This is a genomic window from Streptomyces sp. NPDC051172, assembly GCF_040682555.1.
Classification (GTDB): domain Bacteria; phylum Actinomycetota; class Actinomycetes; order Streptomycetales; family Streptomycetaceae; genus Streptomyces.
Window position 1 is genome coordinate 1 of sequence record NZ_JBFBBE010000044.1, and the last position, 57671, is coordinate 57671.

Genomic DNA, 57671 nt, shown 5'->3' on the forward strand with positions numbered 1-57671 from the left:
GCGCGTGAGTGGCCGGCCGGTGCCGGGCGGCCGCGTCGTGCGGGTGTGTCCTCGTTCGGGATCAGCGGCACCAACGCCCACGTCATCCTCGAAGAAGCCCCTCTCGAAGAAGCCCCTCTCGAAGATGCCTCTGTCGAAGAGGCCTCTCCCGGTGATTCCCCCGAACTCGTCGCCCCGGACGACCGTCCTGTGCCGCTCGTGCTCTCCGCCCGCACGCCGCAAGCGCTGCGCGACCAGGCGAGCCGTCTCCTCCCCTTCCTCCGGGAGCCCGGCAACGCCGTGCGTGACCTGGGCTTCTCCCTGCTGACCACACGCCCCCTCTTCGATCGGCGTGCCGTCGTGTGCGGAACCGACCGGCAGACGATCCAGGACGCGCTCACCGCGCTGGCCGCAGGCTCACCCAGCCCGGACGTGGCCGAGGGCGAGGCGGCTGTCACCGGCTCGGTCGCCTTCGTCTTCCCGGGGCAGGGGTCGCAGTGGGCGGGGATGGCGGCCGAGTTGCTGGATTCGTCGCCGGTGTTCGCGGCGCGGATGGGTGAGTGTGAGGCGGCGTTGGCGCCGTTCGTGGAGTGGTCGTTGACGGAGGCGGTGCGGTCGGGTCGGGCTTGGGAGGGCGTGGACGCCGTTCAGCCTGCTCTGTTCGCGGTGATGGTGTCGTTGGCGCAGGTGTGGCGGTCGTTCGGGGTCGTTCCCGATGCGGTGGTGGGGCACAGTCAGGGGGAGATCGCGGCCGCGGTGGTGGCGGGTGCGCTGTCGTTGGAGGACGGGGCACGGGTCGTCGCGCTGCGCAGCCGGGCATTGGGTGCGCTGGCCGGACGCGGCGGCATGGTCTCCCTCGCCCTGCCGCCCGACCAGGTGCGCGAACTCGTCGCGGAACGCCCGGGACTCTCGCTCGCCGCTCTCAACGCCCCGACGGCCGCCGTCGTCTCCGGCGACCCGGCCACCCTCGACGCCCTGCTCGCCGACTGCGAGGCCAGGAACGTGCGCGCCCGGCGTATCGACGTCGACTACGCCTCCCACTCCGACCACGTCGAGGAGATCCGCGAGGAGCTGCTCGGCGCGCTGGCCGGTCTGCGGCCCGCCAGGAGCCGTATCCCCATGTACTCCACGGTCGCCGACGGCGGATGGCTCGACACGGAGGGCATGGACGCGGACTACTGGTACCGCAACCTGCGCGAGACCGTCGGTTTTGAACCCGCCGTACGTGCCCTGGCCGACTCGGAGTTCACCGCGTTCGTCGAGGTCAGCCCGCATCCGGTGCTCACCATGGGCGTCTCGGAGACCGTCCAGGACACCGGCGGCGTCGCACTCGGCACCCTGCGGCGCGGCGAGGGCGGCATGCAGCGCGTCGTGCGGTCGCTGGCGGAGGCCTTCGTCCACGGCGTCCCCGTCGACTGGCAGCCCCTGTTCGACGGCACCGGGGCCCGCACGGTCGAGGTCCCCACCTATCCCTTCCAGCGCAGCCGTTACTGGCTCAACCCGCCCACCGCCGCGGACCCCGGCCCCGCCGCCGATTCGGCCGACGCCGGGCTGTGGCAGGAGATCGAGGGCGCGGACCCCGGGACCGTCGCCCACTCCCTCGGCGTGGCCCCCGACGCCGCCGGTGAAGTCCTGCCCGCGCTGTCCGCCTGGCGGGAGCGGCGGCTGCGCGAGCGGCGTGCCGACGCACTGCGGCACCGCATCGGATGGCGGCCCCTCTCCCTCGCCGCATCGGCCACCCTCCCCGGGCGCTGGATCGTCGTACGTCCTCAGAACACCGGCGGCCAGGACGTGGTCGACGCACTGGCCGCCGCCGGCGCCGACCCGGCCGTCGTCACCGCGTCCGGCCCGGAAGACGACCGTGCCTTCCTCAGCGAGGCTCTGCGCGCCGCCGTGGCCGACGGCCCGGTCGCCGGAGTGCTGTCGCTGCTCGCCGACGAGGAGCGCCCGCACCCGGCCCACCCGGACGTGCCGGGCGGCCTGGCGCTCACCCTCGTCCTGGTCCAGGCGCTCGGCGACAGCGGCATCGCGGCGCCCCTGTGGTGCGCGACGCGCGGTCTGGTCGCCGTCGGCGGCGGCGAGCTGCCCGGCGCGTGGGCGCAGGCCGCCGTCGCCGGGCTCGGACGGACCGTAGCCCTGGAACGCCCGGACCAGTGGGGCGGACTCGTCGACCTGCCCGCCGAGGTGGACGAACGGTCCGCCGGCCGGCTCTGCGCGGTGCTGGCCCGGGTGAAGGACGAGGACCAGGTCGCAGTGCGGTCCTCCGGTGTGTTCGGGCGGCGGATCCTGCCCGTGACGGGGCGCCATGAGGTCACGCGGAGCCCGGCTCCGCACGGCACCGTGCTCGTCACCGGCGGAACCGGCGGCGTCGGCGCCCATGTGGCCCGCGACCTGGCCACACGCGGCGCCGACCACCTGCTGCTGGTCAGCAGGCGCGGCCCGGCCGCCCCCGGAGCCGACGCGCTGCACGCCGAACTCACCGAGCTGGGCGCCCGGGTGACGATCGCCGCCTGCGACGTGGCCGACGGCACGGCCCTGCGGGCGCTGCTCGGCAACATCCCCGCCGAGTCGCCCCTGACCACCGTGATCCACGCCGCCGGAGTCCTCGACGACGGCACTCTCGACACCCTCGACACCGCCCGGCTCGCCACGCTGATGCGGGTCAAGGTCACCGCCGCACGCGCCCTGCACGAGGCCACCGCCGCGCTGGAGCTCACCGACTTCGTGGTCTTCACCTCCTTGATGGGCGTCCTCGGCAGTGCGGGTCAGGGCAACTACGCCGCCGCCAACGCAGCACTCGACGCACTGGTCGCACAGCGCCGGGCGGTCGGCTTGCCCGGTACGGCCATCGCCTGGGGCGCCTGGGCCGGCGGCGGCCTGGTCGAGGCCGGGACGGCCGAGCGCCTGAAGTCCCTCGGCATCGCCGCGATGGACCCCGAGGACGCCGTCAGGGCCTACTCCGCCGCTCTGGCGAACGGCGACGACCTCGCCGTCGTTGCCGACGTGGACTGGGACCGCTTCCAGCAGGCCGTCGCGCTGCCCGGCACCGCGCTGCTGAGCGCACTGCACTCCGGCACCGCCGAGGCGGCCCCGGCTCCACAGGAGCGCCCGGTCCGCGGCGAACTCGCCGCCCTGCCCGCCGGCGAGCGCGCCCGGTACGTCACCGACCTCGTCCGCACCCACGCGGCGGCCGTCCTGCGCCACCGGGCCGGCTCCGACATCCCGGCATCCCGGGCCTTCGCCGAACTCGGCTTCGACTCGCTCACCGCCGTGGAACTGCGCAACCGGATCGGCGCCGCGACCGGGCTGCGCCTGCCGGCGACCGTACTGTTCGACCACCCCACGCCCCAGTCCCTGGTCGCCCACCTGCTCTCCGAACTCGCCCCCGGCGACGCAGGGCCGGACACCGGCGACCACACCACCGGGACCGGTACGGCGGACGTGTACGACGAACCGATCGCCGTCATCGGCATCGGCTGCCGGTTCCCCGGCGCCCACGGCCCCGAAGCCTTCTGGGAGTTGCTGCGCGAGGGGCGTGACGTCATCGCCGACTGGCCGGCCGACCGCGGCTGGGACACGGCACGGCTCTACCACCCCGACCCGGACCGGCCGGGCACCACCTACAGCCGCAGCGGCGGCTTCCTCACCGACGTCGGCGGCTTCGACGCGGAGTTCTTCGGCATCTCCCCGCGCGAGGCACTGGCCATGGACCCCCAGCAGCGGCTCCTGCTGGAGACCTGCTGGGAGACCGTCGAGCACGCGGGCATCGACCCGGCCTCCCTGCGCGGCCGGCCCGTCGGCGTGTACGTCGGCACCAATGGCCAGGACTACGCGCTGCGCCTGGACGGCGCCCCCGACGTGTCCGAGGGACACGCCCTGACCGGCAACACGGCCAGCGTGATGTCCGGCCGGGTGTCGTATGCGTTCGGCCTGGACGGGCCCGCCCTCACCGTCGACACCGCGTGCTCCTCCTCGCTGGTCACCCTGCACCTGGCCGCCCAGGCCCTGCGGCGCGGTGAGTGCGCCCAGGCCCTGGCCGGCGGGGTCACCGTCATGACCACACCCAAGCTGTTCGTCGAGTTCAGCCGGCAGCGCGGCCTGGCCCCGGACGGCCGTTGCAAGGCGTTCGGCGCGGACGCCGACGGCACCGGCTGGGCCGAGGGCGTCGGCATGCTCCTGCTGGAGCGGCTGTCCGACGCCGAACGCCACGGCCACCGCGTCCTCGCCGTACTGCGCGGCACCGCCGTCAACCAGGACGGCGCCAGCAACGGGCTGACCGCCCCGAACGGACCGGCGCAGCAGCGCGTGATCCGGTCCGCGCTCGCCGACGCCCGCCTCACGCCCGACGACATCGACGCGGTGGAGGCACACGGCACCGGCACCCGGCTCGGCGATCCCATCGAGGCCCAGGCTCTGCAGACGGTGTACGGCGAGAGCAGGGGCGCCGGCAGGCCGGTGTGGCTCGGCTCGGTCAAGTCCAACATCGGTCACACCCAGGCCGCCGCGGGTGTCGCCGGGGTCATCAAGATGGCCCTCGCCCTCCGCCACGGCGTCCTGCCCGCAACCCTGCACGCCGCGGAACCCAGCCCCCACGTCGACTGGGACACCGCGGGCCTGAGGCTGCTCACCGAGGCGACGCCCTGGCCGCAGACCGACCGGCCGCGACGCGCGGGCGTGTCCTCGTTCGGCATCAGCGGCACCAACGCCCACGTGATCGTCGAACAGGCGCCCACCGGCCCGGCCGACCGGCAGCCCCAGTCCGTACGACCTCAGTCCGTACAACTCCAGTCCATACGGCCCCAGTCCGTACGATCCCTGCCGCTGCTGCTGTCCGCACGCACCCCGGCCGCCCTCCGCGCCCAGGCGGCCCGGCTCGCCACCCACCTGGACGCGCACCCCGACGTCCCGTTGCCCGACGTGGCCCGCGCCCTGGCCGTCGGACGCTCGGCCCTCGACCACCGCGCCGCCCTCACCACCGACGACCGGACCGCGGCCCGTGCCGCCCTCGATGCCCTGGCCGCCGGCGCACCCGCCGCCGCACTGCTCACGGGCACCGTGGCAACCGGCCGCACCGCGTTCCTCTTCCCCGGCCAGGGCAGCCAGCGGCCCGCCGCCGGTGCCCGCCTCTACCGGGACGAGCCCGTGTTCGCCGAGGCCCTGGACGAGGTGCTCACCCAGTTCGCACCGCACCTCGACGTGTCCCTGCGCGACCTCCTCTTCGCCGCCCGGGGCAGCCGTGAGGCGTGCCTGCTGGACCGCACCCGCTACACCCAACCGGCCCTGTTCGCCCTGGAAGTCGCCCTGTTCCGGCTGCTCGGCCACTGGGGCGTCGTGCCGGATCTGCTGCTCGGGCACTCGGTCGGCGAACTGACCGCCGCGCACGTCGCCGGAGTACTCGACCTGCCCGACGCCTGCGCCCTGGTCGCCGCACGTGGCGCGCTGATGGAGCAACTCCCCGACGGGGGCGCGATGGTGGCCGTCGAGGCCGCCGAGGACGAGGTCGCGGCCCACCTGGATGGCGCGGTCGCCGTCGCCGCAGTGAACGGGCCGCGGTCCGTGGTGCTCAGCGGTGACGAGGACGCCGTCCTCGCCGTGGCCGACACCTTCCGCGCCCAAGGCCGCCGGACCCGTCGCCTGTCCGTCAGCCACGCCTTCCACTCACCCCGCATGGACGGCATGCTCGACGCCTTCCGCGAGGTCGCCGCCGGACTGTCGTACGGCGAACCCCGCATCCCCGTGGTCTCCACCCTGACCGGCAGGACGGCCACCGCGGAGGAACTCGCGTCCCCGGATTTCTGGGTGCGGCACGTGCGGAGCACCGTGCGCTTCCTCGACGGCGTCCGGGCGCTGGCGGACGCGGGCGCCACGACTTTCCTGGAGGCCGGGCCCGGCGGCGCTCTCTGCGCCCTGCTGACCGAGTCGCTTCCGGGCGGCGAGGCGATCCCGCTGCTGCCGAAGGACCGCCCCGAGGGACCCGCCGTCCTGGACGCCCTGGCCCGACTCCACGTCAGGGGCGTGGCCGTGGACTGGTCGCCCGGTGCCAAAGGCGCGACGTCCGCCCGGCACGTCGACCTCCCCACCTACCCCTTCCAGCACGAACGGTTCTGGCCGCAGCCCGCGCCGTCCGGCGGCACCGACCCCCTGTGGGACCTGATCGGCGGCGCCGACGCCCCGGCCGTCGCCGAGTCGTTGGGCCTCACGGAGCAAGCGCCCCTGAGCGACGTCCTGCCCGCGTTGACGGCCTGGCGCTCCCGGCACGAGGAGGAGGCCGAGGCCGCCCGCCACCACTACCGCGTCGACTGGCAGCCGCTGCCCACCCGTGCCGCGGCCCGCCTCGACGGCACCTGGCTGCTGCTCGCACCCGACGACGGCGACGACGGTCTCCTCGCCTCCTGCGGCCACGCGCTCCGCGAGAACGGCGCCCGGGTGACGGTCCTGCGTACCGCACCCGACATCACAGGGCCGGAACTCGCCGAGAATCTTTCGGACGGCCTCGCCGGTGTCGTGTCCCTCACCGGGCGACTCCCGCTGACGGTGCGTCTGCTCCAGGCTCTCGCGGACCACGGCAGCCGGGCCCGGCTGTGGTGCATCACAACCGGTGCGGTGGCGACCGGCCCGGCCGAGGCACCCGACCCCGAGCAGGCACAGCTGTGGGGCCTCGGTCGGGTCGCCGCGCTGGAACACCCTGACCGCTGGGGTGGTCTCGTCGACCTTCCCGAGCGTCCCGACGCCGCCGCACTCCGCACGCTGTGCGCCTGCCTGAGCGGCGAGGCCGGTCCCGAGGACCAGATCGCCGTACGGCAGACCGGTCCGCTCGGCCGCCGGATCGTCCCCTCGGCCCCGGTGGACGCGCCCGCCTGGGCGCCGCAGGGGACCGTGCTCGTCACCGGCGGCACCGGCGGGATAGGCGCTCAGGTGGCCCGCTGGCTGGCAGCCCGGGGTGCCCGGCATCTGGTGCTGACGGGACGGCGCGGCCTGCGGGCCCCGGGAGCGGCCGAACTCCGCGCGGAACTCCAGGCGTCGGGAACCCGGGTGACGATCGAGGCCTGCGACGTCGCCGACGGCTCCCGCCTCGGAACGCTCCTCGACCGCCTCCGTGCGGACGGCAGCACACCGCGCGCGGTGTTCCACGCCGCCGGAACCGTCACCGACACGCGCATCGAGCACTGCACCCCCGCACAGTTGCGCGCCGAACTCGCCGCCAAGGCCGACGGCGCCGACCACCTGCACGACCTGCTCGCCGACACACCGCTCGACGCGTTCGTGCTGTTCTCCTCCATCGCCGGTACCTGGGGCAGCGGCGGCCAGGCCGCGTACGCCGCCGCCAACGCGCACCTCGACGCGCTCGCCGCCCGCCGCACGGCCGCCGGCCTGCCCGCGACCTCCGTCGCCTGGGGGCCCTGGCAGGACACCGGAATGGCTGCGGGCGAGGCGGGCCGCAGCCTGAGCCGCCACGGCCTGACCGGACTGCCGCCCGCCGTCGCGCTCGGCGCCCTCGGCCGGATCCTCGGCGCCGGCGAGACCCACGCCGTGGTGGCCGACGTGGACTGGGCGCGGTTCGTCCCGGTGTTCACGTCCGCGCGGCCCAGCCCGCTGCTGGAACCGGTGACGGCCGAGCCGCAGGAAGCAAGTGGCCGACAGGAACACACGCAGTCCTGGCAGGAGCGACTGGCCGCCCTGCCGGGAGCGGAGGGCCGCAGGCTGCTCGTCGAACTCGTCAGCCAGGAGGCGGCACGGATCCTGGGCCACGCCTCGTCGGAACGCGTCGATCCCGAACGCCCGCTGCGCGAGATCGGGTTCGACTCCATCACGGCCGTCGAACTGCGCAACCGCCTCGTGCGGGCCACCGGCCTGAACCTGCCGGTCACCGCCCTCTTCGACCATCCCACCGGAACCGACCTTGCCCACCGCATCCACGCGGACCTCACCGGCACCGACGCCGAGGCCGACGCCCGACCTCCCGTGGACGTACGGGATGCGGACCTCGCGGAAGACCCCCTTGCCGTCGTCGCGATGGCCTGCCGCTTCCCGGGAGGCGTGCGCACCCCGGAGGACCTGTGGCGGCTCCTGGCCGACGAGGTGGACGCCATCGGCCCGCTCCCCGCCGACCGGGGCTGGGAGGCGGCCGCGGCCTTTCCCACCTCGGGAGGCGGCTTCCTCGACGAGGCGGGCGACTTCGACGCCGCCTTCTTCGGGATCTCCCCGCGTGAGGCTCTGGCGATGGACCCGCAGCAGCGGCTCCTCCTGGAGGTCTCCTGGGAGGTGCTGGAACGCGCCGGCATCGACCCCCTCTCCGTACGCGGCAGCCGGGGTGGCGTGTTCGTCGGTGTCGCCTCCCAGGGCTACGGCACCGGGCCCGGTGCCGCCGTCGACGAGGTGGCGGGCCATCTGCTCAGCGGCAACGTCACCAGCGTGGCGTCCGGCCGCATCGCCTACACCCTGGGCCTGGAGGGGCCGGCGGTCACGGTGGACACCGCGTGCTCCTCCTCGCTGGTGGCCCTGCACCTGGCCGGGCAGGCACTGCGCTCCGGCGACTGCTCGTTCGCGCTCGTCGGGGGCGTCGCCGTGATGGCCGCCCCGGACGTCTTCCTGGAGTTCGGCAAGCAGGGCGGTCTCTCGGCCGACGGCCGCTGCCGCTCGTTCGCGGACGGCGCCGACGGCACCGGCTGGGGCGAGGGAGCGGGCGTCATCCTGGTCGAGCGGCTCTCCGAAGCGCGTCGCCATGGCCACCCGGTCCTCGCCGTCGTACGCGGCACCGCCGTCAACCAGGACGGCGCCAGCAATGGGCTGACGGCCCCCAACGGGCTGGCCCAGCAGCGGGTCATCCGCGAGGCACTGACCAGCGCAGGACTGCACGCCGAGGACGTGGACGCGGTCGAAGCACACGGCACCGGCACCGCCCTCGGCGACCCCGTCGAGGCCCAGGCGCTGCTCGCGACGTACGGGCAGAGGCGTGAACGACCGCTGTGGCTCGGGTCGTTGAAGTCGAACATCGGACACACGCAGGCCGCCGCAGGTGTGGCCGGCGTGATGAAGACGGTCCTGGCCATGCGGCACGGCCTGCTGCCCCGGACCCTGCACGCCGACACGCCCACCCCGCAGGTGGAGTGGTCCAAGGGCTCCGTCCGGCTGCTGGACCGCGCCCGCCCCTGGCCGGACACCGGCCGCCCCCGACGCGCCGGCGTCTCCGCGTTCGGCATGAGCGGTACCAACGCGCACGTGGTCCTGGAGTCGGCGGCTGGTGTGCCCGCGGCGCCCGTGGCCTCCGCGGCGGACGACGAGTACGCGGTCGCCGACAGCAAGCCCGCGGCCTCGGGCGCGCCGGACGGTGCGCACGCGGTGGTGGAGGCGGCCCATCGCAGGTCTGTTGGTTCGGCGGTGGCGGCCGACGCCCACGCGGTCGCGGAGGCGGGCGACAGCACGCCCGCAGCCTCGCCCGAGGCGGACGCCGCGCATACCGAGCAGGGGCCCTCGACCCCGGCGGCCCAGCCGGCCGCGTCGGCCGACGGCCCCTCGACCCCGCTGCCCTGGCTGTTGTCCGCCCGTACCCCGGCCGCCCTGCGCGACCAGGCCCGGCGCCTGCACGACCACCTGACCGCGCACCAGGACCTCGCACCGGCCGATGTCGCGTACACCCTCGCGACCACCCGCTCCGCCCTGCCTCACCGTGCCGCGGTGATCGGCGCGGACCGCACCCGGCTCCTGGCCGCCCTCGACGGTCTGGCCGCCGGACCGGCCGCCGCCGTGCAGGGCCGGGCACGCGGTGCCGGCAGGATCGCGTTCGTCTTCCCCGGCCAGGGCTCTCAGTGGGCCGGGATGGCCGTCGAACTGCTCGACAATGCACCGGAGTTCGCCGCGCGGATCGCCGAGTGCGAGCAGGCCCTCGCCCCGCACGTCGACTGGTCTCTTAGGGAAGTCCTGGGCTCCGCGGGCGACCTGGAGCGGGTCGATGTCGTCCAGCCCGCCCTGTTCGCCGTCATGGTCGCGCTCGCCACGCAGTGGCAGGCGGCCGGGGTGCGGCCCGACGCCGTGGTGGGACACAGCCAGGGCGAGATCGCCGCCGCCTGCGTGGCAGGAGTCCTGACCCTCGAGGACGCGGCGATGGTTGTGGCACTGCGCAGCCGGGCACTGCGCCGGCTGTCCGGGGCGGGTGGCATGGCCTCCCTAGCCGTCGGCGAGGAACGGGCTCGCGCCCTCCTGGCCCCCTTCGGGGACCGGATCTGCGTGGCCGCGGTCAACGGCCCCGACGCAGTCGTCGTCGCAGGCGAGCCCGCCGCCCTGGACGCCCTGGTCGCCGCCTGCCAGGCGGACGGTGTGCGTGCCCGGCTGATCCCGGTCGACTACGCCGCCCACTCGGCCCAGGTGGAACAGGTGCGCGACGACCTGCTCACCGCCCTGTCCGGCGTACGGCCCCGACCGGGCGACGTTCCGTTGTACTCCACCGTCACCGGCGAACGCATCGACGGAACGCGGCTGACTGCCGACTACTGGTACCGCAACCTCCGCGAACCCGTCGCCTTCGACCGCGCCACCGACCGGCTGCTCGCCGACGGACACGACCTGTTCGTCGAGACCAGCCCGCACCCGGTGCTCACCGCCGGCGTCGACGGCACCGCCGACCGTGCCGGACGCCCCGCCACCGCCGTCGGCACCCTCCGGCGCGAAGACGGCGGCCCCGACCGGCTGCTCACCTCGCTCGCCGAGGCCTGGACCGCCGGCGCCGAGGTGGCCTGGCCGCGGTTGCTGCTCCACAGCGCCCCCGGCGCTCAGCGGGTCGACCTGCCCACGTACGCCTTCCAGCGGACCCGCTACTGGCTGCCCAGCCCTGGCCGTGCCACGCAGGCGGACGGCCTCGTGGACGGCGCCTTCTGGGCGGCTGTCGCCGAGGGCGACCCGGCCCGGCTGGCCGCCGCCCTGGGCGCGGACCCGGCCGACGCCCCCGACGGCTTCGGTCCCGCCCTGCGCGAGGTGCTGCCCGTCCTGTCCGGCTGGCGCCGAGCCCGCGAGGAACAGCGGGCCCTGGACACCTTCGGCCACCGACTGCGCTGGCAGCCGCTGCCCGAACCGCCCGCCGCCGCACCCACCGGTGACTGGCTGGTGGTGGTGCCCGAAGGGCATGCGGACACCCCGCCGGCCCGTGCCTGCCTGGATGCGCTGCGGCTGGGTGGAGCCCAGGTGCGGACCGTCACCACGGATCCGGCCGCCCCCGGCGACACCCTCCGTACCGTGACCGAGGCCGTGACCCCGTCCGACACCGGTGTGCTGTCCCTGCTGGCCCTGGACGAACGCCCCGCGTCCGGCCGTGGTGCGACGCTCACCGCCACTCTGGAACTCCTGCGGGCACTGGACACCCGGGGTGTCCCGGCCCCGCTGTGGTGCGTGACGAGCGGTGCCGTCGCCGTACACCCCGACGAACCCCTGACCCGCCCGGGCCAGGCCCGGCTCTGGGGCCTCGGCCAGGTCCTGGGCCTGGAGCAGCCGCAGCGCTGGGGCGGCATCGCCGACCTGCCGGCCGACCCCGGCCCCGACGAGGTGCGCCGGCTCGCCGTCCTGCTGGCCGGCGGTCAGGAGGACGACCACCTGGCCGTACGCGCCGACGGCGCCCACGTACGACGCCTGGTCCGTACATCGCCCGCCGCGGCCCCCGAATCCCCCGGCTGGAGTCCGGTGGGCGGCACCGTGCTGGTCACCGGCGGCACGGGAGCGCTGGACGCGGACATCGCCCGCCGGTTCGCCGCCGACGGCGCCCGGCACGTCGTCCTCGCCACCGGAGGCGAGCCGCCGTCCGGGCTGCGCGACGAACTCACCGCCCTGCGTACCTCGTTGACCGTCGAGCGACCCCCCACCGACGTGTCCCGGCTGCTGTCCGCACTGCCCGCCGAGGCACCGCTGGCGGCCGTCGTCCACCTGGCCGACGCCCCGGCGGCACCCGGCACGCCCCTCGCCGACCTCACTCCCGAGGCACTGGAGCAGACCGTCCGCCAGACGCTCGGCCCGGTCCCCGACCTCGTCGAACTGATCGCCCCCGAAACCGCCGTCGCCGTCCTGTGCCCGCTCGGCGGCATTTGGGGGGCAGCCCGCGAAGCCGCGTCCACCAGCGGCTACGCCGGCCTGCGCGCACTGTTGCGGGCCTCGGGCGGGCGTCGCTTCCTCATGGCCGTCGGCGGACTCGACCCACGGTCGACGCAGACCGAGCGTCCCCTCCCGGCCGACACGGTCGCACGGGCGCTGAGCCAGGCGCTGAAGAGCGGCGAGCCCGATCCCGTCCTCGCCGACGTGCGCTGGGACCGAGTCGTCGCCGCAGTACCGACGGACCGGGCGCTGCGCCTGCTCGCCGAACTGCCGGAAGCCACCGCGGACGCCCGGTCCGGTGACCAGGAGACGGGCACCGGCGAACTCGCCGCACGACTGGCGCCGTTGGACGAGCCGGCCCGCCGACGGCTCCTGCTGGATCTGGTCGCCGACCACGCGGCGGCCGTCCTGGGCCACTCCGACCGCCAGTCGGTCCCACCGGAGCAGGCGTTCTCCGCGGTCGGCTTCGACTCGATGCTCGCCGTGCAGTTCCGCAACCGGCTGCGCGCCGCGACCGGCCTGCCGCTGGCCGCGACCGTCGTCTTCGACCATCCCACCCCGCTGGCCCTGGCCGACCATCTCCACGAAGGGCTGTGCGGCCTGCCCGACACCCTCGCACCGGCACTCTCCGAACTCGACGCGCTGGAGGCCGCCCTGACCGCGGCCGACCCCGGCGCCCCGGGCGCCGACGACATCGGGCCGCGCCTGCAGAACCTGCTGCGTGTCTGGGCCCGGCGTACCGCGCCCGAGGACCGGCCCTCCGACGCAGACGACATCGGCTCGGCCAGCGCCGACGAACTCTTCGAACTCCTTGACAACAACTTCGGAATGGCCTGAGGAGCGCCGCCACCATGCCTGACGAACAGAAACTCCTCGACTACCTCAGGCGGGCCACCGCGGACCTCGGCGAGGCGCGACGCGAACTGCGCGAGGCCGAGGACGCCCGGCACGAGCCCATCGCGATCGTGGCCACCAGCTGCCGCTACCCCGGCGGCGCCGACACCCCCGAACGACTGTGGGACCTGGTCGCCGAGGGCCGGGACGCCATCTCCGAGTGGCCCACCGACCGAGGCTGGGACACCTCCGCCCTCTACGACCCCGACCCCGACCGCCCCGGCACCTCCTACACCCGGCACGGCGGATTCCTGCACGAGGCCGGGGAGTTCGACGCGGGCTTCTTCGGGATATCGCCGCGCGAGGCGCTGGCCACGGACCCACAGCAGCGGCTCTTGCTGGAGGCCTCCTGGGAGGCGCTGGAGCGCGCCGGCATGGATCCCGCCTCCCTGCGCTCCAGCCCCACCGGCGTGTTCATCGGCGCCATGACCAATGACTACGGCGACGACTCCCGCGACCGGCCCGACGTCCAGGGACTCCTGCACGCCGGCACCGCGGGCAGCGTGATCTCCGGCCGCGTCTCCTACACGCTCGGTCTGGAGGGGCCGGCGGTGACCGTGGACACGGCCTGTTCGTCCTCGCTGGTCGCCCTGCATCTGGCGGTACGGTCCCTCAGGTCCGGCGAGTGCGACCTCGCCCTAGCCGGCGGCGTCACCGTCATGCCCCACCCCGACCCCTTCGTCGCCTTCAGTCGCCAGCGCGCCCTGGCACCCGACGGCCGCTGCAAGGCCTTCGCCGACGGCGCCGACGGCACCTCCTGGTCCGAGGGGCTGGGCGTGCTCGTACTGGAGCGGCTGTCGGACGCACGGGCCGCCGGGCGCCGGGTGCTGGCCGTGGTGCGGGGCACAGCGGTCAACCAGGACGGGGCGAGCAACGGGCTGACGGCGCCCAGCGGTCCGGCGCAGCAGCGCGTGATCCGGGCGGCGCTCGCCGACGCCCGGTTGTCGGCGGGTGACGTGGACGTGGTCGAGGCGCACGGCACCGGGACCCGGCTGGGGGACCCGATCGAGGCGCAGGCGCTGCTCGCCACCTACGGGCGGCGGCGTGAACGGCCGCTCTGGCTGGGGTCGTTGAAGTCCAACATCGGCCACTCCTCGGCGGCGGCCGGGGTCGGCGGAGTGATCAAGATGGTGGAGGCGCTGCGGCACGGGGTGCTTCCGAAGACCCTGCACGTGGACGCCCCGTCGTCGCAGGTGGACTGGTCGGCGGGCGCGGTGGAGCTGCTGACCGAGGCACGGGACTGGCCGGCCGACGCGGACCGGCCGCGCCGCGCCGCCGTCTCCGGATTCGGGGTCAGCGGCACCAACGCCCATGTGATCGTCGAGGAGGCTCCGCGGGAGGAGGACGCCGAGCCCGTCGGGCAGGGCATGCCGCTCGCTGCTGTGCCGTGGGTCGTCTCGGCCCGTACCGAAGAGGCCCTGACGGCCCAGGCCGGGCGCCTGCTGGAGGCCCTGGACGACACGGTCGACACCGGTGCCGTCGCCCGGGCCCTGGCGACCACCCGCTCGGCCTTCGAGCACCGCGCCGTCGTCGTCGCCGACTCGGCGGACGGGTTCCGGGCCGGGCTCACCGCCCTGGCCACCGGGGGTACCTTCGCCGGGCTGGTGCAGGGCACGGTGCGCGCCTCGGGACGGGTCGCCTTCGTCTTCCCCGGACAGGGCGCCCAGTGGACCGGCATGGCCCGCGAACTCCTCGCCGCCGCACCGGTGTTCGCCGAGCGGATGGCCGCCTGCGAGGCGGCCCTCGCCCCGCACGTCGACTGGTCCCTCACGGAAGTCCTGGGCTCCGCCGCCGAGTTGGAGCGCGTGGACGTCGTCCAGCCGGCCCTCTTCGCGGTGATGGTGTCACTGGCCGCACTGTGGCGGGCGCACGGCGTCGAACCGGACGCCGTCCTCGGGCACAGCCAGGGCGAGATCGCCGCCGCCGTGGTCGCCGGGGCGGTGTCCCTTCAGGACGGCGCCAAGATCGTCGCCCTGCGCAGCCGCGCCCTCGTCGAGCTGGCCGGGCGCGGCGGCATGGCCGCGATACCGCTCGCGCCGGACGAGCTGACGGTTCATCTGGAGCGGTGGGAGGGCCGGCTGTCGGTCGCCGCCGTCAACGGCCCCGCCTCGGTGGTGGTGTCCGGCGACCCCGAAGCGGTCGACGGAATCGTGGCCGAACTCCAGGCAGCCGACATCCGCGCCCGCCGGATCCCCGTCGACTACGCCTCCCACAGCACGCACGTCGAGCAGATCCGCGAACGGCTCCTTCAGAGTCTTGCCGACATCAGCCCCACCACCGGGCAGATCCCGTTCTACTCCACCGTCGACCTGCGCTGGCAGGACACCGGCACCCTGGACGCCGACTACTGGTACCGCAACCTGCGGCAGACCGTACGGCTGGAGGAGGCCACCCGCGCCCTGCTCGCCGAGGGCTTCCGGTTCTTCGTCGAGTCCAGCCCGCACCCCGTGCTGACCGTGGCGATCGACCAGACCGCCGAGGCCGCACAGACCGACGCCGTCGCCGTCGGTACCCTCCGCCGCGACCAGGGCGGACCCGACCGCTTCCTGCTCTCCCTGGCCGAGGCCCACACCGGCGGCCTCGCCCCCGACTGGAACACCCTCTTCGCCGGCCTGCCGAGGCGGCCGGTCGGCCTGCCCACCTACGCCTTCCAGCGCGACCGGTACTGGCTGCAGCGCAAACCGGGCGACACCGGGCCCGGCACAGGCGCCACGTCGGACCCGCTGCAGGACGCCTTCTGGAGGAGCGTGCGGGAGCAGGACCTGACCGGGCTCGCCACGACCCTGGACGTCGACCCGCAGGCCCCGCTCTCCGCAGTCCTGCCCGCCCTGGCCGACTGGCGGACCCGCGGCGACGAGCAGGCCACCGTCGACTCCTGGCGCTACCGCGTCGAGTGGCGCCCGCTCGCCGACGTCCCGGCCGCACGCCCGGCCACCCTCGACGGCACCTGGCTCGTCGCCACCACGGAGGCGGTCGACGCGCACCCCTGCCTGAAGGCCCTGCGCGAGGCGGGCGCCGCCCCGGTGCCCGTGGTGCTCGGCGGCACCGGCACCCGAGCCGACCGCGCGGACGTCGCCGGCCGGCTGCGCCGGGCCGTCGAGGAGGCCGGCCCGGTCCGGGGCGTGCTGTCCCTGACCGGCCTGGACCAGCGGCCCTGCCCCGACCGCCCGCACCTCCCGCTCGGCACGGCGCTCACCCTGAGCCTGATCCAGGCCCTCGGCGACGCCGGCCTGGAGGCCCCCCTGTGGTGCGCCACCCGGGGGGCGGTGACCACCGGTCGCGGCGACGCCGTCACCGCTGCGGCCCAGTACCTGGTGTGGGGCCTGGGCCGGGTGGCCGCCCTGGAGCACCCGCAGCGCTGGGGCGGCCTCATCGACCTCCCCGAGGCACCCGACGCACGCTTTACGGCCCGCCTGTGCCGCGCCCTGGCCGGCTGGGACGGCGAGGACCAGATCGCGCTGCGCGCCGGCGGCGCCTACGTGCGGCGCCTGGTACGCAGCCGTACTGCTGCCCCCGCGGACCGCGGTGAGTGGCGGGCCCGGGGCACCGTCCTGGTCACCGGCGGCACCGGTGGCGTCGGCGCGCACCTGGCCAGGTGGCTGGCCGACCGCGGCGCCGAGCACTTGGTGCTGGTCGGCCGCCGGGGCATCGAGGCACCCGGCGCGGCCGAACTCGCCGACGCCCTCAGGACCGAGGGCACCAGGGTCACGGTCGCCGCCTGCGACGTCGCCGACCGCGACCGGCTGGCCGCACTCGTGCGGGAGCTGGAGGACGACGACGGCCCGATCACGACAGTCGTGCACGCCGCCGGCACCGGCCTGCTGGTCCCGCTCTGCGACACCGACCCCGAGGAGTTCGCCGAGACCCTGTACGCCAAGGTCGCCAGCGCCGCCAACCTCGACGCCCTCTTCGACCGGGACGGCCTCGACGCGTTCGTGCTGTTCTCCTCCATCTCCGGTGTCTGGGGCAGCGGCGACCACGGCGCCTACGCCTCGGCCAACGCCTACCTCGACGCGCTCGCCGACCAGCGGCGGACCAGGGGCCGCACGGCCACCTCGGTCGTCTGGGGCATCTGGGACCCCGAGGGCGGCGCCGGCATGGCCGCCAACCTGGTCGAGGAACAACTGCGCGGCCGGGGCATCCCGTTCATGCGGCCGGCGACCGCGCTGACCGCACTCGGCCAGGTCCTCGCCGACGATCCGGCCGTCGAACTCGTCACCGCCGTCGACTGGGACCGCTTCGCCCCCGTCTTCACCTCCGCCCGCCCCAGCCCCCTCATCGGCGACCTGCCGGACGTGCGCCGCGCCCTCGCCGAGGAGGGCGCGCCCCTGCCCGAAACCGAGGGCGGCACCTCCTCCCTCCGCGACCGGCTGACCCCGCTCGCCCCCGCCGAGCGCGACCGGCTGCTGACCGATCTCGTCCGCGAGCACGCCGCCGCCGTCCTGGGCCACGACACCGCCGACGCGGTCCAGCCCGACAGGGCCTTCCGCGAACTCGGCTTCGACTCCCTGACCGCCGTCGAGATGCGCAACCGGCTCAACACCGCCACCGGACTGCGGCTGCCGGTCACCGTCCTGTTCGACTACGCCAGCGCCACCGCCCTCGCCCGCCACGTGCGCGAGGAACTGCTCGGCCCCGACGCCCCGGCGGCGGCCCTCCCCGCCCACGTGGCCGCCGACCCCGACGACCCCATCGCCGTCGTCGCCATGGGCTGCCGCTATCCCGGCGACGTACGCACCCCCGAGGACCTGTGGCGGCTGGTCGAGGAGGGCCGCGACGCCGTCTCCGGACCGCCCGCCGACCGCGGTTGGGACCTCGACCGACTCTACGACACCGACCCGGACAGGGCCGGCACCACCTACAGCACCGACGGCGGGTTCCTGCACGACGCGGCCCGCTTCGACCCCGCCTTCTTCGGCATCTCGCCGCGCGAGGCCCTGGCCATGGACCCCCAGCAGCGCCTCCTGCTGGAGATCGCCTGGGAGACCCTGGAGCGCGCCCACATCGACCCCGCCACCCTGCGCGGCACCCAGGTCGGTGTCTTCACCGGCGCCGCCTACCAGGGCTACGGCGGACAGGGCGCCGTCCCCGACGAGGTGGAGGGCCACCTCATCGCCGGGATCTCCACCAGCGTCCTGTCCGGCCGCCTCGCCTACACCTTCGGCTGGGAAGGACCGGCCGTCACCGTCGACACCGCCTGCTCCTCCTCCCTGGTCGCCGTCCACCTGGCCGCCCAGGCACTCAGGTCGGGCGAGTGCACGCTGGCCCTCGCGGGCGGCGCCACCGTGCTGGGCACCCCGCTGTCCTTCACCGGCTTCAGCCGTCAGCGAGGCCTCGCGGCGGACGGCCGCTGCAAGTCCTTCGGCGCCGGCGCGGACGGCTTCGGCATCGCCGAAGGAGCCGGACTGCTCCTCCTCGAACGCCTCTCGGACGCACGCCGCAACGGACACCCGGTTCTGGCCCTCGTCCGCGGCTCGGCCGTCAACCAGGACGGCGCCAGCAACGGCCTCACCGCCCCCAGCGGACTCGCCCAGCAACGCGTCATCCGCAGCGCCCTGGCCTCGGCCGGCCTGACCGGCGCCGAGGTCGACGCCGTGGAGGCCCACGGCACCGGCACCCGGCTCGGTGACCCGATCGAGGCGCAGGCCCTGCTCGCCACCTACGGCCAGGACCGGCCCGCCGACCGGCCGCTGCTGCTCGGCTCCCTGAAGTCCAACATCGGCCACAGCCAGGCGGCCGCCGGTGTCGCCGGCATCATCAAGATGGTCCAGGCGATGCGCCACGGCGTCCTGCCCCGCACCCTGCACGCCGACGAACCCACACCCGACGTCGACTGGTCGGCGGGCGCGGTGGAACTCCTGACCCGGGCCAGGCCCTGGGAGGCGGACGGACACCCGCGCCGCGCCGGAGTCTCGTCGTTCGGCCTCAGCGGCACCAATGCACACGTCATCGTCGAGCAGGCCGAGGAACCCGCCGGGCACACCGACCGCCAACCACCCGTCGCGACCGCCTGGACCCTGTCGGGCCGCACCGAACAGGCACTGCGCGCCCAGGCGGAGCGCCTGTACGCCCACGCCACCGAACGGCCGGAACTGCGCCCGGCCGACATCGGCCTGACCCTGGCGACCGGACGCCCCGCGTTCGAGCACCGGGCTGTCGTCGTCGCCGCGGAACGCGACGGGCTCCTCGACGGCCTGGCCGCGCTCGCCGCCGGGCGGAGCCACTCCGCCGTGGTCCGGGGCACGGCCACCGCCCCCGGACGCACCGTCTTCGTCTTCCCCGGCCAGGGCTCCCAGTGGTCCACCATGGCCACCGAACTCCTCGACTGCGCGCCGGTCTTCGCCCAGAGCATCGCCGACTGCGAACGCGCCCTGGCCCCGTACGTGGACTGGTCACTGACCGACGTGCTGCGCGACGAGCCCGGCAGCCCGCCGCTGGAGCGCGTGGACGTGGTCCAGCCCGTGCTGTTCTCCGTGATGGTGTCGCTGGCCACGCTCTGGCGCTCGTACGGCGTCGAACCCGCCGCGGTCGTCGGACACAGCCAGGGCGAGATCGCCGCGGCCTGCGTCGCCGGGGCGCTGACCCTTGAGGACGCGGCGAAGGTCGTGGCCCTGCGGTCCCGCGCCCTGACCCCGCTGGTCGGGCACGGCACGATGCTGTTCGCCGCGCTGGCGGCCGACCGACTGCGCGAGCGCATCAGCGACTTCAGCGAGCGCGTAGCCGTCGCCGCCGTCAACGGACCCACGTCCGTGACCCTCTCCGGCGACCCCCGGGCCCTGGAGGAGATCGGCGAACGGCTGGCCGAGGACGGAGTGCTCAGCTGGAGCATCCCGGGCGTCACCTTCGCCGGCCACTCGCCCCAGGTGGATGCTCTGCGCACCGAGATCCTCGACGCGCTGGCCGACGTCACCCCGCGCGCCACGGACATCGCCTTCTGCTCCACCGTCACCGGCGGCCCGCTGGACCCGCTGGCCCTCGACGCCGGGTACTGGTACCGCAACCTGCGTGAACCGGTCGAATTCCAACGGGCCGTCACCTCGTTGACCACCGCCGGGTACGACACCTTCGTCGAGGCGAGCCCGCACCCCATGCTCACCGTCTGGCTCCAGCAGAACGTGGAAGCCGCGGGCGGGACCGGCTGCGTCACCGGCACCCTGCAGACCGGCGCGGGCGGCCTCGACCGCTTCCTGACCTCGCTCGCAGAGCCCTACGCCCGGGGCGTCCCCGTCGACTGGCGGCCCGCCTTCGAGGGCACCGGAGCCCGTCACACCGACCTGCCCACCTATGCCTTCCAACAGCAGCGGTACTGGCTCGACACCACCGCGGCCACGACCACCGCGCACACCGGGGCACCCGTGGACGCGTCGTTCTGGGACGCCGTCGAACGCCGGGACCTGCCCGCCGTCGCCGACACCCTGCGACTGCCCGAGGCCGACGAGGCGGCCCGCGCCGGCCTGGGCGGAGTGCTGCCGGCGCTCGCCGACTGGTGGCGCGACCGGCAGAGCCGTACCACGATCGACGGCTGGCGCCACCGCGTCGCCTGGAAGCCCCTCACCCTGGCATCCGGCACACCGGACCTCACCGGAACCTGGTGGGTGCTCGTCCCTGCCGCGGCCGCGAACCATCCCGTGACCGCGGGCGTCCTGCGGGCCCTGGGCCGGCACGGTGCCACCACCGTCACCGTGGAGCTCGCGCCCGACGGGACCGACCGTGACACTCTCACCGCCCGCCTGCGCACCCTGCGTGAATCCGGCGCCCCCGACGGGCTGCTGTCACTGGCCGCCCTGGCTCAGGAGCCGTACGCCACCGGCACGTCGCTGCCGGCCGGACTCGCTCTGACCACCTCCCTGCTCCAGGCACTCGGCGACGCCTCAATCGGGGCGCCCCTGTGGTGCGCGACCAGCGGGGCGGTCTCCGTCGGCCGCTCCGACACCCTCACCAGCCCGGTCCAGGCGACCGTCTGGGGACTGGGTGCGGTGGCGGGCGTGGAATACCCCGAGCGCTGGGGCGGCCTCATCGACCTGCCGCCCGAGCCCGACGACCGCAGCGGTGCCCGCCTGGCCGCGGTCCTCGCGGGCGCCGACGGCGAGGACCAGATCGCCATCCGCCCCTCCGGCGCCTTCGGCCGCAGGCTCGAACAGACGCCCCCCGCGCCGCAGACCGAGGCGACGCCCTGGGCGCCCAACGGCACGGTCCTGATCACCGGCGGCACCGGCGCGCTCGGCGCCCACGTCGCCCGCCGGCTCGCCTCCGACGGCACCCGGCACCTGCTGCTCACCAGCCGGCGGGGCCCCGACACGCCCGGCGCCGCGGCCCTGCTCCAGGAGCTCGCAGACCTGGGCGCCGAGGCCCGGGTCGTGGCCTGCGACGCCGCCGACCGCGACGCCCTCGCCGCACTGATCGCCGCCGTCCCGGACGACCGTCCGCTCACCGCCGTCGTGCACACCGCCGGCGTCCTCGACGACGGCGTCCTCGACACCCTCACCCCCGAGCGGACGGCCACCGTCCTGCGGCCCAAACTCGATGCCGCCCTCCACCTGGACGAACTCACCCGGGACCTGGACCTCACCGCCTTCGTGCTGTTCTCCTCGCTCGCCGGCACTCTCGGCGGTACCGGACAGGGCAGCTACGCCGCCGCCAACGCCTTCCTGGACGCCCTCGCCGAGCAGCGGCGCGCCCGGGGCCTGCCCGCCACCTCCGTCGCCTGGGGCCTGTGGGCAGGGGACAGCGCGGCGGGCGCCGCCAGTGAACAACTCGTCCGCAACGGCCTGCCCCCCATGCCGCCGGACCTAGCGCTCACCGCCCTCGGCGGGGCCCTGGCCGACGACGAGACCAGGCCCGTACTGTGCGCCTTCGCCTGGGAACGCTTCCTGCCCGCCTACACCGCGCTGCGTCCCAGCGCCCTGCTGCGTGACCTGCCCGCCGCCCGCACCCTCACCGTCGACACGACGGGCGCGGACGCGAACCCCCTGACCGGCCTTCCGGCGGCCGAACGGCTCACCGCACTCGAACACATCGTGCGCACCGAGGTCGCCGGCGTGCTCGGTTACCCGGACCCCGACGTGATCGAGGCCGACCGTGTCTTCAAGGACCTCGGCTTCGACTCCCTGACCGCCGTCGACCTGCGCAACCGGCTCGCCGAGGCGACCGGTCTGAGGCTGTCGGTGACCCTGGTCTTCGACCACCCGACCGTCACCGCCCTCGTCGAGCACATCCGCAGCGAACTGTGGGGCGCGGAGTCCGAGCCGGCCACCCCCGGTGCCCCTTCCGTCCCCGTTCCGGTCGACGACGACCCGATCGCCGTCGTCGCCATGAGCTGCCGCTTCCCGGGCGGCGTCACCACTCCCGAGGACCTGTGGCGCCTCGTGTCGGACGGCACCGACGCGATCTCCGCCTTCCCCACCGACCGCGGCTGGGACCTGGAGGAGCTCTACGACCCCGACCCGGACGCCGTCGGCCGCACCTACGCCCGCGAGGGCGGGTTCCTCTACGACGCCGACCGGTTCGACCCCGCCTTCTTCGGCATCTCGCCCCGTGAGGCCCTCGCCATCGACCCGCAGCAGCGCCTGCTGCTGGAGCTGGCCTGGGAGGCGTTCGAACGGGCCGGCATCGACCCGACGTCCCTGAAGGGCAGCCGCTCCGGGGTCTACGTCGGCTCCAGCTACCGCGACTACGGCTCCCGCGTCCAGCAGCCCACCGAGGAGATCGAGGGCTACCTCGGCATCGGCAGCGCGGGCAGCGTCGCCTCGGGACGCGTCGCCTATACGTTCGGCCTGGAGGGACCGGCGGTCACCGTCGACACGGCGTGCTCCTCCTCGCTCGTCGCAGTCCACCTCGCCGCACAGGCGCTGCGCGGCGGTGAGTGCTCCCTGGCCCTCGCCGGCGGCGTCACGGTGATGGCCAGGCCGGACGCGTTCATCGAGTTCAGCAGGCAGCGCGGCCTCGCGGCGGACGGCCGATGCAAGCCCTTCGCCGCAGCCGCCGACGGCACCGCGTGGGCCGAGGGCGCCGGCCTGGTCCTGCTGGAGCGGCTGTCGGACGCCCGCCGCAACGGGCACCCGGTGCTGGCCCTCGTACGGGGCTCGGCCGTCAACCAGGACGGCGCCAGCAACGGCCTCACCGCCCCCAACGGCCCTTCCCAGCAGCGCGTCATCCGTCAGGCGCTCGCCTCGGCCGGACTGACCGGCGCCGAGGTGGACGCGGTGGAGGCGCACGGCACCGGCACCCGGCTCGGTGACCCGATCGAGGCGCAGGCCCTGCTCGCCACCTACGGTCAGGAACGGTCCGCCGACCGGCCGCTGCTGCTCGGCTCGCTCAAGTCCAACATGGGCCACAGCCAGGCCGCGGCCGGCATCGCGGGCCTGCAGAAGATGGTCCTCGCCATGCGGCACGGCGTCCTGCCGCGCACCCTCCACGTCGACGCGCCGACCCCGTTCGTCGACTGGTCGGCGGGCGCGGTGTCGCTGCTGACCGAGGACACCGCCTGGCCGGACAACGGACATCCCCGCCGGGCCGCCGTCTCGTCGTTCGGCGTGAGCGGCACCAACGCGCACACGATCCTGGAACACGTCCCCGAGCCGGCCGAACCGGCCGAGGAGACAGGGAAGAGCACACAGGACGCCGGCACGGCCGTGCCCTGGCTGCTCTCGGCCCGCAGCACCGGCGCCCTGCGCGCCCAGGCCGAACGGCTCCTCGACCACCTCGACGCGCATCCCGGCCTCGCCGCCGCCGACATCGCCCGCACCCTGGCCACCGCCCGTGGCGCATTCGAACACCGCGCCGTGCTCGTCGGCGCGGACCGGGCCGCGCTCACCGGCGCGCTGCGCGCCCTCGCCCACGGGACGGACGGGCCCGGCGTGCTGCGCGGCACGGCCGTCACCGGAAAGACCGCTTTCCTGTTCTCCGGCCAGGGCAGCCAGCGGCCCGGCATGGCCGCCGGACTCTACGCCGGCCAACCCGTCTTCGCCGACGCCTTCGACGAGATGTGCGCCGTACTCGACCCGCTGCTCGAAAAGCCCCTGCGGGACATCGTGTTCGCACCCGCCGGATCCCCCGACGCGGCGCTGCTCGACCGCACGGAATACACCCAGCCCGCACTGTTCGCCGTGCACGTCGCCCTGTTCCGGCTGGCCGCCCACTGGGGGGTCGAGCCCGACCTGCTGTTCGGTCACTCCATCGGTGAGATCTCGGCCGCCCACGTGGCGGGTGTTCTGTCGGCGGCCGATGCAGCCGCTCTGGTCGCGGCCCGGGGCCGGCTCATGCAGGCTCTGCCCGAGGGCGGCGCCATGGTCGCGCTCACCGCCTCCGAGGCGGAGGTGCGGCCGCTGCTCGCCGACCACGCGGGCCGGGTCGCCCTGGCCGCGGTCAACGGCCCCGCCTCGGTCGTCGTCTCCGGTGCCGAGGACGCCGTCACGGACATCGCCGAGCGCTGGCAGGCAGCAGGCGGCAAGGCGCGGCGCCTGACGGTCAGCCACGCCTTCCACTCCCCGTTGATGGACGACATGCTCGACGAGTTCCGCCGGGTCGTCGACTCGCTCGACCTGCGGCCGCCCACCCTGCCGATCGTCTCCGACGTCACCGGCACCCTGGCCACCACGGAGCAGCTGACCTCGCCCGAGTACTGGGTACGGCACGTACGCGAGACGGTCCGCTTCCACGACGGCATGCGCACCCTCGCCGCCGAAGGCGCCGTGACGTACCTCGAACTCGGCCCGGACGGCTCGCTCAGCGCGATGGGCCGCGACTGCCTTCCCGAGCCGGCCGACCCGACCGTGGCCGGACCCCTGGTGCCCCTGCTGCGCAAGGACCGCCCCGACGACCACGCCGTCACCACCGCTCTCGGTCACCTGAGCGTGCGGGGTACGGCCGTGGACTGGCCGGCCGTGTTCCGTGGCACCCGAGCGCGGCTGGCCGACCTGCCCACGTACGCCTTCCAGCGCGAGCGGTACTGGCTGGAGGCCACCGCCCCGGCCGGCGGTGCGACCGCCCTCGGCCTCCAGTCGGCCGACCACCCGCTGCTGGGCGCGGCCGTCCCGCTCGCCGACTCGGACGGGTACCTGTTCACCAGCCGGATCTCGCTGCACACCCACCCCTGGCTGGCCGACCACCGGATCTACGGCACCGTCCTCGTCCCCGCCACCGCCCTGCTCGAACTCGCCCTGCGGGCCGGCGACGAGGCCGGCTGCGACCAGATCGACGAACTCGTTCTGCAGGCCCCGCTGGTGCTGCCCGAGCGGGGCGCTGTGACCCTCCAGATCACGGTCGGCGCGCCCGACGCCTCCGCCGCCCGCCCGTTCTCCGTGCACTCCCGGCCGGCCGACGGGCCCTGGGTCCGCCACGCCGACGGCCTGCTCTCCGCCGCGTCCGCCGCTCCGCCCGAGCCCCTCACCGAGTGGCCGCCGCAGGGCGCCGTACCCGTCGCCCTGGACGGGCTGTACGAACAGTCCGCCGAGGACGGCTTCGGCTACGGCCCCGCCTTCCAGGGGTTGCGGTCGGTGTGGCGCGCGGGCGACGAGGTGTACGCCGAGGCGGAACTCCCGTCCGGCACCCGGGCCGACGCGGCCCGCTTCGGACTGCACCCCGCCCTGCTGGACAGCGCCCTGCACGCGCTCGCCTTCGGTGTCCTCGACGGCACCGACCAGGGCTGGCTGCCCTTTTCCTTCAACGAAGTGCGCCTGCACGCCACGGGCGCCACCGCCCTGCGCATCCGGCTGCGCCCCGCGGGCCGCGACGCGATGGCCGTCCTGGTCACCGACCCCGCGGGGCGCCCGGTCGCCGACGTCGGCTCCCTGCGCCTGCGTCCGGTCGCGCCCGACCAGGTGGCCGCCGCCCGCTCCGGCCACCACGACGACCTCTATCGGGTCGAGTGGCCGACGGCGCCCGCGTCGGCACCGGTCGCCCCGGACGACGGCTGGGCGCTCGTCGCGCAGGAGCCCGCCCACGGCATCACCCGCACTGCCGCGGGCCCGGCCGGGCTCGCCCGCGAGGTCTCCGACGGGGCCGTACGGCCCGGTTTCGTCCTCGTGGCCGCCCCGGTCCCGGCGGCCGGCGTGGGCCAGACCGAGGCCGTGCGCCAGGTCACCGGACGCACCCTCGCCCTGGTCCAGGAGTGGCTCGCCGAGGAGGCGCTGAGCGGTGCCGCCCTCGTCCTGCTCACCCGGAACGCGGTCGTCACCGGCCCCGGCGACGACGCACCGGACCCGGTCCAGGCCGCCGTCTGGGGCCTGGTGCGCTCGGCGCAGACCGAGAACCCGGGACGGTTCGTCCTCGTCGACCTCGACGGCACCGAAGCCTCCGACACGGCGCTCGCCGCCGCGGTCGCCACGGGCGAACCCCAGCTGGCGCTGCGCGACGGCCGGGTCCACCTGGCCCGGCTCGCGCACGTCCCCGACACGGGACAGCGCGACGCCCCGGACTTCGGCTCCGGCACAGTTCTGATCACCGGCGGCACGGGAGCCATCGGCGCCGTGATCGCCCGTCACCTCGCCACCGAGCACGGTGTACGGCACCTGCTGCTCACCAGCCGGCGCGGACCTGCGGCCGAGGACGCCGCAGAGCTCGTCGCCGGCCTGGCGGAACGGGGAGCCGAGGCCGAGGTCGTGGCCTGCGACGCCGCCGACCGGGACGCGCTCGCGGCGCTGCTGGCCCGCATCCCCGCCGACCGGCCCCTGACGGCGGTCGTCCACGCGGCGGGCGTGATCGCGGACGGCGTCGTCGACGCGATGACCCAGCAGCAGCTCGACACCGCGCTGCGGCCCAAGGCTGACGCCGCCTGGAACCTGCACGAACTGACGTCGGACGCCGACCTGTCGGCCTTCGTGCTGTTCTCCTCCATCGCCGGCGTCTTCGGCGGCATGGGGCAGGGCAACTACGCCGCCGCCAACGCCTACCTGGACGCCCTCGCCCAGCTCCGGCGCTCGCTCGGGCTGCCCGCCGCATCACTGGCCTGGGGCCTGTGGGCCAACAAGGGCGGCATGAGCGGCGGCCTGGACGAGGCGGACTTCCGGCGCATCGCCCGCGGCGGCATCCTCGCCTTCCCGCCCGACGAGGGCGCCCGCCTGTTCGACGCCGCGCTCGCCACCGGTGAGCCCGCGCTGCTGCCCCTGCGCCTGGACACCGCCGCGCTCGCCGCCCAGTCCGGTCCGGGCGGCGTACCGGCCCTGCTGCGCGGACTCGTCCGCGCGCCTGCCCGCCGCACCGCCGCCTCCGGTGACTCGCCCGCGCCCGAGGCGGCGGAGGCGCTGCGCCGCACCCTCGCCGGTCAGACCGAGACCCAGCGGACCCGGACCCTGCTGGACCTGGTGCGCACCCACGCCGCCACCGTTCTCGGACACTCCGGGCCCGGCTCCGTGGACGCCGAACGAGGCCTGCTGGACCTGGGCTTCGACTCGCTCACCGCCGTCGAACTGCGCAACCGGCTCGGCGCGGCCTCGGGGCTGCGGCTCCCGGCCACCCTGCTCTTCGACCACCCGACCTCGGCGGCCATCGCGGCCCACCTCGCCACCGAACTCCTCCCCGAGACACCCGAGGCCGCCGCGGGCGCCTCCACCGGCCTGGCCGAACTGGGCCTGCTGGAGGCGGCCCTCGCAGGCGCGGATCCAAGTCCGGAACTGCTCGCCCGGCTCCAGACCCTGGTCACCACGTTGCGGCCGCCGGCCGGCGAGACGGCCGAGGACCGTCTCGACCTGGCCACCGACGACGACCTCTTCGACTTCATCGACAACGAGCTGGGCACGTCGTGACCGGCCGACCCGCATCCGCGACCCCACGACCCCCCGCCTCACGCTCGAAGGACGGTGCCCAGTGACGGACGGCACGGTGAACGACGACAAGCTCCGCGCGTACCTCAAGCGGGTCGCCGCCGACCTGCACAGCACCCGGCGGCAGCTGGAGGAGGCGGAGGCCCGGCAGCACGAGCCTGTCGCCGTCGTCGGCATGGCCTGCCGCTACCCGGGCCGGGTCGCCTCACCCGAGGATCTGTGGAACCTGGTGGCCACCGGCACCGACGCGATCGCCGGATTCCCCGAGGACCGCGGCTGGGACGTCCCGGCGCTGCACGACCCCGCCCGCGAGCGGCCGGGCACCACCTACGCCGCCGAGGGCGGCTTCCTGACCGGCGCCGCCGACTTCGACCCCGCCTTCTTCGGCATCTCCCCGCGCGAGGCCCTGGCGATGGACCCGCAGCAGCGGCTCCTGCTGGAGACCACCTGGGAGGCGTTCGAACGGGCCGGTGTCGACCCGGCCGGGCTGCGCGGAAGCGACACCGGTGTGTTCGTCGGCGTCATGTACCAGGACTACGCCCTGCGCCTGCGCCAGGTGCCGGAGGACATCCAGGGATACATCGGCAACGGCACCTCGGACAGCGTCGCCTCCGGGCGCCTCGCCTACACCTTCGGACTTCAGGGCCCCGCCGTCACGGTCGACACCGCCTGCTCGTCCTCCCTGGTCGCCCTGCACCTCGCCTGCCAGTCGCTGCGGCGGCAGGAGTGCGGTCTGGCTCTGGCGGGCGGTGCGATGGTGATGTCGACGCCGGTGCCGTTCGTGGAGATGAGCCGTCAGGGCGGACTCGCCTCCGACGGACGCAGCAAGTCCTTCGCCGCCGAGGCCGACGGCACCGGCTGGGGCGAGGGCGTCGGCATGCTCCTGCTCGAACGCCTCTCGGACGCCCGCCGCAACGGCCACCCCGTGCTGGCCGTCGTCCGCGGTACCGCCGTCAACCAGGACGGCGCCAGCAGCCGTCTGACCGCCCCCAACGGGCCCGCCCAGCAGAGGGTCATCCGGCGTGCCCTCGCCGACGCGCGACTCGCCCCGGCCGAGGTCGACGTCGTCGAGGGGCACGGCACCGGCACCCCCCTCGGGGACCCCATCGAGGCCCAGGCGCTACTGGCCACCTACGGACGCGAGCGTGAACGGCCGCTGCTGCTGGGCTCGCTGAAGTCCAACCTGGGCCACACCCAGGCCGCCGCCGGCGTGGGCGGGATCATCAAGATGGTCATGGCCATGCGGCACGGCACCGTACCGCCCACCCTCCACGCCGAGCGGCCCACCCAGGCCGTCGACTGGTCCTCCGGCGCCGTCCGACTGGTCACCGAGGCCGCACCCTGGCCGCCGACGGGAGCCCCGCGCCGTGCCGCCGTCTCCTCCTTCGGCATCAGCGGCACCAACGGGCACGTCATCCTCGAACAGGGTGACCCTGTCGACCCGGGCACGCCCGCCGCCGACACCGGCCTCCCGGTGCCCCTGCCCGTCTCCGCCCGCAGCGGCGACGGCCTGCGTGCCCAGGCCCGGCAGCTCGCCGCCCATCTGGCGGCCCGCCCCGAGCAGTCCCTCGCCGCCGTGGGCCACGCCCTGGCCACCGGGCGGGCCGCACTGGAGCACCGGGCCCTCGTCGTCGCCGCCGACCGCGACACGGCCGTGGACACCCTGAACACCCTCGCCGAGGACCACCGTTCGCACCCCGGTACCGGCGGCGACATCGCTTTCGTCTTCCCCGGCCAGGGCTCCCAGTGGACCGGCATGGCCGCGGCCCTCCTCGACACCGAGCCCGTCTTCCGCGACCGCATGGCCGCCTGCGCCGACGCCCTCGCGCCGCACGTCGACTTCTCGCTCGACGAGATGATCCGCGGCACGCCGGGCGCGCCCGGTCTCGACCGGGTGGACGTCGTCCAGCCCGCCCTGTTCGCCGTGATGGTGTCCCTCGCCGCGCTCTGGCGCTCCTACGGCGTCGAACCGGCCGCCGTCGCCGGACACAGCCAGGGCGAGATCGCCGCCGCCGTCGTCGCCGGGGCCCTGTCCCTTGAGGACGGCGCGGCCGTGGTCGCGCTGCGCAGCCGCGCGCTGCGGACGCTCGCCGGACAGGGCGGCATGGCCTCCGTGCCCCTCCCGGTGGACGAGGTGCGCGCGCTGCTCGCGGACCGCGGCGACGGACTGTCGCTCGCCGCCGTCAACGGGCCCGCCTCGGCGGTGGTCTGCGGAGGCGACGCTGCCCTGGACGCCTTCCTCGCCGACCTCACCGCACGTGACCTGCGCGTGCGGCGCATCCCCGTCGACTACGCCTCGCACGGCCCGCACGTCGAACGCATCCGCGACGAGGTGCTCCGCCTGCTGGACGGCATCCGCCCCCGCACGGCCGACATCCCCTTCCACTCCACCGTCACCGGAGAGCCGGTCGACGGGCAACTGCTGACCGCGGACTACTGGTACCGCAACCTGCGCACCACGGTGGAGTTCGAACACGCCACCCGGGGACTGCTCGCCGCAGGCCACCGGATCCTCCTGGAAGTCAGCCCCCACCCGGTCCTCACCCTCGCGATGGAGGACACGGCCCGCGCGGCCGGTGCCGAGGACACCGTCGTCACCGGCACCCTGCGCCGGGACGACGGCGGCCGGGACCGGTTCCTCGCCGCCGCAGGCGAGCTCTACGCGGCCGGCACGGCCGTCGACTGGACCGCGGCCCACACCGGCCCGGCCCCCGAGCGCGTCGACCTGCCCACCTACCCCTTCCAGCGCCGCCGGTACTGGCTGGAGGACACCTCGGCACCCCAGGGCGACGTGACCTCCGCCGGCCTCACCGCCGCCGACCACCCACTGCTCGGCGCAGTGGTCTCCCTCGCCGACGGCACGGGCCAGGTGCTCACCGGACGTCTGTCCATCCACACCCACCCCTGGCTCGCCGACCACACGGTGGGGGACAGCGCCCTGCTGCCCGGCACCGCCTTCCTCGAACTCGCCGTCGCCGCCGCCGACCAGGTGGGCTGCGGCCAGGTCGAGGAACTCACCCTGCACGCTCCGCTGCGCCTGCCGCAGACGGGCGGCGTCGCCATCCAGCTGACCGTCGGCGCACCGGACGACGAGGGCCGCCGCCCGCTGACCGTGCACTCGCGGCCCGACGACAACGACGCCGACGCCGACGAGTGGACCCCGCACGCCACCGGCGTCCTGTCCGCCGCCCCCGCGGCGCCGGCCGAACCGCTGACGCACTGGCCGCCGCCCGGCGCCGAACCGGTCGACATCACCGGGATCTACGAGCGGTTCGCAGCGGGCGGCTTCGCCTACGGACCGGTCTTCCAGGGCCTGAACGCCGTATGGCGCCTGGAGGAGGAGTACTTCGCCGAGGCGAGCCTCCCGGACGACCGGCACAGCGACGCCGGCCGCTTCGGACTGCATCCCGCCCTGCTGGACAGCGCCCTGCACACCACCGGCCTGATCGGCGCGGGCGGCGGCCGGATGCCGTTCACCTGGACCGGGGCCGCCCTGCACGCCCAGGGCGCGACCCGCCTGCGCCTGCGGATCACCCCGACCGGCCAGGACAGCATGGCGCTGTACGCCTACGACCCGGCCGGACAGCCCGTCCTGTCCGTGGCCTCCCTCGGCCTGCGCCCGGCCGCCCCCGACGCGCTGCGGGGCCCGGCACGCCACCACGACTCGCTCTTCCACCTGGACTGGACGCTGCTCGCCCCGGCGACCGGCCCGGCCCGCGCCCGGTGGGCACGCCTCACCGAGTCCCGGGACGCGGACTTCGTCCTGGCCGAACTCGCCCCCGCCGACGACACCCACCGCGCTGTGCACGATGCGCTCGCCCTGCTCCAGGAGTGGCTCGCCGACGAGCGCCGGGCGGACTCCCGGCTGGTGCTGATCACCCGGTCAGCCGTGGCCGTGCACTCCGGCGACGACGTCGCCGACCTGCCGCTGAGCGCCGTCTGGGGGCTTGTGCGCTCCGCCCAGTCCGAGCACCCCGGCCGCTTCCACCTCGTCGACACCGACCGGGCGGACACCGACCCGGCCGCCCTGGTCGCCGTACTGGAAACCCACGACGAACCGCAGCTGGCCCTGCGGGACGGCCGCTGGCTCGCACCGCGCCTGACCCGGACCCCGGCACGGGACGACGACCGGGCGCCCACCCTGGACCCCGACGGCACGGTGCTGATCACCGGCGGCACCGGCCTCATCGGCGGCCATGTCGCCCGCCACCTGGTCCGTCACCATGGAGTGCGGCATCTGCTGCTCGCCGGCCGCAGCGGGCCCGACGCTCCCGGCGCAGCGGAACTGCGCCACGAACTCGCCGCCCTCGGCGCCGACGCGCGGATCCTCGCCTGCGACGCGGCCGACCCCGGACAACTGGCCGAGCTGCTGGCCGGCGTACCCGCGGGCCACCCGCTGACGGCCGTGTTCCACGCTGCGGGAGTTCTCGACGACGGCGTGATCGAATCCCTCACACCGGACCGCGTCGACGCCGTGCTGCGACCGAAGACCGACGCGGCGCTCACCCTGCACCGCCTCACCGAGGACCACGACCTCGCCGCCTTCGTGCTCTTCTCCTCCGCGGCCGGCACGTTCGGTGGCCCCGGGCAGGGCAACTACGCCGCCGCCAACGCCTTCCTCGACGGCCTCGCCCACCACCGGCGCGCCCGCGGCCTGGCCGGGCAGTCGATCTCCTGGACCCTGTGGGAGCAGCGCAGCGCCATGACCGGCCACCTCGGGGACGAGGAGGTCCGCCGCATCGAGCGCTCCGGCATGCGCCCCCTCACCGTCGACCAGGGCCTGGCGCTGCTCGACAGCGCGATCACCGTCGACGCGCCGCACCTGGTCGCGCTGCGTCTGGACACCGCCGCACTGCGCGGCCGGACCGCCGCCGACCCCGTGCCCCGGCTGCTGCACGGCCTGGTCCGTACCCAGGTGCGCCCGCAGGCCGCCACCGACGGCCCCGGCAGCGACGACAGGACGGCGCTGAGCCGCCGGCTCGCCGCACTGGACGGCCCCGGGCGCCGACGCGAACTGCTGGACCTGGTCCGCGAACAGGTCGCCGCCGTCCTCGGCCACGCCTCCGGGCAGGCCGTCGAGTCCGGGCGTGCGTTCCGCGACCTCGGCTTCGACTCGCTGGCCGCCGTCCAGCTGCGCAACCGGCTCGGCACCGCCACCGGGCTGCGGCTGCCCGCCACCCTGGTCTTCGACCACCCCAACCCCGAGGCCCTCGCCGCCCGCCTCGACGAGGAGCTGACCGGCACGGCCGACACGCCCGCCGCCCCCGCCCCCCGGGCCGCGACGGACGAAGACCTCATCGCCGTCGTCGCCATGGGCTGCCGCTACCCGGGAGGCGTCCGTTCCCCGGAGGACCTGTGGGACCTCGTGGCCGCCGGCACCGACGGCATCGCCGCCTTCCCCGCCGACCGGGGCTGGGACCTCGACAACCTCTACGACCCCGACGGTGGACGCCACGGCACGACGTACGTGCGCGAAGGCGGATTCCTCGACGCGGCCGCCGAGTTCGATGCGGGCTTCTTCGGGATCTCCCCGCGTGAGGCGCTGGCCATGGATCCGCAGCAGCGGCTGCTGCTGGAGACGTCCTGGGAGGCGCTGGAGCGAGCGGGCATCGACCCGGCCACCCTGCGCGCCACACCGACGGGCGTGTTCGTCGGCGTCATGCACCAGGACTACGCGGCCCGACTGCTGCCCCACATCCCCGAGGAGGTCGAGGGCTTCCTGGGCGCCGGCAACTCGGGCAGCGTCCTGTCCGGCCGGGTCAGCTACACGCTCGGTCTGGAGGGTCCGGCGGTGACGGTGGACACGGCGTGCTCGTCCTCGCTGGTCGCCCTGCATCTGGCGGTACGGGCCCTCAGGTCCGGCGAGTGCACCCTCGCGCTGGCGGGCGGCGTCACCGTCATGTCCAGCCCCGAGCTGTTCGTGGAGTTCAGCAGGCAGCGCGGCCTGGCCTCCGACGGCCGCTGCAAGGCCTTCGCCGACGCCGCCGACGGCACCGGCTTCGGCGAGGGCGTCGGTGTCGTCGTACTGGAGCGGCTGTCGGACGCACGGGCGGCCGGGCGCCGGGTGCTGGCGGTGGTGCGCGGGTCGGCGGTGAACCAGGACGGGGCCAGCAACGGCCTGACCGCCCCCAGCGGTCCGGCTCAACAGCGGGTCATCCGGGCCGCGTTGGCCGACGCCCGGTTGTCGCCGCAGGACGTGGACGTCGTCGAGGGGCACGGTACGGGGACCCGGCTGGGGGACCCGATCGAGGCGCAGGCGCTGCTGGCCACTTACGGACGGGATCGCGAACAGCCGCTGTATCTCGGGTCGTTGAAGTCGAACATCGGGCACACCTCGGCGGCAGCCGGAGTGGGCGGCGTGATCAAGATGGTCCAGGCGCTGCGGCACCGGCTGCTCCCGAAGACCCTGCACGTGGACGCGCCGTCGTCACAGGTCGACTGGCCGGCGGGCGCGGTGGAGCTGCTGACCGACGCGCGGGAATGGTCCGTCGACACCGGCCGGCCGCGGCGCGCCGCCGTCTCCTCGTTCGGCATGAGCGGCACCAACGCCCATCTCGTGCTGGAACAGTCCCCGGATCCCGAACCTCCCGTGGAGACGGGCCCGGACGGGCCGCCCGTCCCCTGGACCGTCTCGGGCCACACCCCCGAAGCCCTCCGAGCCCAGGCGGAACTCCTCGCCGCCTACGCCGAGAGCCACCCCGAAGCCGACCTCGCAGCCGTCGGCCGTACCCTCGCCACCGGCCGCGCCCGGCACGAGCACCGGGCCGTCCTCGTCGGCGACCGCGAGCGACTGACCGCCGGACTGCGCGCCCTGGCCGACGGCAGCCCCTGGCCCCGCACGGCCCAGGGCGTCGCGGGAGCGGTCGGCCGTACCGTCTTCGTCTTCCCGGGCCAGGGCGCCCAGTGGGCCGGCATGGCGCTCGAACTCCTGGACACCTGCCCCGCGTTCGCCTCGGCCCTCGCCGACTGCCAGGCGGCCCTCGCCCCGCACGTGGACTGGTCCCTGACCGAAGTCCTCGGCAGCGCGGCCGAGTTGGAACGCGTCGACGTCGTCCAGCCGGCCCTCTTCGCCGTGATGGTCTCCCTCGCCGCGGCCTGGCGGGCCTACGGCGTCGAGCCGGACGCCGTCCTCGGGCACAGCCAGGGTGAGATCGCCGCCGCCGTGGTCGCCGGGGCGCTCTCCCTTCAGGACGGAGCCAAGGTCGTCGCCCTGCGCAGCAGGCTGCTGCGGGACTTCGCCGGCCGTGGCGGCATGGCATCCGTGGCCCTGCCCGCCGACCGTACCGCCGAGCTGCTGGCGAACTGGGGCGAGCGGCTGTCCGTCGCCGCCGTCAACGGCCCGCGCTCCACCGTGGTAGCGGGCGAGGCGGCAGCCCTGGCCGAACTCCTCACCGAGTGCGAGGCCGACGGCGTCCGCGCCCGGCGGATCGAGGTCGACTACGCCTCCCACTCCGCCGAGATGGACCCCTTGCGCACACAACTCCACGACGCGCTGTCCGGGTTGCGCCCCGCACAGGCCCGTATCCGCATGTACTCCACCCTGGAAGCCGACTGGCTCGAAGGCCCCGAACTCGACGCCGACTACTGGTTCCGCAACCTGCGCGGCACCGTCCGGTTCGCACCGGCCGTCCAGGCGCTCGCCGAGGCCGGGTTCACCACATTCGTGGAGACCAGCCCGCACCCCGTGCTCACCGCCGCAGTCCAGGAAGCGCTGGACGAGACCGAGGGCGGCCTCGTCGTCGGCTCCCTGCGCCGCGACGACGGCGGCCTCGACCGGCTGCTGCTGTCGCTCGGCGAGGCCCACGTCCAGGGCCTGCCCGTCGACTGGTCCACCTCCCTTCCCGGCAGCGGCGCCCCGGCCGCCGACCTGCCCACCTACGCCTTCCAGCGCACCCGCTACTGGCTGGACGTCCCCGTCCGCAGCGGCGACGTGGCCACCGCCGGACTCGGCGCCACCGGCCACCCCCTGCTGGGCGCGTCCGTCGACCTCGCCCGCTCCGGCGAACACCTGCTCACCGGACGCCTCTCGGCCCGCGCCCATCCCTGGCTCACGGACCACGTCGTCTCCGGACTGAACCTGCTGCCCGGCACCGCGTTCCTGGAACTCGCCCTGCGCGCCGCCGACGAGGCCGGCAGCGCCGCCGTCGAGGAACTCACCCTCCAGACACCGCTGGTCCTGCCCGAGCGCGACGGCGTCCACGTGCAACTGCGGGTCGGGCCCCCCGAGGACGACGGCAGCCGCACCTTCGGCCTGTACGCCCGCCCCGAAGGCGACCCGGGCACCGAATGGACCCCGCACGCCACCGGCACCCTCGGTCCGGGCGACCGTCCGGCCGCTCCGGTCGCTCCTGCGGCCTGGCCGCCGCCGGGAGCCGAACCCGTCGACCTGACCGGCGTCTACGACCGCTTCGCCGAAGCCGGGTACGCCTACGGCCCTGCCTTCCGCGGCCTGCGCGCCGCCTGGCGCCACGGCACCGACGTCTACGCCGAGATCGCCCTCGACCAGCAGTCCGACGCCGCCCGCTACCTGGTGCACCCGGCTCTCCTCGACGGCGCCCTCCAGGCCTCCGCGCTGCTCGCCGGGCAGGACGGCCGGGCCCGGCTGCCGTTCTCCTGGTCCGGCGTCGAGGTGCACGCCGCCGGCGCCGCCGCGCTGCGCATCCGGATCGGATCCGCCGCGCCCGACACGGTCACCCTCGACGCCTGGGACCCGGCGGGTGAGCCCGTCCTGTCCGCCGAGTCACTGCTCCTGCGCCCGCTGACCCCGGGGGCGCTGACGCCTGCCGTCGGCCGGGACGGGCTGTACCGGTTGGAGTGGACACCGGTCCCCACCGACGGGCCCGAGGCCGTGGACCCGGCGGTGCTCGACGACGCCCTCCTCGCGCGCCTCGCGGACCGTGCCGACGAGGTGCCCGCGCTCCTGGTGTGGTTCTGCCCCGCCGAGACCGGTGCCGGGGCGGTCCGTACGCTCACCGGCCATGCCCTGGACCTCGTCCGCCGCTGGGGCACCGAACCCGCCCTCGCCGAGGCCCGCCTCGCGGTCGTCACCCGCCACGCCGTCTCCACCGCCCTCGGCACCCCCGCGCCCGACCCGGCGCAAGCGGCGGTGTGGGGCCTCGTACGCGCCGCCCAGACCGAACACCCGGACCGTTTCGTGCTGGTGGACCTGGACGGCACCACCGCCTCCGAGGAGGCCCTGCCCCGGGCGCTCGCCACCGGGGAGACCCAGTTCGCGCTGCGCGACGGCGCCGTGCTCGCTCCGCGGCTAGCCCGGGCCGGCCGGGACGACGCCCTCGCACCTCCGGCCGACGACGCTGCCTGGCACCTGGCCGTCACCGGCGACGGCAGCCTCGACGGCCTCGCCCTGCTGCCCGCCCCGCACGCCCACGCCCCCCTGGCCGAGGGCGAGGTGCGGATCGCCGTCCGCGCGGCCGGCCTCAACTTCCGGGACGTCGCCATCAGCCTCGGCCTCGTCCCCGACCAGCGCGTCCTGGGCAGCGAGGGCGCCGGGGTGGTCCTGGAGACCGGGCCCGGGGTCGGCGACCTGGCCCCCGGCGACCGCGTGTTCGGCGTCTTCGGCGCCGCCTTCGGCCCGGTCGCCGTCGCGGACCGCCGCACCGTCGTCGCGATGCCCGCCGGTTGGTCCTTCGCCCGGGCCGCCGCCGTACCCGTCGCCTTCCTCACCGCCCACTACGGCCTGTTCGACCTCGGCGGTCTGCGGGCGGGGGAGAAGGTCGTGGTGCACTCCGCCGGCGGCGGTGTCGGCATGGCTGCCGTGCAGCTCGCCCGGCACGCGGGCGCCGAGGTGTACGGCACGGCGAGTCCCGGAAAGTGGGACACCCTGCGTGCGCTCGGCCTCGACGACGAGCACATCGCCTCCTCGCGCACCCTGGACTTCGAGTCCCGCTTCCTGGCCGCCACCGACGGGCGGGGCGCCGACCTCGTCCTGGACTGTCTGGCCCGGGAGTTCGTGGACGCGTCACTGCGCCTGCTGCCTCGCGGCGGACGCTTCCTGGAGATGGGCAAGACCGACATCCGCGACGCGGACGCCGTGGCAGCCGCCCACCCCGGAGTCCGTTACCAGGCGTACGACCTCGCCGAGGCCGGCCCGGAACGGATCGGCGAGCTGCTGCGGCACCTCGTCGACCTGTTCGACGACGGAGCCCTCACCCCGCTGCCACTCACCTGCTGGGACGTACGCCGGGCCCCCGAGGCGTTCCGGCACGTGAGCCAGGCCCGGCACACCGGCAAGAACGTCCTGCTGCTGCCCGGCACCCCCGACCCGGACGGCACCGTCCTCATCACCGGCGGCACCGGCACGCTCGGCCGCCTCGTCGCCCGGCACCTCGTCACCGAACACGGCATGCGGCACCTGCTGCTGACCAGCCGCAGCGGCCTCGACGCGCCCGGCGCGAGCGAACTGCGCGACGAACTCGCGGCCCTCGGCGCCGAGATACGGATCGCCGCCTGCGACGCCGCCGACCGAGACGGCCTCGCCGCCGTCCTCGCCGAGACCGCCGCCCCGCTCACCGCCGTCGTGCACGCCGCCGGCGTCCTCGACGACGCCCTGGTCGACTCCCTCACCCCCGAACACCTCGAGAAGGTGCTGCGTCCCAAGACCGACGCCGCGTTCGTCCTGCACGAACTGACCCGGGACAGCGACCTGGCCGCCTTCGTGCTCTTCTCCTCCGGCTCCGCCCTCTTCGGCGGGGCGGGACAGGCCAACTACGCGGCCGCCAACGCCGCCCTGGACGCACTCGCCCGGCGGCGCCGCACCGAGGGCCTGCCGGGGCTGTCGATCGCCTGGGGCATGTGGGAGGAGCGCACGGGCATGACCCGGCACCTGGGCGAGGCCGACCTCACCAGGATGAACCGCAGCGGTGTCACCCCGCTCGCCTCCGCCGAGGGCCTCGCCCTGTTCGACCGCGCCCTCGCCTTGGACCACGACTACCTGCTGGCCGCCCGGATCGACACGGCCGCGCTGCGCGCGGGCACCCAGGAGATCCCGCCGCTGCTGGCGGGCCTGGTCCGCGCCCCGCGCCGGCGCGCCGCCGCCGAGGCGGCCCCGGGCCGGGCCGCCGACGACCTGATGACGCGGCTGAGCGGGCTGTCCGAGACGGACACCCACCGAGCCCTCCTCGACCTCGTGCGCAGCCACGCCGCCGCCGTCCTCGGCCACACCTCGGCCGAACGGGTCCAGCAGGGCCGCCCCTTCAAGGACCTCGGCTTCGACTCCCTCACCGGGGTCGAACTGCGCAACCGGCTCTCCGCCGCGACCGGTGTGCGGCTGCCTGCCGGCCTGGTCTTCGACCACCCCACCCCCGAGGCGCTGGCCCGCCACATCGGCACGGCCGTCGGCGAGCGCACCCGCCCGGCCCGGCCGGCCACGTCGCCGGCCGAACTCGACCGGTTCCTGGAACGCCTCGCGGGGCTGCCACCGGAGGCCCCCGAGCGTGACCTGCTGGCCCGGCGCCTGCGCGAGGCCCTCACCGCCCTGGAGGCCTCCGCCCCGCAGGGCGGAACCGACGGCGAGGTCACCGCCGCGAACATCGCGTCCGCCACGGACGACGAGATCTTCCACCTCATCGACAACCAGCTGGGCATCTCGTGACGCCCCGGATCCACGTACCACTGCTTCCAGAAGGCGAGGATGCCCAGTGAGCGAGCACGGCGAGAACAACGAGCAGCGTCTGCGCGACTACCTCAACCGCGTGACCATCGATCTCCAGCAGACCCGCAGGCGGCTGCGCGAGGCCGAGGAACGGCACCGTGAGCCCATCGCGATCACCGCGATGAGCTGCCACTTCCCCGGCGGGGTGCGCAGCCCCGAGGACCTGTGGGAGCTGGTCGCCGCCGGCCGTGACACCATCGCAGGGATGCCGGCCGACCGGGGCTGGGAGGTCGGCGCGCTGGCCTCTTCCGGAGTACCCGTGCAGGGTGCGTTCCTCGACGACCCGGCCGGCTTCGACCCCGACTTCTTCGGGATCTCGCCGCGCGAGGCCCTCGCCATGGACCCCCAGCAGCGGCTGATGCTGCAGTCCTGCTGGGAGGCGGTCGAGCGGGCCGGCATCGACCCCCTGTCGCTGCGCGGCAGCCGCACCGGCGTGTTCGCCGCCTCCATCGACCAGGGCTACATGTCCCTGGCCGACGGCGCGCCGGAGGCGGTCCGGGGCTTCTTGATGACCGGCAACGCGGTCAGCGTCATGTCCGGCCGGGTGTCGTACGTCATGGGCCTGGAGGGCCCCTCCGTCACCGTCGACACCGCCTGCTCCGCCTCCCTCGTCGCCCTGCACCTCGCGGCCCACTCCCTTCGCAACGACGAGTGCTCGCTGGCGCTCGTCGGCGGCGTCAACGTCATGGCCCTGCCCGGGGCGTTCGTCGAGATCGCCCGGCAGGGCGGCCTCGCCGCCGACGGCCGCAGCAAGCCCTTCGCCGCGGCGGCCGACGGCACCGGCTGGGGCGAGGGCGTCGCCGTCCTCCTCGTCGAACGCCTCCGTGACGCCCAGGCAGCCGGCCGCCCCGTCCTCGCCGTACTGCGGGGCAGCGCCATCAACCAGGACGGTGCCAGCAACGGCCTCACCGCCCCCAACGGGCCCTCCCAGCAGCGCGTCATCCGGGCCGCCCTGCAGGACGCGGGCCTGACGCCCGCCGACGTCGACGTCGTCGAGGCGCACGGCACCGGCACCCGGCTCGGCGACCCGATCGAGGCCGACGCCCTGCTCGCCGCCTACGGCCAGGAGCGCCCCGAGGAACGGCCGCTGTGGCTGGGCTCCGTCAAGTCGAACATCGGCCACACCCAGGCGGCCGCCGGTCTGGCCGGCGTCATCAAGATGGTCATGGCGATCCGGCACGGCGTCCTGCCCCAGACCCTGCACGTGGACGCCCCCACCCCGCACGTCGACTGGAGTTCCGGCGCCGTACGGCTGCTCGCGGAGGCCCGCGACTGGCCGGGCACCGGGGCGCCGCGCCGCGCGGGGGTGTCCTCGTTCGGCATGAGCGGCACCAACGCCCACGTCCTGATCGAGGAGGCCCCGGCCGTCGAGACCGACGCCGAGGTCACCCCGGCCGCGGGCGGCGGCACCGTGCCCTGGCCGCTGGCCGCCCGCACCCCCGACGCGCTGCGCGACCAGGCCGTCCGACTCGCCGCATGGCTCGCCGACCACCGGGACGTACGCCCCGCCGACGTCGGCCACTCCCTGGCCACCACCCGCTCCGCCTTCGAACACCGGGCCGTGGTCGTCGCCGACGACGCGGACGGCTTCCGACGCGGCCTCGCCGCCGTGGCCGCCGGCGGCAGCGCCCCCGAGACCGTCGTGGGCCGCACCGGCGCGGGCGACGGCAAGACGGTGTTCGTCTTCCCGGGACAGGGCGGTCAGTGGGAGGGCATGGCCCGCGCCCTGCTCGCCGAGTCACCGGTGTTCGCCGCCCGCATGGCCGAGTGCGAGCAGGCCCTCGCACCCCACCTGGACTGGTCGCTGTCGGCCGTCGTCCGGGGCGAGCCGGACGCCCCCAGCCTGCAGCGCATCGACGTCGTCCAGCCCGTCCTGTTCGCCGTGATGGTCTCCCTGGCCGCCCTCTGGCAGTCGTACGGCGTCGAACCCGACGCCGTCGTCGGCCACTCCCAGGGCGAGATCGCCGCCGCGTACGTGGCGGGCGCCCTCTCCCTGGAGGACGCCGCCCGGATCGTCGCCGTCCGCAGCCGCGCCCAGCGCGAGCTGTCCGGCACCGGCGGCATGGCCTCCGTCGCGCTGCCCGCCGACGCCCTGCGCGAGCGGCTGCGCCCCTTCGACGACCGGCTGTCCGTCGCCGCCGTCAACGGCCCCGCATCCGCCGTGGTCGCGGGCGACCCCGAGGCACTGGAGGAGTTCCTGACGGGCTGCGAGGCCGACGGGACACGGGTGCGGCGCGTCGCCGCCGACGTCGCCGGCCACTCCGCCCACATGGACCCGCTGCGCGAGGGTGTCCTCACCGCCCTGGCCCCGGTCCGGCCGCGCGCCTCCCGCATCCCGTTCTGCTCCACGGTGACCGGGGCCCTGCTGGACACCCGCACCCTGGACGCCGCCTACTGGTTCGCCAACATGCGGCAGACGGTCGAATTCGACACCGCCGTACGGACCCTGGCCGACCAGGGGCACACCGTCTTCCTGGAGGTCGGCCCGCACCCGGTCCTCACCGTCCCGACGCAGGACATCGTCGACGACCTCGCCGACCCCGACGCGGCCGTCCCCGTCCCGCCCACGCTCGTCACCGGCACCCTGCGCCGCGACGAGGGCGGCCTGCGCCGGATGCTCACGGCACTCGCCGAAGCGCACGTGGCGGGCGTGCGGGTGGACTGGCAGGCCGTGTACGAGGGCCACGGGCCCCGGCGGGTCGACCTGCCCACGTACGCCTTCCAGAACCGGCGCTTCTGGCTGGAACCGGAAACCCCGGCAGGTACCGGTGCCGTCGCCGACGACCCCGCCGACGCCGCCTTCTGGGCCGCGGTCGAGCGCGAGGACGTCGCCGCCGTCGCCGCCACGCTCGGAGTCGCGGCCGACACCTGGAGCGACGTCCTGCCCGCCCTCGCCGACTGGCGCCGACGCCGCCGCGACGCTTCCGTGCTGGACCGCTGGCGCTACCACATCACCTGGCAGCGGCACACCGTACGGCCCACCGCACCCCTGCACGGCCTCTGGCCGGTCCTCGTCCCAGAAGACCGGGCCGACGACCCCGTCGTGACCCACGTCGTGGACGCGCTGCGGCAGCGGGGCGCCGAGACCCGCGTCGTGGCCCTCGACGCCTCGCACACCGACCGGGCCCGGCTCACCGAGACCCTGCGCCCCCACCTGGCGGACCAACCGGCCGGATTCCTCTCCCTGTTGGCCCTGGACGAGCGCCCGCACCCCGGTCTGCCCGCCCTGCCCACCGGTCTGGCCCTGACCACCACCGTCGTCCAGGTGCTGGACCGGGCCGCGACCGGGGCCCGCGTGTGGTGCACCACGACGGGTGCCGTCGCGGTCCGCGCGGGCGAGCCCGTGCCCCACCCCGTACAGGCCCTCGTATGGGGTCTCGGCCGGACCGCCGCACTCGAACACCCCGGCCTGTGGGGCGGGTTGATCGACCTCCCTCAGAGCTGCGGCGAACGCGCGGCCCTGCACCTCGCCGACGTCCTCGCCGGCGCCGGCGAGGAGGACCAGGTGGCCGTACGGCCCTCCGGCATCCACGTCCGCCGGCTCGAACGCGCACCCGTCGGCGGCGACACGCCGAACCCCTGGCAGCCTCGGGGCACCGTGCTCGTCACCGGCGGCACCGGCGGACTCGGCGCCCACGCCGCCCGCCGGCTCGCCCGCGGCGGCGCCGAGCATCTCGTCCTGGTCAGCCGACGCGGCGCCGAGGCCCCCGGTGCCGGGGAACTGGCCGCCGAACTCACCGAACTCGGCGTCGGCGTCACCCTCGCGGCCTGCGACATCACCGACCGCCAAGCCCTGTCCGACCTGGTCGACCGGCTCTCCGACGAGGGCCGCCGCATGGACGCCGTCCTGCACACCGCCGCCGCGGCCCAGTTGCTGTCCCTGCGCGACGAGAACCCGGCGACGATGAACGCCACCCTGGCCGCCAAGGTCCAGGGCGCCGCCAACCTGGACGCGGTGTTCGCCGAGGCCGACCTGGACGCCTTCGTCCTGTACTCCTCCGTCTCGGGAACCTGGGGGAGCGCCGACCACTCCGCCTACGCCGCCGGCAACGCCTACCTCGACGCACTCGCCGGCCACCGCCGCGGACGCGGCCTGAAGGCCACCTCGATCGTGTGGGGCATCTGGAGCGCCGAGGGCGGCGGCCTGGCCACCGGCGACCTGGAGCAGCAACTGCTCCAGCGCGGCATCCCGTTCATGAACCCGCGCCTCGCGGTCACCGGACTCCAGCGGGCCCTGGACGACGACGAGACCGTGGTCGTGGTCGCCGACGTGGACTGGGCGCGTTTCGTGCCCGTCTTCACCTCCGTGCGCCCGAGCCCCCTCATCGCCTCACTGCCCGACGTCCGCGCGCTTGCCACCGCCGAGGAACCGGACGAGGAGGACCCCACCGACGGCGCGTCCGCCCTGCGCCGCAGCCTCGCCGGGCTGTCCGAGGCGGACGTCCGGCGCACCCTGCTCGAACTCGTCCGCACGCATGCGAGCGCGGTCCTCGGCCATGACTCCGCCGACGCGGTCCTGCCCGACCGGGCCTTCCGCGAGCTGGGCTTCGACTCCCTCATCGCCGTCGAGATGCGCAACCGGCTCAACACGGCCACCGGCCTGCGGCTGCGCGCCACGGTCGTCTTCGACTACCCCACCGCCGGCCTGCTCGCCGAGCACCTGCGGACCGAACTGCTCGGCCTCGCACCGGCCCCGGTGGCCGAACCGGAGACCAGGGCCCATGCCGAACCCGACGAGCCCATCGCCGTCGTCGCCATGAGCTGCCGCTTCCCCGGCGGCATCGACACCCCCGAACGGCTGTGGCAGCTGCTTCAGGACGGCGGCGAGGTGCTGTCGGGCATGCCCACCGACCGCGGCTGGCCACTGGAGCGGCTCTACCACCCCGACCCCGACCACCAGGGCACCTCCTACGTCCGCGAAGGCAGCTTCCTGCACGACGCCGGCGACTTCGACCCCGCCTTCTTCGGGATATCGCCGCGCGAGGCCGTCGCCATGGACCCCCAGCAGCGGCTGCTCCTCGAGACCTCCTGGGAGACCGTCGAACGCGCCGGCATCGACCCGGGCACCCTGCGCACCACCCGCACCGGCGTCTTCGTCGGCCTCAACTACCAGGACTACACCTCCCTCGCGGGCACGTCCCCGGAGGGCGGCGAGGGCCACCTGGTCGCCGGGGGAGCGGCGAGCGTCGTCTCCGGCCGCGTCGCCTACACCCTCGGCCTGGAGGGCCCGGCGGTCACCGTCGACACCGCCTGCTCCTCCTCCCTCGTCGCCATCCACCTCGCGGCCCAGGGCCTGCGCGGCGGCGACTGCTCGCTCGCGCTGGCCGGCGGGGTGGCCGTGATGGCCACCCCGGGCGTCTTCGTCGGTTTCTCCCGGCAGCGCGGCCTCGCCGCCGACGGCCGCTGCAAGGCCTTCGGCGCGGGCGCCGACGGCATGGGTCTCGCCGAGGGCGCCGGCGTGGTCCTCCTCGAACGTCTCTCGGACGCCCGCCGCAACGGCCACCCCGTCCTCGCGGTGCTGCGTGGCTCGGCCGTCAACCAGGACGGCGCCAGCAACGGCCTGTCCGCCCCCAACGGCCTCGCCCAGCAACGCGTCATCCGCCAGGCCCTGGCCAACGCCCACGTCACGGCAGCCGACGTCGACGTCGTCGAGACCCACGGCACCGGCACCACCCTCGGCGACCCCATCGAGGCCGACGCCCTGCTCGCCACCTACGGCCAGGAGCGCCCGCACGGGCGACCGCTGTGGATAGGTGCCCTGAAGTCCAACATCGGGCACACCCAGGCCGCGTCCGGCGTCGCCGGCGTCATCAAGACCGTCCTCGCCCTGCGCCACGGCGTCCTGCCCCGCACCCTGCACGCCGACGAGCCCTCCCCGCACGTCGACTGGGACTCCGGGGACGTCGCCCTGCTGACCGAGGCCCGCCCGTGGCCCGAGACCGGCGAGCCCCGCCGGGCCGGCATCTCCTCCTTCGGATTCAGCGGTACGAACGTCCACGCCATCCTGGAGGAGGCCCCGCCCGAGACCGAGCCGACCGAGAGCGGGGACGTCCCCGGCACCCTGCCCTGGATCCTGTCGGCCAGGTCGCCGCGCGCGCTCGCCCGCCAGGCGGAGCGGCTGCGTGACCGGCTCACCGGTCCGGGCGCCCCGGAACTCCTCGACGCCGCCTGGACCCTGGCGACCGGCCGCACCCCCTTCGAGCACCGCGCCGTGGTCGTCGGCACCGATCCGCTGGCCGCCCTCGACGCCCTCGCCGCGGACGGGGAGAGCCCCGGGCTGGTCCGCGGCACCGCCGACACCGACGGCCGCCGCGTCTTCGTCTTCCCCGGCCAGGGCGCACAGTGGGCCGGCATGGCGGTCGAACTCCTCGACTCCTGCCCGGTGTTCGCTGCCGCCCTCGCCGACTGCGAGCGCGCTCTCGCCCCGCACGTCGACTGGTCGCTTCAGGCCGTCCTGCGCGGCGAGGAGGGCACGCCCCCCTTCGAGCGGGTGGACGTCGTCCAGCCCGCGCTGTGGGCCGTGATGGTGTCGCTGGCCGCCCTGTGGCGTTCCTGGGGCGTCGAGCCCGACGCCGTGCTCGGGCACAGCCAGGGCGAGATCGCCGCGGCCGTCGTCGCCGGAGCGCTGTCCCTGGAGGACGGCGCCCAGGTGGTGGCGCTGCGCAGCCGCGCGATCCTCGCCCTCGCCGGACACGGCGGCATGCTGTCCCTCGCCGTCCCGCGCGAGCGGGCCGCCGAACTCGTCGCGGGCCGGGCCGACTTGTCCTTGGCAGCCGTCAACGGTCCCTCGGCCGTGGTCGTTTCGGGCACCCCTGAGGCGATGGCCGAACTCCAGGCCGCCTGCGAGGCCGACGGCGTCCGCGCCCGCATGGTGGCGGTCGACTACGCCTCCCATTCGGCCCAGGTCGAGCGGATCCGTGAGGAACTGCTCACCATGCTCGACGGCATCCGCCCGGCCACCGGGGACGTGCCCCTGTTCTCCACCCTCACCGGGGACTGGCTGGACACGGCGACCATGGACGCCGACTACTGGTACCGCAACCTGCGCGAGACCGTCGAGTTCGACGCCGCCGTCACCGCCCTCGCCGCCCAGGGACACGAGATATTCGTCGAGGTCTCGCCACACCCCGTACTGACCATGTCCGTCCAGGAGTCCCTCGACACCGCCGACGCCCCGCAGGCCGTCGTGACCGGAACTCTGCGGCGCGGCGAGGGCGGCCTCGCCCGCGCGCTCTCCTCGGCCGCCGAACTGTGGGTGCGCGGAGTGCCCGTCGCCTGGCCGGTGCTGTTCGACAACTCCGGCGCCCGCCACGCCGACCTGCCCACCTACCCGTTCGAGCACCGGCGTTTCTGGCTACGGCCCGCGGAGCCGGCGGCCACCGCCACGCAGACGAGCGACGACACCGAGTTCTGGGACATCGTGGAGAGCGCCGACCCCGTCGCCGCCTTCACCGGCCTGGAGGTCGACGCCGACGCACTCGGCCGGGTGCTGCCCGCGCTGGGCGACTGGCGCCGCCGCAGGCGAGAGACCGCCACCGTCGAGAGCTGGCGCTACCGCGTCGACTGGCAGCCGGTCCCCGAGCCCTCCTCGGCCCGCCTGTCAGGTGTCTGGCTGGTCGCCGTGCCCGAGGACCATGAGGCGGACCCCCCGGTCCGCGACACGGTGGAGGCCCTCGCGGAGGCAGGCGCGCAGCCGGTCACCGTGCGGCTCGGCGCCGCCGACGCCGACCGCCCGGCCCTCGCCGCGAAACTCGCCGACACCCTCGACGGGCGCGAGCCCCAAGGCGTCCTCTCCCTCGTCGCCCTCGCCGGACGGCCGCACGCCCTTCACCCCGCCGTCTCCACCGGCGCCGCGCTGACCCTCGTCCTGGTGCAGGCGCTCGGCGACCTCGGCATCGACGCCCCGCTGTGGTGCGCCACCCGAGGCGGCGTCTCCACTGGCCCCGCCGACCCGCTCACCGCCCACGACCAGGCGCTGACCTGGGGCACCGGTATGGTGGCCGGCCTCGAACACGCGAACCGCTGGGGCGGCCTGATCGACCTGCCGGCCGCCCTCAGCACCCCGGCCCGCGAACGGCTGCGCGCCGTCCTGGCCGGTGCGACCGGCGAGGACCAACTCGCCCTGCGCACCTCGGGCCTGTTCGCCCGCCGCCTGGTGCGCGCGCCCCGCCTGCCCGGCGCCGAGTCCCGGCCGGCCTGGCGGCCCCGTGGCACCGTCCTGGTCACGGGCGGCACCGGCGCCCTCGGCCCCCACCTCGCCCGCTGGCTCGCCCACGGCGGCGCCGAACACCTGGTCCTGCCCGGCCGGCGCGGTGGCGACGTTCCCGGCGCCGCCGAACTGCGCGCCGAATTGGCGGAGTTGGGTACCGGCCTCACCCTGCCCACCTGCGACGTCGCCGACCGCGACCAGGTGGCCCGGCTGCTGGCCGAACTCGACGCCCAGGGCACCCCGGTCACCGCGGTCTTCCACGCCGCCGCCTACATCCAGCTGGCCTCCCTCGACGACACTCCGCTCGACGCCTTCGCCGAAGTCGTCGCCGCCAAGGCGGAGGGCGCCCGGCACCTCGACGAACTCCTCGACCGCGAACTCGACGCCTTCGTGCTGTTCTCCTCCATCGCCGGTGTGTGGGGCAGCAGCAACCACGCCGCCTACACGGCCGGAAACGCCTACCTCGACGCCCTGGCCGAGCACCGCCGGGCCCGCGGTCTGAAGGCCACCAGCGTCGACTGGGGCGTGTGGGCCGCGGCCAACCCGTGGGCCGTCCGCGAGACCGTCGACGACTCCGACTTCTACCGTGTGCAGAAGCAGGGCCTGCCGCTCATCGAGCCCGACCGTGCGCTCACCGGGCTGCAGCAGGCCCTCGACGACGACGAGAGCGTCATCGCTCTCGCCAACGTCGACTGGGAGCAGTTCGCCGCCGTCTTCACCTCCGTACGCCCCAGCCGCCTGCTCACCGGCATCCCCGAGGTCAGGCGCCAACTGGAGGAGGCGCAGGCACCCGCGACGGACTCCACCGCCCCCGCCGCGTCCGTCTTCCGCGAGCGCCTGACCGGGCTGCCCGAGGCCGAGCAGCGCCGGGTCACCCTCGACCTGGTGCGCGGCCACGCGGCGGCCGTCCTCGGCCACGACTCGCCCGAGGAACTGCGGCCCGGCCGGGCCTTCCAGGAACTCGGGTTCGACTCGCTCACCGCCGTCGAACTCCGCAACCGCCTGCGCACCGCCACCGGCCTCCCGCTGCCCGCCACCCTCGTCTTCGACTACCCCTCCGCGGCCGTCCTGGCCGACCACGTCCGCGCCGAGGTGCTGGGTGAACAGGCGGTTTCCGCCGCCCCCTTGGCGGTGTCCGCGGCCGCCGACGACCCCGTCGCGATCGTCGCCATGGGCTGCCGCTTCCCCGGCCAGGTGCACACCCCCGAGGAGCTGTGGGAGGTACTGGCGGCGGGCGCGGACCTCGTCTCCGAGTTCCCCGGCGACCGCAACTGGCCGCTGGAGACCCTCTTCGACCCCGACCCCGACCGGCCCGGCACCTCCTACGTCCGCCACGGCGGATTCCTGCACGACGCGGGCGAGTTCGACGCCGACTTCTTCGGGATATCGCCGCGCGAGGCCCTCGCCATGGACCCCCAGCAGCGGCTGCTCCTGGAGACCACCTGGGAGACCCTCGAACGGGCCGGCCTCGACCCGGAACGCCTGCGCGGCAGCGACACCGGCGTCTTCACCGGCGTCAACTACCAGGACTACGGCGCCTCCGTCGCCCAGACCCAGGAGAACGAGGGCCACCTCCTCACCGGCAGCGCCGCCAGCGTCATCTCCGGCCGGATCTCCTACACCCTCGGCCTGGAGGGACCCGCCGTCACCGTCGACACGGCGTGCTCCGCCTCCCTGGTCGCCCTCCACATCGCCGCGCAGGCCCTGCGCTCCGGGGACTGCTCGCTCGCCCTGGCCGGAGGCGTCGCGGTGATGTCGACACCGGGCGCCATCATCAGCTTCGCCCGCCAGCGCGGCCTCGCCGCCGACGGCCGCTGCAAGGCGTTCTCCGATGCCGCCGACGGCATGGGCATGGCCGAGGGCGTCGGCGTGATCCTGCTGGAGCGGCTGTCCGACGCGCGGCGCAACGGGCACCCCGTGCTGGCCGTCCTGCGCGGCTCCGCCGTCAACCAGGACGGCGCCAGCAACGGCCTCACCGCGCCCAACGGCCCCTCCCAGCAGCGGGTCATCCGGGCCGCCCTGGCCAACGCCCGGCTCACCGCGGCCGAGGTCGACGTCGTCGAGGCGCACGGCACCGGCACCAGGCTGGGCGACCCGATCGAGGCCCAGGCGCTGCTCGCGACGTACGGCAGGGAACGTGACGGGGGCCGACCGCTGCTGATCGGCTCCCTGAAGTCGAACATCGGCCACACCCAGGCCGCCGCCGGTGTGGCCGGAGTCATCAAGACCGTCCTCGCCCTCCGGCACGGCCAGGTGCCGCCCACCCTCCACGCGGAGCGGCGCTCCACCGAGGTCGACTGGACGGCCGGCGCCGTCGAGGTGGTCACCGAGCCGACGCCATGGCCGCGGACCGGCCGGCCGCGCCGCGCGGGCGTGTCCGCGTTCGGCATGAGCGGCACCAACGTCCACGCCATCATCGAGGAGGCCCCCGCACCGGAGCCCGTGGCGCCCCCGCAGTCCACGCCCTCCGGCGCCGTGGCCTGGCCCCTGTCCGCCAAGTCGCCGGACGCTCTGAGCGGCCAGGCCCGGCGGCTCGCCGCACACCTGGCCTCGGCGCCCGACACCCCGGCCCCCGGCGTCGCGGCCACCCTCGCAGGCCGGACCGCGTTCGAACACCGGGCCGTCCTCGTCGGCGACTCCGGCCGGCTGCCCGACGTCCTCACCGCACTCGCCGACGCCGCGAGCGCCCCCGAGCTGGTACGCGGCTTCGCCGACACCGAGGGCCGTACGGTGTTCGTCTTCCCGGGGCAGGGGTCGCAGTGGGCGGGGATGGCGGCCGAGTTGCTGGATTCGTCGCCGGTGTTCGCGGCGCGGATGGGTGAGTGTGAGGCGGCGTTGGCGCCGTTCGTGGAGTGGTCGTTGACGGAGGCGGTGCGGTCGGGTCGGGCTTGGGAGGGCGCGGACGTGGTCCAGCCTGCTCTGTTCGCGGTGATGGTGTCGTTGGCGCAGGTGTGGCGGTCGTTCGGGGTCGTTCCCGATGCGGTGGTGGGGCACAGTCAGGGGGAGATCGCGGCCGCGGTGGTGGCGGGTGCGCTGTCGTTGGAGGACGGGGCACGGGTCGTCGCGCTGCGCAGCCGGGCATTGGGTGCGCTGGCCGGACGCGGCGGCATGGTCTCCCTCGCGCTGCCGGAGACGGAGGCCCGGGCGGCCATCGCCCCCTGGGCCGACGCCCTGTCCGTGGCCGCGCTCAACGGCCCCGCCGCGACCGTCGTAGCCGGAGACGCGGACGCCGTGACCGTTCTGCTCGCCGACTGCGAGGCCAAGGACATACGGGCTCGCCGCATCGACGTCGACTACGCCTCCCACTCCGACCATGTCGAGGAGATCCACGGCGTACTCATGGAGGCGCTGGCCGGGCTCACGCCCACCGAGGCCGACGTGCCCCTGTACTCCCCGGTCGACGGCTGCTGGCTCGACACCACCCGGATGCACGCCGACTACTGGTACCGCAACCTGCGCGAGACCGTCGGCTTTGAACCCGCCGTACGCGCCCTGGCCACCGAGGGCTTCACCTCCTTCGTCGAGGTCAGCCCGCACCCGGTGCTCACCATGGCGGTCGAGGAGACCGTCGAGGCCGCCGGACGCACCGCCGTGGCCGTCGGCTCGCTCCGCCGGGACGAGGGCGGCGCGCACCGCATGCTGCGCTCCGCCGCCGAACTGTGGGTGCGCGGCGGCACGGTCGACTGGGCCGCCGCATCCGCCGACGCCGCCCCGGTGCCGCTGCCGACCTACGCCTTCCAGCGCCGCCACTTCTGGATCAAGCCCCCGGCCCCGCTGCCCGCCGGGCCAGGCGCCACCGGCCACCCGCTCCTCACCGCCGCCGTCGAGGTCGCCGGCACCGGCGAGATCCTCCTCACCGGCAGCCTCTCGACCCGGACCCACCCCTGGCTGGCCGACCACGCCGTCTCCGGCGTGATCCTGCTGCCGGGCACCGGGTTCGTCGAGATGGCCGTGCGCGCAGCGGACGAGGCGGGCTGCCCGCAGGTCGAGGAACTGACCCTGCAAGCACCACTGGTGCTCGACCGGGACGAGGTGGTGCACGTCCAGGTCCGGGTCGGCGCCCCCGACGACGACGGCCGCCGCAGCCTCGGAGTCTTCTCGCGCGGCGAGGACGACCCGGGTGCCTGGACCGGCCACGCGGCCGGCGTCCTCGCCCCGGAACTCCACCACGTCCCTTCTGCGCTCACTGCCTCCACATGGCCCCCCGCCGGCGCGGAACCGGTCCCGGTCGACGGCCTCTACGAGCGCTTCGCGGACTCCGGCTACGGCTACGGCCCCGCCTTCCACGGCCTGCGCACCGCCTGGCGCCTCGGCGACGACATCTACGCCGAGGTCGGGTTGCCCGAGGACCAGCGGGACCGGGCCGCAGCGTTCGGGCTCCACCCGGCACTGCTCGACGCCGCCCTGCACGGCCTGTGGCTCACCACCCCCGGCGGCACCGCCCAGACCGACGAACCCGGCACCGCACGGCTGCCCTTCTCCTGGGGGGCCGTCCGGCTGCACGCCTCGGGCGCCACCGAACTGCGCGTCCGGCTCAGCTACGACGACACCGGCTCCATCGCCCTGTCCGCGGCCGACCCCACCGGACAACCCGTCGCCGAGGTGGGAGCGCTGGCCGTGCGGGCCGTCTCCTTCGACGCCCTGCGGCGCGCCCGGGACAGCCGCCAGGACTCGCTGTTCCGGCTCGACTGGACCCTCCTGCCCGCCACGACCCAGCCGCCGAGCGGCCGCTGGGTCTCCCTCGGAGCCGAAACGCTGCTGCCCGAGACCCACCCCGAACTCGCCGCGCTCACCGCCGCCGTCGAGGCCGGCGCCCCCGTGCCCGACACCGTCGTCACCGCGCTTCCCGCGGGCGGCGACAGCGCGGACGCGGCCCGCAGCGGGCTCACCGCCGTGCTGCAACTGCTGCAGGACTGGCTGGCCGACGACCGCTGGGCCGACACCCGCCTCGTCCTGGTCACCCGGGGCGCCGTCGCCACGGCACCCGGAGACGACATCGGCGACCTGACGGCGGCGGCGGTCTGGGGACTCGTGCGCTCCGCGCAGTCCGAACATCCCGGCCGGATCGTGCTCCTCGACACCGACGGCGACACCGAGGCAGGTCTCGACGTCCCGGCCATCGCCGCCGCCCTGGCCGCGGGCGAGACGCAACTCGCCCTGCAGGACGGGCGGTTGCTCGCGCCGCGGCTCGCCCGGGTCGCCGGCGCCGAGACCGGGACAGGAACCACGAAGCCCTGGGACCCCGACGGCACGGTCCTCGTCACCGGCGCCTTCGGCGTCCTCGGCGCACTGGTCGCCCGGCACCTGGTCACCGAGCACGGAGTCCGCAGGCTGCTGCTGACCGGACGCCGCGGCCCCGACACCGCCGAGGCGCGGGAACTGGTCGGCGAACTCACCGCCCTGGGCGCCCACGTCGACGCGCGGGCCTGCGACGCCGCCGACCGCGAGGCCCTCGCCGCCCTCCTCGCCGGCATACCCGACGCCCACCCGTTGACCGCCGTCGTCCACTCGGCCGGCGTCCTCGACGACGGAGTCATCGGCTCCCTCACCCCGGAACGGATCGACCGTGTGCTGCGCCCCAAGGCCGACGCGGCCCTGAACCTGCACGACCTCACCGAGCACCTGCCGCTGACCGCGTTCGTCCTCTTCTCGTCCGCCTCCGGCACCGTCGGCAGCTCCGGGCAGGGCAACTACGCGGCGGCCAACGCCTTCCTCGACGCCCTCGCCCGGCGCCGCCGCGCCCGGGGACTGCCCGCCCAGTCGCTCGCCTGGGGCATGTGGGCCGAGCGCAGTGCGCTGACCGGAACGCTCGACGAGGTGGACCTGCGACGGTTGGCCCGGGGCGGCGTGGCTGCCCTCTCCAACGAGGAGGGCCTGAGCCTGTTCGACACCGCGCTCGCACTGGACGAGCCGGCACTCGTACCCGTCCGGCTCGACCTGGCCCGCGTGGCGGCCCGGGCGGCCACGGCCGGCGTACCGCCACTCTTCCGCGAGCTGGTCCGTGTCCCCGCACGCCGCACCGCCGCCACGGGCGCCGGTGCCGCCGAGGAAGCGGACCTGCTGCGCCGCCGGCTGACCGGACTGTCCGCCGACGACACCCGGGCCGCCCTCACCGACCTGGTGTGCGCCCACGTCGCCGACGTGCTCGGACACTCCGGCGCCGCGGCCATCGACCCCGAACGCGCCTTCCGGCAGCTCGGCTTCGACTCGCTGACGGCCGTGGAGCTGCGCAACCGGCTCGGCGCCGCCACCGGGCTGCGCCTCCCGGCCACCCTCGTTTTCGACTACCCCAGCCCGGCCGAGGTCGCCGGTTACTGCGCCGAGCGCCTCGCCCCGGCGGTTCCCACGGTCACCGAGAACGCCGGACCGGCCGACGACGACATCGCCCGCATGGTGTCGGCCATCCCGGTCGCCGCACTGCGCCGCTCGGGGCTGCTGGACGCGCTCCTGCGGCTCGCCGGACCCGCACTCCACGAGAACGGCGCCGCGGAGGAAGCCCCGTCCGTCGACCGCGCCGAGGAGATCGCGGACATGGGCGTCGACGACCTCGTACGCCTCGCCATGGGAGGCGAGCGTGCCTGAGCCCCGACCGACCCGGACGAAAGGGGGAGCACGATGACTGACGACAAGGTCGTGGCGGCGCTGCGCACCTCGCTCCAGGAGACCGAGCGGCTGCGCGACGAGAACCTGCGGCTGCGGCGGCAGCGCGAGCAGGCCGGCGAGCCCGTCGCCGTCGTCGCCATGAGCTGCCGCTTCCCCGGCGGTGTCAGTACCCCGGAGCAGCTGTGGCAGTTGCTCGTCGACGAGCGGGACGCCGTCACGGGGTTCCCCGCCGACCGGGGCTGGGACCTCGCAGGCCTCTACGACCCCGACCCCGACAACCCCGGCACCACCAGCACCCAGGAGGGCGGCTTCCTGCACGATGCCTGCGCCTTCGACGCCGAGTTCTTCGGCATCTCGCCGCGCGAGGCGCTGGCCATGGACCCCCAGCAGCGGCTCCTGCTGGAGACCTGCTGGGAGGCCGTCGAACGCGGCGGCATCGACCCGCTGTCGCTGCGCGGCAGCCGCACCGGCGTCTACGCAGGCGTCATGTACAACGAGTACGGGGCCCGGCTGCCCAGCATGCCGCCCGAGGTGGAGGCGTTCATCGGCACCGGGACCGTGCCCAGCGTGGTCACCGGCCGCATCGCCTACACCTTCGGCCTCGAGGGGCCGGCGGTGACCCTCGACACCGCCTGCTCGTCCTCCCTCGTCGCCCTCCACCTCGCCTGCCAGGCGCTGCGCGGCGGGGAGATCTCCCTCGCGCTCGCCGGCGGGGTCACCGTGATGTCCACGCCCAGCCTCTACGTGGGCTTCAGCCGCCAGCGCGGGCTGGCACCGGACGGGCGCTGCAAGTCCTTCGCCGCTGCGGCCGACGGCGCCGGTTTCGGCGAGGGTGTCGGCGTCCTGCTCCTGGAGCGGCTGTCGGACGCCCGCCGCAACGGGCACCCGGTGCTGGCCCTCGTACGGGGCTCGGCCGTCAACCAGGACGGCGCCAGCAACGGCATGACCGCGCCCAACGGGCCCTCCCAGCAACGCGTGATCCGCCAGGCGCTCGCCTCGGCGGGCCTGAGCGGCGCCGAGGTGGACGCGGTGGAGGCACACGGCACCGGCACCCGGCTCGGTGACCCGATCGAGGCGCAGGCCCTGCTCGCCACCTACGGTCAGGACCGGCCCGCCGACCGGCCGCTGCTGCTCGGCTCCCTCAAGTCCAACCTCACGCACACCCAGGCCGCCGCCGGCGTCGGCGGCATCATGAAGATGGTGCTGGCCATGCGCCACGGCCTGCTGCCGCGCACCCTGCACATCGACGCGCCGACCCCCCAGGTCGACTGGAGCGAGGGCCACATCGCCCTCCTCACCGAGGCCCGCGCCTGGCCCGACACCGGACATCCGCGCCGGGCCGCCGTGTCCTCCTTCGGGGCGAGCGGCACCAACGCGCACGCAGTGCTGGAGGAAGCACCGTCCGAGGAGCCCCGCGAGCCGGCCGAGCCCGCCGGGTCCGGTCCGGTCGTCTGGCCCCTGTCCGCCAAGAACCCGGCCGCCCTGCGCGCCCAGGCCGCCGCCCTCCACGCCCACCTGGAGGCGGACCCCGGCATCCGTCCGGCGGACGTCGGCCACTCCCTCGCCTCCGGCCGCTCCCTCTTCACCGACCGCGCGGTCGTGGCCGGCAGCGGCCGCACCGAACTCCTCGACGGGCTCGCCGCACTCGCCGCCGGACGGCCGCACCCGGCGGTCGCCACCGGCCGCGCGCTGCCCGGCCGCAAAGCCGTCTTCGTCTTCCCCGGCCTGGGCTCCCAGTGGCCCGGCATGGCGGCCGAACTCCTGGACGCCTCACCGGTGTTCGCGGCCCGACTCGCCGAGTGCGAACAGGCCCTCGCCCCGTACGTGGACTGGTCCGTCGCCGATGTCCTGCGCCGCGTGCCCGGCGCGCCGGAGCTGGACCCGGTGGAGGTGGTCCAGCCCGTCCTGTTCTCCGTGATGGTGTCCCTGGCCGCCGTATGGCGCTCCTACGGCGTCGAGCCCGCCGCGGTAGTCGGCCACAGCCAGGGCGAGGTGGCCGCGGCCTGTGTGGCCGGCGCCCTCAGCCTGCCGGACGCCGCCCGCGTGGTCGCCCTGCGCAGCCGTGCTCTGGCCGGTCTCACCGGCGCGGGCGGCATGGCCACCGTCCTGATGTCGCCCGACGAGCTCGCCCCCCACTTGGAGCGCCGGTCCGGCAAGGTGACCGTCGCCGCCGTCAACGGCCCTCGGGTGCTGGTCGTCGCGGGCCCCGGCGACGAGGTCGCGGGCCTCGTCGACTACCTGACCGGCGAGGGCATGATGGCGTGGACCATGCCGGTGGCCTACGCCTCGCACTCCGACGACGTCGAGGCGGTGCGCGACCGGCTGCGCGAGGACCTGTCCGGGCTGACGTCCCGCGTCCCCGAGGTCCCCATGATGTCCACGGTGGACGCCGACTGGGCGGGCCCCGGCACTCTCACCCACGACTACTGGTACCGCAACCTGCGCCACACCGTCCGCTTCCACGAGGCCGTGCGGGCGCTGCTGGACGCCGGTCACCGCACCTTCGTGGAGATCAGCCCGCACCCCCTGCTCACCTACGGCATCGCCGACACGGCAGCGGACGCCGGCGCCGACGACACGGCCGTCCTCGCCACCCTCCAGCGCGACGACGGCGGCCCGTGCCGCATGCTGCTGGCGCTCGGCGAGGCCCAGACCCAGGGGCTGCCCGTCCACTGGGACCGGCTCTTCGACGGTACCGGCGCCCGTCGCACCGACCTGCCGACGTACGCCTTCCAGCGCACCCACTACTGGCTCGACGTCCCCGTCCCGGTGGGCGACCCGGTCTCGGCCGGCCAGAAGGCCACCGGCCACCCCCTGCTCCCGGCCGTCGTCGACCTGCCCGACGGCGAGGGCACGGTCCTCACCGGCCGCATCTCCCTGCGCACCCACCCGTGGCTGGCCGACCATGCCGTTGCCGGAACCGCGCTGCTGCCCGGCGTGGGGTTCCTGGAGATGGCCGCCCACGCCGCCGCGCACGTCGGGTGCGCCACGGTGGAGGAACTCACCCTGGCCGCACCGCTGGTCCTGACCGACGACGCCCGTCGGCTGCGCCTCACCGTCAGCGCCCCCGGCCCGGACGGACGCCGCGAGATCGGAGTCCACTCGGCCTCCGACGACGAACCGTGGCAGCGCCACGCCACGGGTGTCCTCGTCCCACAGCCCGCGCCCGCACCGGACGACGGCCTCTTCCGGGGACGCGGCGAGGAGGCGGAGAAACTCGACATCGACGGGCTCTACGACGACTTCGAGGCCGTGGGCGTCCACTACGGTCCGCTGTTCCGCGGCCTGCGTGCCGCCTGGCGCGTCGGCACCGAGATCCACGCCGAGGTCGCCCTGCCCGAGCCCGGTCACCACGGATTCGCCGTCCACCCCGCGCTGCTGGACGCAGCGCTCCAGACCGTCGGCCTGCGCCCGGACGCACGGGACGGCTCCCCGGGCGTACCGCTGCCGTTCTCCTGGCACGGCGTGACGCTGCGCGAGAGCG

At 75.3% G+C, this 57671-nt stretch carries 5 protein-coding genes (1 of these 5 running past the window's edge); all 5 read left to right on the forward strand.

All coding sequences use genetic code 11. From position 1 onward, the window contains the following. Nucleotides 1–45 precede the first annotated feature (45 nt). Entirely contained in the window at nt 46–12888 is a 12843-nt protein-coding gene (locus AB0N07_RS25490) for a type I polyketide synthase (RefSeq protein WP_365838774.1), read from the forward strand. Nucleotides 12889–12902: 14 nt separating this feature from the next. Then, nucleotides 12903–27686, forward strand: coding sequence for a type I polyketide synthase (locus tag AB0N07_RS25495; protein WP_365838776.1), 14784 nt, complete (start codon nt 12903–12905; stop codon nt 27684–27686). A 61-nt stretch (nt 27687–27747) separates the two neighbouring features. Continuing rightward, entirely contained in the window at nt 27748–39315 is an 11568-nt protein-coding gene (locus AB0N07_RS25500) for an SDR family NAD(P)-dependent oxidoreductase (RefSeq protein WP_365838778.1), read from the forward strand. Between the two features lie 46 nt (nt 39316–39361). Then, complete coding sequence (locus tag AB0N07_RS25505) at nt 39362–54166, forward strand: type I polyketide synthase (protein WP_365838780.1); 14805 nt, start codon at nt 39362–39364, stop codon at nt 54164–54166. A 33-nt stretch (nt 54167–54199) separates the two neighbouring features. Beyond that, nucleotides 54200–57671, forward strand: the 5' portion of a protein-coding gene (locus AB0N07_RS25510) for a type I polyketide synthase (RefSeq protein WP_365838782.1). It continues 2606 nt past the right edge of the window; only the first 3472 of its 6078 coding nucleotides appear in the window; the start codon lies at nt 54200–54202; the stop codon falls past the right edge of the window.

Excerpts from the sequence above, each read along its gene's own strand:
- AB0N07_RS25495 (WP_365838776.1), top strand. The coding sequence starts at position 12,903 with ATGCCTGACGAACAGAAACTCCTCGACTACCTCAGGCGGGCCACCGCG.